This window comes from Mesorhizobium sp. P2_H9 (genome assembly GCF_056403215.1).
This window is the reverse complement of the sequence record NZ_JBFUFX010000006.1, coordinates 334,939-378,754: the sequence shown is the minus strand read 5'-3', so window position 1 is coordinate 378,754 and position 43,816 is coordinate 334,939. Positions and strand designations below refer to the sequence as shown.

Sequence of the window (43,816 nt, the reverse complement as noted above, 5' to 3'; positions counted from 1 at the left end):
GTGTTGCCGGCGCGGCGCCCGCGGCGGGCGGCGTCGCCGGGGCAGCCGCATCGGCGGGCGGCGGCGCAGTTGGCGCAGCCGTGGCTGCAGCATCGCCGGCAGGCGGAGCAGGCGTCGCTGGCGCAGGTGCGGGCGGAGGCGGTGTGGTCAGCGCGGCGACGGATTCGCCCTCGCCAATGCCGCTTTGTCCTGCCGCCGGACCCGGGTCGACCTCGCTACCTTCGGGCGTCAGGCGCTGGGTGAACTTCGTTCCCTCGGCATCTGCAGCAGCCGGTGCCGCGGCATCGGTGGTCGCCGGTTTGGCTGGGGCGGGTTTCGCCGGTTCGACCTTGGCGACAACGGCGCCATTGCCGCTGAACATCTTCCCGAACGCATCCTTGTTCAGCCAGATGCCATAGCCGCCGCCGGCAATCACCAGCAACGCGACGGCGGCGGCAATCAGCCCGCCATAGCTGCGCTTACGCTCGGCCGGACGCAGGCGCTGGAATGTATTCTCAACGGGCTCCTCGTCATTGGCAAAGACATCGCCCTTGTCGTTCGACGCCGCGTCGAAGTCCGGAAGACGGTTGTCGGCGGGGTCGAAAGGCGACGGGGCCGGAGGCGCTTTCTGCGACGGGACCGGAGTCGCTTTCTGCCAGCTCGGCTCCGGCTTGGCAGCTGGTGCCGCCGGCTGCCAGGCCGGCTCGGTTTTCACCGGCTGCCTGGTGTGGCTCGGCTGGTTCTTGTTGCGGTCGATGGAGGAAAAAATGTGTTCCAGTTCCGCCAGCGGATCGGACGCCGGCACGGTTCTGGCGTAGTCCCGCTCGACGCTCGATATCGCATCTTCCAGCGCGCGCTTCTGACGATCGGCGACCGACGACGGCGGCGGCGGCGTGATGGCCGCGAGCTTGGCCGCGATGGTCGAGCGGGCCTTGTCATAGACCCTGGCACGCACCTCCGGCGTCGTTTCGCCGAGATTGTCGAGCGTCTTTTTCAGAACAGCAACAAAATCTGCCATGCTTCAGTCGACCTGTATTTTGTTCCTGGGCCGGCCCCCGCAAATCGGCCGCGATGCCCGGAAAGGCTGAGAAACTAGTCTTGAAACGGGTCGGTCACAAGTATTGTGTCGTCCCGTTCCGGGCTGGTGGAAAGGAGTGCGACCGGCGCGCCGATCAGCTCCTCGATGTAGCGGACATATTTGACCGCCTGGGCCGGCAGATCGTTCCAGCTTCTGGCGCCGGCGGTAGTGCCTTTCCAGCCCTCCAGCGTCACGTAGACCGGTTCGACCCGCGCCTGCGCACCCTGGCTGGCCGGCAGGTAATCGATCATCTCGCCGTCGAGCCGGTAGCCGGTGCAGACCTTGATCTCGTCGAGGCCGTCGAGCACGTCGAGCTTGGTCAGCGCGATGCCCTTGATGCCGTTGACGGCGACGGCCTGGCGCACCAGCACCGCGTCGAACCAGCCGCAGCGGCGCTTGCGGCCGGTGACGACGCCGAACTCATGACCCCGCGTGCCGAGGAACTCGCCGATCTCGTTCTTTTGTTCGGTCGGGAACGGGCCTTCGCCGACACGCGTCGTATAGGCCTTGGTGATGCCGAGCACATAGCCGATGGCGCCCGGACCGACGCCGGAACCGGCGGAAGCCTGGCCGGCGACGGTGTTGGACGAGGTGACGAACGGATAGGTGCCATGGTCGATATCGAGCAGCGTGCCTTGCGCGCCCTCGAACAGGATGCGCTCGCCGGCGCGGCGCTTGTCGTCGAGGATTTTCCAGACACGGTCCATATAGGGCAGGATCTCATCCGCGACCGAGGTCAGCTCACGCAGGATGGCATCATGCGTGACTTCGGCATGGCCCAACCCGCGGCGCAGCGCATTGTGGTGCGTCAGCAGCCTGTCGACCTTCAGGGGCAGCGTTTCCAAATCCGCCAAATCCATTACCCGAACCGCGCGCCGGCCCACCTTGTCTTCATAGGCGGGGCCGATGCCGCGACGGGTCGTGCCAATCTTCGTCCCGGAATTGGAAGCGGCGTCCTCGCGGAATCCGTCCAGCTCTCGGTGCAGTGACAGGATAAGCGCGGTGTTTTCGGCTATTTTCAGGCGGTCCGGTGTCACCTCGACGCCTTGCGCCTTCAGTTTCGCCACCTCCGCGACGAAAGCGTGCGGATCGAAGACGACACCATTGCCGATGATCGACAGCTTGCCTGGTCGCACCACGCCGGACGGCAGCAGCGACAGTTTGTAGACCTTGCCGTCGACGACCAGCGTATGGCCGGCATTGTGGCCGCCCTGGAAGCGCACGACAACGTCGGCGCGTTCCGAAAGCCAGTCGACGATCTTGCCCTTGCCCTCGTCGCCCCACTGCGAGCCGACGACCACCACATTGGCCATGTTTCTTTTCCCTTGAGATGCCGCCATGGCGGCTTGAAGACGGTTCGAAACGACAGGCCTCTATAACGTCAAGACCCGGCGGGCGCGACCATTCTTTGCAGCCGAAAACGCCCTGAGGCACAACAATTTTCGCTATTCGCATCATTTACTTGGCTGAGCAGCCGCAATAGGTCGGCAGCGACCCTCGCCATGCCTTCCTCCGGCTGGATTTCGCCATGCATCGAAACGCCTATCTGTTCCTGCTGTTCACCACCTTGCTGTGGGGCGGCGCTGGCGCTGGTGTTGGGCGGCATCGGCCTTGCCGAAAATAGCGGCCGCAGGGCGGTGAAGCATCGGCAGCTCCAACGAGGGTCTAGAAAACGAAAAGGCGCGAAACGGGTTCGCGCCCTTCCATCCTTCATGGCAAATCCGGCCTATACGCCGCCGACATCGAATTGCAGCCGCTTGGCCGAGTCGATCGATTTGTGCGCCCGCACCTGTTCCAGCACATTCTCCGGGAATGGTGCATCAAGATAGAGCAGCGCGATGGCGTCGCCGCCGGGCCGGTTGCGGCCGAGCTGGAAGTTGGCGATGTTGACGCCGTTCTCACCACAGACCGTACCGAGCAAGCCGATGATGCCGGGTGCGTCGGCATTGGTGGTGTAGAGCATGTGCTGGCCGACCTCGGCGTCGAGATTGATGCCCTTGATCTGGATGAAGCGCGGCTTGCCGTCGGAGAAGCAGGTGCCGGCGATCGAACGCGTCTTGTGCTCGGTCTTGACCGTCAGCTTGATATAGCCGTCGAACACGCCCGACTTGTCGCGCTTGACCTCGGCAACGATGATGCCGCGTTCCTTCACCATGATCGGCGCCGACACCATGTTGACGTCGGAGACCTGCGGCCGGATCAGACCGGCAAGCGTGGCGCTGATCAGCGCGCGCGTGTTCATCGTCGCGGTCGAGCCGTCGAACAGAATCTCGACCTCCGTGATCGGGTCCTCGGTGACCTGGCCGACAAAGGCGCCGAGCACTTCGGCGAGCTTGACGAAGGGTTTTAGCCGCGGCGCTTCCTCGGCGGTGATCGACGGCATGTTGATGGCGTTGGAGACCGCGCCCTTGATCAGATAGTCGGCCATCTGCTCGGCGACCTGCAGCGCCACATTCTCCTGCGCCTCGGCGGTCGAAGCGCCGAGATGCGGTGTCGCCACGACGTTTTCCATGCCGAACAGTTCATTCTTGTCCGCCGGTTCTACCTCGAACACATCGATGCCGGCGCCGGCAACCTTGCCGCTCTTCAGCGCCGCGACCAGATCGGCCTCGACGACCAGCCCGCCRCGSGCGCAGTTGATGATGCGCACGCCTGTCTTCATCTTGGCGATTGCCGCGGCATCGATGATGTTGCGCGTCTTGTCGGTCAAAGGCGTGTGCAAGGTGATGAAGTCGGCGCGGGCAAACAGCTCGTCCAGTTCGACCTTGTCGACGCCAAGCTCCTCGGCGCGTTTGTCGGACAGGAATGGATCGAAGGCGACGACATGCATCTTTAAGCCGACGCCGCGCGTGGCGACGATCGAGCCGATATTGCCGCAGCCGATGACACCCAGCGTCTTGCCGGTGATCTCGACCCCCATGAAGCGGTTCTTTTCCCATCTGCCGGCATGGGTCGAAGCGTTGGCTTCCGGGATCTGGCGGGCCAGCGCGAAGATCATCGCCACCGCATGCTCGGCGGTGGTGATCGAATTGCCGAAGGGCGTGTTCATCACGATGATGCCCTTGCGGCTTGCCGCCGGGATGTCGACATTGTCGACACCGATGCCGGCGCGGCCGACGACCTTCAGCCTGGTGGCGGCGTTGATCAGCTTTTCAGTGACCTTGGTCGCCGAGCGGATAGCAAGACCGTCATACTGGTCGATGACTTCGAGCAGCTTTTCCTTGTCCTTGCCGAGATCGGGCAGATAGTCGACCTCGATGCCGCGGTCTTTGAATATCTGCACGGCGGTGGTGGAGAGTTTGTCTGAGACGAGAACGCGGGGCATTGGCGTGATCCTTTGCGATTGACGTCCCTCCCCCTTGAGGGGAAGGTCGGCGCGTAGCGCCGGGGTGGGGTCGGTACGGCCGGACTCGGCCAAATCTTCTTTCGGTGGGATGTGGAGCCAGGTGGAGACGACCCCACCCGGCCCTTCGGGCCACCCTCCCCTCAAGGGGGAGGGATTAGGCCGCCGCTTTCAGCGACGCCTTCTGCGCGGCAAAGGCCCAGTCGAGCCAAGGCAGCAGCGCTTCGAGGTCGGACGTCTCGGCCGTCGCGCCGCACCAGATGCGCAGGCCGGGCGGTGCGTCGCGATAGGCGCCGATGTCATAGGCAACGCCTTCCTTATCGAGCACCGAAACCAGCCCCTTGGCAAAAGCCGCCTGGCCGTCGGCATCGAGTGCCGCGATATCCGGGTCGGTGAAGGACAGGCATACCGAAGTGTTCGAGCGCGTGGCCGGCTCGACGGCAAGATGGCCGAGCCACGAAGACTTCTCGACGAAGCCGTCAAGCACGGCGGCATTGGCGTCGGCGCGAGCAATCAGGGCCTCGAGGCCGCCGATCGACTTTGCCCAGGCAAGCGCATCGAGATAATCCTCGACGCACAGCATCGAAGGCGTGTTGATGGTTTCGCCCTTGAAGATGCCTTCGATCAGCTTGCCACCCGATGTCAGGCGGAAGATTTTCGGCAGCGGCCATGCAGGCTTGTAGCTCTCCAGCCGCTCGACGGCGCGCGGCGACAGGATCAGCATGCCGTGCGCGCCCTCGCCGCCCAGCACCTTCTGCCAGGAGAAGGTGACGACATCCAGCTTCTGGAAATCGAGCCTTTGTGCGAACGCCGCCGAGGTGGCGTCGCATATGGTCAGGCCCTTGCGATCGGCCGGGATGAAATTGCCGTTCGGCACGCGCACGCCAGACGTGGTGCCGTTCCAGGTGAAGACGACATCGCGGTCGAAATCGATCTTTTTCAGGTCAGGCAGTTCGCCGTAGCCAGCCTCGATCTTGCGCACGTCGGCGAGCTTCAACTGCTTGACCACATCAGTGACCCAGCCGGAGCCAAAACTCTCCCAGGCGACCATGTCGACGCCGCGCTCGCCGAGCAGCGACCACAGTGCCATCTCGACGGCGCCGGTATCCGACGCCGGCACGATGCCGATGCGATAATCTGCCGGGACCTGGAGAATTTCGCGCGTCAGCTCGATCGCCTGTTCGAGCTTGGTCTTGCCGATCTTGGCGCGGTGGGAGCGGCCGAGCGCAGCATTTCTCAAGGCCTCGACCGACCAGCCGGGGCGTTTTGCGCAGGGACCTGAGGAAAAATTGGGGTTTGCCGGACGGAGTCCAGGCTTCGTATGCGTCGTCATCGTGGTCTATCCTTCCAGATAGTGGCCCCTCGTTGGGGAGGGGTGGCCCACGGACGGCGATATGCGTTCAGGCTTCAGGCGTCAAGAGGAAAGTTTCTGTCGCGGCCAGGATACCGGCCGCATGTGGCGCAAAAGCAAACGGCGGGCCGCAAGACCCGCCGCTCCAATCTGGCTCCCGCAAACCTACCAGAGGTCGTAGCGCAGGCCGAGCTTGACCGTCTGATAGCTGATGCCTTTGTGGATGTTGAAGGCGCCGCCGTCATAAGCGACATATTTGCCGCTCGGGATCGAAAAGTACTCGTAGCCAAGGTCGAGCGAGACATTCTTGGACACCTGATAGGACAGGCCGGCACCGATCGAGTAGGCGAGGTTGAATTTGGCCTGGGAGTCTTCCGACCCTTTGTATCCGGCCGGATCGTTACACGCGAAGCCGCCAGCGCCCGACGTCGCATCAGGGGCGATTTCAACGCAATCGCGCTCGCCCTGGGTCTTGAAATACCTGTTGTAGGCGATGCCGACGCCGCCACCGATGTACGGAGTGATACCAACATAGGTGCCGAGGTCCGCATAGCCATTGGCCATGACGCTGTAGCCTTTGTTGGTACCGTAGTTCGATGCCATACAGTCCTGGGTCGCAGCCACCGGAACGATGATGAACCCGCCACTCCCGTCAGGGAACAGACTGTTTGTCGTTCCGGCGCACCCGTTTGGCACCAATGCATGGTCGCCGAACTCGTTGCTCGGCAGGATTCCACCATTCAGCTCGAGCCGAAGATAGTCGTTGAGATGGTAGCCAATGCCGACACTGCCGGTGAAAAGGCTGCTGCTCTGGGAGAAGTTGGTGACGCCGAGCGCGTTGCTTTCGTCGGTGAACGGATGGCTGAAGGAATAGCCGAGATCGCCGCGCAGATACCATCCGGAGCCGACCTCGACCGGTTGATAGTCCGGTGCCTGATCGACATAGATCGGCGGGTCGTAGTCGGCGGCATGCACGGGCGCCAGCGGCATAAGGACGATTGCGGCAAGCATCAATGCGATACGCGATCTAAAGGTCATGGTCCTCGGCTCCCGAAGTTGGCGCATCGCAATCACGAGCGCCGTTTGAGAGCATTGTTAACCATAGTGGTTAAGTGCCGGTTAAGGATAACGGAGAGTTACCGAATTGATTTCGATGAGCTTTCGGCTCAAACGAAAACCGCCCGGCAAGGCCGGGCGGTTCGCAAGCTTGAGGATTTCGAAGCGACTACTTGGTGTAGATCGGCTGCGGCTCTGGGACGTAGGGCTCCGGCGCCGGGGCACAATCCGATCTGCCGAACTGGTAGCGCAGGCCGCCGCGCACTTCGTGGACGCTGATGCCGCGGTCGTAGCCCGGACCGACATTGCTGTCGGCGGCGTATTCGAACATCTTGCCGCCATTGATGTGGCTGTAGCGGTAGCCGACATCGAGCTTGACCCGGTCGGTCAGGCAGTAGGAAGCGCCGACCATGGCGGCATAGGCAAAGCGCCAGCCCTTTCCACCGCTATGGAAGAAATCGCCGTCGGCATCGCTGTTGTGCAGCGTGTCCCACTTGACCCAGGCGCCGCCGATGCCGGCGCCGACATAGGGCGTCACACCGTGCCATGTGCCGATATCGACATAGGCGTTGGCGAGAAGCAGCAGCGCCGAATAGGACGAGGTGTCGGTCGAAACGCAAGGCGTGCCGGGAGCGGGCGTATTACAGAAGCCGCTGGTCGAGCCGCGGAATTTCGAACTGGACATCCAGTCCGCGGTCAGGTCGGTGCGGAAATGCTGGTTGATCTGATAACCGACACCGGCGCCGGCCGAGAAAGCGCTCTTCAGCGAGCCGGTGGCAAAGCTGCCGGGAAGCTGGGGCGGTGCCGCATTGTAGGTGGTGTAGTCGCCGCCACCGAACTTCGACCAGTGATAGTCGATGTCACCGCGAATGTACCAGCCGCCAAGATCGGCGGGCTGCTCGTAGGCAACCGGCGGCGGGGCTTCTTCGACCTGCGGCTCCGCCAAATCGGCGGCGAATACTGGTCCGGCCATTCCCGCGAGCAGCGCGGCAAAGAGGGCCTTTCGTGCTGTATTGAACATGCTTGTCACCCCTGAGAACTCTCGGACCATCGAACCCCGCCCGAATGTGATTGACCTCAGTTGTGGATAATGAATTGCAAAGGTTAAAAGGCGTTTAACCGTGTCGATTAACCACGAATCTATACAATTTTAACGAGAAGACACTGCCTGCCCAAGGCGCGGTATTGCGTCGACTGGATAAAAAAGCCCGCCTGAAGGCGGGCTTTGTAACGTCTCGAACCGACAGCGCTGCGCGTCCCCTGGACACGCCGGGATCAGGCGGCGCTACGCGTTTCCGAAATGACCTCGACGATGTCGTTGACGACGGCCTCGACCAGTTGCGGGTCGTCGCCTTCGGCCATGACACGGATAAGCGGCTCTGTGCCGGAGGGCCGGATGACCAGTCGCCCGGCCTTGCCGAGGCGATTGCGGGCGTCTTCGATTGCCGCCTTGACCGGCGCCTCCTCAAGCGGCTTGCCACCGGAAATATGCACGTTCTTCAGCAGTTGCGGCACCGGCTCGAACTTCTTCGACAATTCGCTGACCGGCCGGTTCTGCCGCTTGATGCAGGCCAGCACCTGCAGCGCCGAGACCAGGCCATCGCCGGTGGTCGAGAAATCGGACAGCACGATGTGGCCCGACTGTTCGCCGCCGACATTCAGCCCGTGCGCGCGCATGTGCTCGACGACGTAGCGGTCGCCGACCTTGGTGCGGTGCAGTTGCAGGTTCATGCCGCCGAGGAAGCGTTCGAGGCCGAGATTGGACATCACCGTCGAGACGACGCCACCACCGGCCAGCCGGCCGCTCTGGTGCCAGGACTCTGCGATCAGCGCCATGATCTGGTCGCCATCGACGATGGCGCCGTTTTCGTCGACGATGACGACGCGGTCGGCATCGCCATCGAGCGCGATGCCGATATCGGCACGCACCTCATGCACCTTTTTCTGCAGCCCGGCCGGATGGGTCGAGCCGCATTCCTTGTTGATGTTGAAGCCGTTGGGCTCGACATTGATGGCGACGACTTCGGCGCCCAGCTCCCACAGTGCCTCGGGCGCCACCTTGTAGGCAGCGCCATTGGCGCAGTCGACGACGATCCTGAGGCCCGAAAGCGACATCGAGCGCGGCAGAGTGCGCTTGGCGAATTCGATATAGCGGTCATGCACGCCATCGACGCGCTTGGCGCGGCCAAGCCCGTCCGAATCGGCGAGCGCCAGTTCGATGTCCTTGTCGAGCATGCCCTCGATCCGCTCCTCGATCTCGTCGGAGAGCTTGTAGCCATCGGGACCGAACAGTTTGATGCCGTTGTCGTAGTAGGGATTGTGCGAGGCCGAGATCATCACGCCGATGTCGGCGCGCAGTGACCGCACCAGCATGGCGACTGCAGGCGTCGGAATGGGGCCGAGCAGGAACACATCCATGCCGGCGGCGCACAGGCCCGACACCATCGCGTTCTCGATCATATAACCGGAAAGTCTTGTATCCTTGCCGAGCACGACACGGTGGCGATGGCTGCCGCGCTGAAACGACAGGCCGGCGGCCATGCCGACCCGCATGGCGATCTCCGCCGTCATCGGAAACTTGTTGGCGCGCCCGCGAATGCCGTCCGTGCCGAAATAACGCCCTGCCATGCTAGCCAGATCCCCGTCGGTTTTTCAGCCGCCCGTAGTGCCACAATTGGGCCGCACCCGATCATCACATTGTATGATTATATATTACGATTCCTTAGAAAATCATTGTGGCGGCTGTTAAGATGATTCGACAGCTTACCATGGCGACACGGTGTTTCGGCAATACACCAGCCACGGCGCACTGGCCGGCCAAGATTCACCCCGGAATAGCTTGCCTCGGCGGCGCAGGACACAACAATTTCATCACCTTATCGGGAGGAATGCACTTTCTGGCTGCATCCGCACCAGTTGCATCTGGCGCAACCGATCGTTGAGAGCTAATGATCCGCAAGGGACATATATGGGCTGCAGCAACGGAGAAACGCTATGCTCATCCACCGACTAGCCACTTTGACGGGTCTCGCCGTCGTGACCTTGTTTCTGGCGGCGCCAGCCAATGCGCTGACCATGGCCGAGTGTAGTACCAAATACAACACCGCAAAGGATGCCGGTACGCTGAACGGGGCGACCTGGAACCAGTTCCGCAAAGCAGAATGCGGCACCGACGCCAGCGCCACCACCACCGACACCAAGCCAGCCAAGAAGACGGCAAAGGCCACCGACGCTGCAAAGGCCGACACCAAGGCTGCCGCCACTGACGCCGCACCTGGCCTGACGGCAAAGGAATGCAGCGCCAAGTATCAGGCGGCCAAAGCCGCCGGCACGCTGAATGGCGTGAAGTGGAACGACTTCCGCAAGACCGAATGCGCCGCCGGCGCGTCCGCCGCGGCTGAACCAGTCAAGGCGACGACCAAGGCGGCTGCCGCGCCTGCCGACGAGGCAAAGGGCCTGACGACGAAAGAGTGCAGCGCCAAGTATCAGGCGGCCAAGGCCGCCGGCACGCTGGGCGGCGTGAAGTGGAACGACTTCCGCAAGACCGAGTGCGCCGCGGGCGCGTCCGCTGCGGCTGAGCCTGTCAAGGCCACGACCAAGGCAGCCGACGCCGGCAAAGGCCTGACGATGGCCGAATGCAGCGCCAAGTACCAGGCAGCCAAGACCGCCAACACGCTGGGCGGCAAGAAGTGGAATGACTTCCGCAAGGCCGAATGCGGCGCCGGCGCAGATGACGACGACACCGTGCCGGCTCCGAGCGAGGCGACCTATACCAGCGAGCCCGAGAAGCCCTCGGTCACCGCTCCCAAAGGTGTGAAGTTCCCGACGGCGATCTCGAAGAAATACGCCAGCGAGACCCCGGCCAAGGGCCGCATGCACACCTGCCTCGAGCTCTACTATGCCAACAAGGATGCCAACACGCTGAATGGCCTGCGCTGGATCCAGAAGGGCGGCGGCTTCTACAGTCTCTGCAACGCCAAGCTGAAGAGCTGATCGCGTAGCCATATTCTCCAGACAAAGGCCCGCGCATCGCAACATGCGCGGGCCTTTTTGTTGCGCTCGAATACGCCCGGCTTTGCTCGCGTCTGCATATCGCGGAAGCTGTCGGCGTCATCTACTCGCCCACACTGCCCACTGCCAGACTTATCGGTGGTTTGCAAAAATTCCAATTGAACATATGCAGAACAAACAGTATACAAAAGGACATCGAACTTTTGTCAACCAGGAGGGTCTTATGTCCAGATTGAAATTGGCGGCATTGGCTGTGACGGCATGGGTTGCTTGGAGCGTCGCCCCTGCAAGCGCACTGACGATGAAGGAATGCGGCGAGGCCTATCGCACAGCCAAGGAAGGCGGCACTCTGAACGGCATGGATTGGACCGCTTTCCGCACGGAGAAGTGCGCTACGTCAGCTGCGGAGAGTGCCAGCGCGGATACGGTCAAAACCGAGCTGCAGCCGAAGAAGGAAACCAGCGCGGCGGTCGCCCCCGTTGTAGCGCCGGCGGGCGTGACATTCCCGACCACCCTCGCCGCCGAGTTCAAGACCGAAAAGCCCGCGAAGGCGCGGATGAAGACCTGCCTGCAGGGTTACCACGGCAACAAGGACGCAGGTACGTTGAACGGCCTTCGCTGGATCCAGAAGGGCGGCGGCTATTACAGCCTCTGCAACGCCAAGCTGAAGAGCTGATATAGGACCCCGCGGACCTGTCCAGGTTCGCGGGGTTTTTCTTTGTGCAAGATCAGTAGACGGTCGGTACCCAGTGCTGGCTGGTCTTGGGCGGACGGACATAGCCGTCGTCCTTCTGTCGCGGGCTCAGCTTTATCTTCGCCGGACGGATTTCCTTGTACGGAATCCGCGTCAGCAGATGGCTGATGCAATTGAGCCGCGCCTTCTTCTTGTTGTCGGCATCGACAATGTTCCACGGCGACTGATCGGTGTCGGTGAATTTCTGCATCATGTCCTTGGCCCGCGAATACTCGACCCAGTGTTCGCGCGACTTCAGGTCCATGGGCGACAGCTTCCAGCGCTTGATCGGATTGTCGATACGTTCCTTGAAGCGGCGCTCCTGTTCGTCATCGCCAACCGAGAACCAGTATTTGATCAGGATGATGCCGGACTTGATCAGCATCTCCTCGAACAGCGGGCATGAGCGCAGGAATTCGCTGTATTCGTCATCGGTGCAGAATCCCATGACGCGCTCAACACCGGCGCGGTTGTACCAGGAGCGGTCGAACAGCACGATCTCGCCCTTGCCAGGCAGATGCTGGACATAGCGCTGGAAGTACCATTGGCTGCGTTCGCGCTCGGTCGGCGTGCCCAGTGCGACGACCCGGCAGACGCGCGGATTGAGGCTTTCGGTGATGCGTTTGATGACACCGCCCTTGCCAGCAGCGTCGCGGCCTTCAAAGATCACGACGACCTTCAGCCCTTCCTTTTGCACCCAATCCTGCAGCTTGATCAGTTCGAACTGCAGCCGGACCAGCTCGTCGACATAGCGGTAGGGTTTTTTGGCCTTGGCCTGCTTGGCCTTCTTCTTCTTTTTCTTGCCCCCGCCGGCATCGCCGTTCGGCAATTGCCAGGCTGCTTCCTTTGCCTGGCCCTCGACCGCGTCGAGATGGATATCGCCTCCAACCGGAGCATTTCTGGCCTGCTTGTCCCTCTTGCCCATTTGATCACACCTCCCACGCAGCCGCGCCGGTTGATCTGGCGGCAGCCGACTAATCGATTCAATACCGACTGTGAGGGGAGTCAAGCCAATGGGGTGCAACGCCCGAATGGAAATGTCCTGCCCCAAAAGAAAACGCCGCGGTTTGAGCCGCAGCGTTTTGAAAAACCTGTCCTGGCCAGACCCTAGCTTGACGGCTGAGGCTCCATGCCGCCTTCGGGCTCCGGGCCCTTCTTGCGGCGGCCACCGGACTTCGGCACGGCCGAGCCACGGCTCGGCGGCGTGTCGTCGCCAAGGTCGCGGGCTGGCTTGTGGCCGGCGATCAACTGCTTGATCTCCTCGCCCGATAGCGTCTCGTATTCGAGCAAGCCTTGCGCCAGCGCGATCCATTCCTTCTTCTTTTTGGTCAGAATGGACTTGGCCGAGACATAGGCCTCGTCGATCAGCCGGCGCACTTCGGCGTCGATGATCTGCGCCGTCTCTTCCGAGACATTTTGCGTACGCGCCACCGAATGGCCGAGGAACACTTCTTCCTGGTTGTCTCCATAGGCGACATGGCCGAGCTTGTCGGAGAAGCCCCAGCGGGTGACCATGGCGCGCGCCAGCTTGGTTGCCTGCTCGATGTCGGAGGAGGCGCCCGAGGTGATGTTCTCCTTGCCGAACTTGAACTCCTCGGCAACGCGGCCACCCATCATGATGGCGAGGCGCGAGATCATGTATTTGTAGCTCATCGAGTAGCGGTCGCCTTCCGGCAACTGCATGACCATGCCAAGCGCCCGGCCGCGCGGGATGATCGTCGCCTTGTGCAACGGATCGGCCGACGGCACGTTGAGCGCCAGGATGGCGTGGCCGGCCTCGTGGTAGGCGGTCAGCTCCTTCTCGGCCTGCGTCATGGCCGACGAGCGGCGCTCGGCGCCCATCATGATCTTGTCCTTGGCGTCCTCGAATTCGGCCATGGTGACGAGACGCTTGTTGCGGCGCGCCGCCATCAGGGCGGATTCGTTGACGAGGTTCATCAGGTCGGCGCCGGAAAAGCCCGGCGTGCCGCGCGCGATGACCTTGAGATCGACATTGGGCGCCAGCGGCACGTTGCGCACATGCACCTTGAGGATCTTCTCACGGCCGACGATGTCGGGGTTCGGCACCACGACCTGGCGGTCGAAACGGCCTGGACGCAACAGCGCCGGGTCGAGCACGTCGGGCCGGTTGGTGGCGGCGATCAGGATGATGCTTTCGTTGGACTCGAAGCCGTCCATCTCGACCAGCAACTGGTTCAGCGTCTGCTCGCGCTCGTCATTGCCGCCGCCAAGACCGGCGCCGCGATGGCGACCGACCGCGTCGATTTCGTCGATGAAGATGATGCAGGGCGCATTTTTCTTCGCCTGGTCGAACATGTCGCGGACACGGGATGCGCCGACACCGACGAACATCTCGACGAAGTCCGAACCGGAAATGGTGAAGAACGGCACGTTGGCTTCACCGGCGACCGAGCGCGCAAGCAGCGTCTTGCCGGTTCCCGGAGGCCCGACCAGCAACACGCCGCGCGGAATCTTGCCGCCCAGCCGCTGGAACTTCTGCGGGTCGCGCAGGAACTCGACGATCTCTTCCAGATCTTCCTTGGCTTCGTCGACACCGGCGACGTCCTGGAAGGTGACGCGACCATGCGCCTCGGTCAGAAGCTTGGCCTTCGACTTGCCGAAGCCCATGGCGCGACCGGAGCCGGACTGCATCTGGCGCATGAAGAATATCCAGACGCCGAGGATGAGCAGCATCGGCAGCCAGCCGATCAGGGTGCCGAACAGCGTGTTCGAACCGTCGGATTCAGGACGGGCATTGATGGTGACATTCTTCTCCTGCAGCCTCGACACCAGTTGCGGATCGCCAGGCGAGTAGGTCTGGAAGCCGCTTGCGCTGTCCGTGTAGGTGCCGGAGATACGGGCGCCGGCGATCGTTACCGTCTTGACCCGGCCCGCCGAGACTTCCTGCAGGAACTGCGAATAGGGGACGTCGCTCGAGGCTCCACGCGTCTGCGGCGTCTGGAACAGATTGAAGAGTGCGATGAGCAGGACCGCTATGATCGCCCAGAGCGCGAGATTGCGATAATTCGGATTCATCAATTGTCCCGTTGGCGTCCGCTGGCGGACACAGTCATGAGAGGAAACTTAGGCCTAACATAGGGAGAGCGCTTCCCCTTGCCAAGCATAACAGCACGTCTGGGTTAAGCTTTCGCCCATGATCAACCGGCAGTGTGGCCGTGGAAAGGCGGGGCCGGAACGGGGGGCGCGCCGATCAGCTTGGCCACAGCGCTGGCCGGTGCCAGATCGAAGGACGGCAGGAAGCGGGCAAAAGGCGCAACGACCGGATGTGCCGCGATTGCCCGCAACACCGGGCTGTCCTGCGCCAGACCAAGCCATTCCCCGTCGCGCCAAAACGCTGGCTCAGCGGCGAGCGCGGCGCGGACAAGGCTCGGTGGCGTGCCGTCTTCGGCGAGAGTGCGCCTGGCCGCAGCAGCCGCTCCCAACGGCGCGATCAACAATCCATCCGAAATGTCACCCGATGTGATCCACCGGCGACCGTCCCAAAGGGCAGCGTTCGCCGCAGGTGCCGCGGGTGGCAGATCGCGGGTTTCACGGTGCAGGAAGATGCCGGCCCGCCGCGCGTCTACCACCGTCCGCGACAATGTGGCGCAAAGCGGCCCGGCCCTTAAGCTGTCGAACAGCGCTTCGCTGCGGGCCAGGTCCGGCAGAAAGGAAACGCCGCCACAAGCGGCCAGCAGGATGCGCAAGGCGTAGACTGCAGCCAGGCCATCGCTGGCGGTGGCAAAGCCGGGGTCGAGACGGATGAGACCAGGGGTCGGCTGGCTGGCGAAGGCACGGATCAGCCCGGCCGCGCGATGGCCAAGCTGTTCGCGTTCGGTGGCAGCCTGCCTGGCCAAGGCGATCGCCGCCGCAAACCGCTGCCCATCGTCACCGGCGAGCGCCGCGCGGATGCGCGGCCGTTCGAAATGCCTGTCAGTGTTGGTCGGGTCTTCGATCCAGCCGACATGTTCGCGCTGGAGGAACGCGCGCAATGCCGTCCGTCGCACGCCAAGCAGCGGCCGTAAGATCCAGATGCGCCAATCGTAGAGGGTTGCCGGCGCCATACCAGCGAGGCCGCGGCCTGCCGTTTCAGCAGGCCCTCGGCCCTCCTCCCGCGCGTGCCGCATCTGCACCGTCTCGGCCTGGTCGTCGGCGGTGTGGCCAGTCAGGATCAGGCCGATATCAGCGGCTTGCGCGGCCTGTGCCAGCAACCGGTAGCGCGCCTCGCGTGCGGCGGCGGGCAGCCCGGTCGATGGCTTTGGCCCGGACCAGAGCAGAGTGCGATGTGCAATGCCGCGCCCGGCACAGAGCCCAGCCACGGCTTGCGCCTCTGCTGCCGAACCCGGCCGCAAATCGTGGTCGATCGTCACCGCCAGCAGCTTGGTTGCCGGTGCGGTACGCTCGAGATGGTTCTTGAGGAGAAGGAGAAGGGCGGTCGAATCGCTGCCGCCGGACACGGCCGCAACAGCGCCGTTGGTAAAGTCGATCTGCGAAAAATCCGAAAGGTCACGCTCGGTATCGAGCATCATGCATGTCGCCCGAATGTGGTCCCCGTTTTGGGACAACGACATGCAAGGGAAAGACTAGCACGCCGCGAGCGCCTTCTCCTGCTTGACGCGTTCCTTGAGCGCGCCGGAAATGTCGGGATAGCGCTTGCCGATCTCGCCGAAGGTGGCGCAGGCAACATCCTTCTGCTTGAGGCCAACCAGCGACACGCCGAGCTTCAATAGCATGTCAGGCGCCTTCTTGGCTTTCGGGTAGTCCTTGCTGGCGGCAAGGAAAACCTCGGCCGCGTCGTGGTACTTCTGCTGGCCGAGCAGCGACTCGCCCAGCCAGTAATGCGCGTCCGCCGCCTTGGCGTCCTTGGGAAAGCGGGAAATATGGTCGCGAAACCCTTCCTCGGCGGTGCTGTAGTCACCCGACAGGATGAACTGGTAGGAATTGCGATAAAGCTCTTCCGGATCGTTGGTGGAGGGCAGCGCCGCGACCACCGTGCCATCGGCCTTGGCGGTTTTGCCGGCCTTGGCGCCTGCGGCCGGGGCTTCTGTCGGGGGAACGGCAGTCTCCGCTGGCGCAGTGGCCTGCGTGTTGCCGTTGGCGTCGACCACATTGCCGTTCTTGTCGACGGTGATGGTGCCGAAGGTCTTCGGCGGCGTGCCCTGCACCGTGGTGCCGGGATCGCCGGTCGGCGATTCGATGATGACATCCTGAACGCTCTGGCCGCCTGCGGATTGATCACTGGCGGGCGCCGTGCCGGCATCGGCCGGCGCCGGCGTCGCCGGCGCCTCGGCGACGCTGTCGTCGGTAGTGGTCGTGGCGTCCGACTTTTTCTGTGCCGGAGGCTGCTGTGCGCCTTGCGAACCGCCTTCCAACTGCTGGAAGCGGAACTCGTTGTCTTCCTGCTGCTTGCGGATCTGCTCCTGCATCTGCAGCACCTGGAAGTTGAGCTCCTCGATCTTGCCGTTCATCTGCCGCAGCTGCTCCTCGAGCGCCGTGGCGGTGGTGCCGTCCGACTGCTGGGCGACCTGCTGCTGATCCGGCTTCTTCTTTTCACCGAAAATGCCGAGGGTGGGCAGATGGAAGGAAAAACCACTTTCCGCTGGTTGCCCGGTGCCGCTTGCCGGAGCGGCGACGCTTGATACGAGCAGCAGCGCAAGGGTGCCGCTCAAGACCGTTCTGAAATGCATGTGCCTCTCGCCGTGAAAATCGTTGGTATGCGCCTTTCCGGTCGGGGTGGACCGGTCAGGCACCCTCGGCTCTTAGCAGGACGTGAGACTTCGGCCAAATTTTGTTTCGCTGGTCCAGATATGAAAAAGGCGGCCATTTGGCCGCCTTTCGCATGGATGTGTTGTATTTTTGCCGACTTCAGCGCCGCGCGTTCTTTCGAACGCGCAAAGGACGCTGAAGCACTTTGACCTGGCGCATGATCCCTTTCCGAAAATCGAAACCGATTTTCGGGGTCATGCGCTAGGAACCGGCGCCGCTGAGCGTGGTGACGGCGCGGCGGTTCTGCGACCAGCAGGAGATGTCGTCGCAAACCGCGACCGGACGTTCCTTGCCGTAGGAAATCGTCTTCAGGCGCTGGGCCGAAACACCCTTTGCCACCAGGAAGTCGCGGGTGGCGGCGGCACGACGGGCGCCGAGCGCCAGATTGTATTCACGCGTGCCGCGCTCGTCGGCATGGCCTTCGATGACGACGGCATATTGCTTGTACTGGTTCAGCCACTGCGCCTGGCGGGCAAGCGTCGTCTGCGCGTCGGCGCGGATCGCGGTGGAGTCGGTATCGAAGAAGATGCGGTCGCCAATGTTGACGGTGAAGTCCTGTGCCGAGCCGGGCGTTGCCGCGCCGGCGCCGTTGAGGCCGAGATCGGCGGCGCTGTTCGGCGTCTTCTTCGAGGCGCAACCGGTGATGGCGAGCATCGCGACGAGCGCGATCATGACCGGGTTTCTGGTAAGTGCTGCGATACGGCCCATGCCGCCTCTCCTTCGTATTTCGAGTGATTTCATTGATCACCCAGTAACCACGTTTGGGTTAACCGGCATTCAACAAACACGGTTAAGATTTGGTTTCGGCTGCCGTCCACAGCCGAAATGACCTGATGTCACATTGGTCGCGGACCGTAGGCGGAAATGCGGCCAAAACGCGACTTTGGCGTGAAAAAAGCCCCAAAATGGGGCTTTTGAGGTACTGTTGCCAAGTTGCAACGGAGCGAGCGGAGGCTCGCCCGAAAAACCCCAACATGGTTTATTCGAGCAGGGGCGACCAGGCCGGGTCCGAAGCGAAATTCGAGGTCGGGATCGACTGTTCGTTGCGGCCGGTGAGATCGACCGAAACCAGTTTCGGGCCTCCGGCAGAGTCGCGGAAGAACATCAGCACCCGGCCGTTGGGTGCCCAGGTCGGCCCTTCCTGCTGGAAACCGGAAGACAGGATGCGCTCGCCCGAGCCGTCGGTCTTCATGACGCCGATCTGGAATTCGCCGCCGGTCTGCTTGGTGAAGGCGATGAGGTCGCCGCGCGGCGACCATACCGGTGTCGAATAGACGCCATCGCCGAAGGAGATGCGGTTCTGGCCCGAACCGTCGGCACCCATCACATAGATCTGCGCACGGCCGCCACGGTCGGAGGTAAACACCACCTGGCTGCCGTCCGGCGAGTAGGACGGCGAAGTGTCGATGGCGGTCGAATTGGTCAGCCTGGTCGTCGAGCGGCTTCGCAGATCCATGGCGAAAATGTTGGAATTGCCGTCGTCGCGCAGCAGGCTCATGATCACCTTCTGGCCGTCGGGCGAGAAGCGCGGCGCAAAGGTCATGCCTGGAAAATTGCCGACCAGTTCGCGCTGCCCGGTCTCGATCTGCAAGAGATAGACCCGCGGCTGCCCGCTTTCATAGGACATATAGGTGATTTCCTGCCGGTTCGGCGAGAAACGCGGCGTCAGCACGATCGACTTGCCATCGGAGAGATAGCGGACATTGGCGCCATCTTGGTCCATGATGGCGAGGCGCTTCTTGCGGGCGTTCTTGGCGCCCGATTCGTCGATGAAGACGACCCGCGTGTCGAAGTAGCCCTTCTCGCCGGTCAGCCGCTCATAGATGGCGTCGGCGATGATATGGGCGACGCGACGCTGATTGGCGTCGTTGGCGAAGAACTGCTCGCCCGACATCTGCTGGCCGGCAAAAGTATCCCACAGCCGATATTGGGCGCGGATGCGGCCGTCTGCCTCCTTGTTGACACTGCCGGTGACCAGCGCCTGCGCATTGATGACCTTCCAGTCGTCGAAGCGAGGGGCGGCGTCCGGATTGGCGATTTTCTCGATGAAGGCGCTCTTGTCGATCGGGGCGAAGAGGCCGGAGCGTTTCAGATCGGCGCTGACAATATCGGAAATCTGAGCGCCAAGCGCATCACCGCCCTGAAAATCAGTAATAGCGATCGGCAGCGGCTCGACATTGCCCTTGTTGACGTTGATCTCGACCAGCGCCCACGCCGGCAATATGGCGCTCGCAGTCATGCCCAGCGCCATCGCTGTGATCATCAGGAGTGGCTTGAGGATGGATTTCATGTCTTCTCGCTTCTCTTAACTGATTCTGGGGACGCCAGGCCTAGAGGCCAAGCATCTCCCTCGGATCGAAAGTAACCCGGACCTGAGCCCAGATATCCTGTTTACCGGGAGGAACCTGCAGGCCGGCCATGTTGCATTTCTGAACGGCACGCACAGCGCTCTCATCGAACTGACGGTTTCCGCTCGATTTCTCGACGGTCGGCCTGCCATCGAGCTTGCCGGAGGCGTCCAGATTGAAGAGGACCACCGCGACGAAGTTCTCCGAACCCTCGAGCCCTACCGGCAGTGTCCAGCAACCGCCAAGCTGATCGGACAGTGCGCCCATTTCGCTTTGCGACAGCTTCTGGCCCTGGTCCTTGTCACCGCCGAGCGACGCCTGTTGGGTCGAGCGCTTGGCGCCACCGCCCGACGGCTTCTGCTTGTCGAGCATGGCCGAGATCTCGTCGGCATTGAATTGCTTTTCGTCCGACTTCGGTTTCGATGAAGCTTCCTTGACCGGCTTGTCGGCGTCCTTGCGCTCCGGCGCCTTGGCGCTTTCGGCCTGCGCCGGCTGCGGCTTCGGCCGCGCTTCCGGCGCAGGCGCGGAATCCGGAAGCTGTGTCGCCTCGGTGGGCGGATCTTGCGCTATGGCTTCAGCCACCGCATCCGGCTTCACCTCGGGCGTCGGCTCGATCGCGGCGGTCTTGTCCTCCGGCGGCGTCGGCGTAGGCTCTTTGGCCGGTGTCGGCTTGGGGTCCGTCTGCTTGACCGGCTCGGGCTTGACCTCTTCCTTCGGCTGCGGCGCCGGCGCCACTTCCGTCGCCGGAATAGGCTTTGGCTTTTCCTGCGGCTTCGGCACGTCCTCGGTCTTCGGTTTCTCGACCGGTGTCGGTGCGGGCGGCGGAGCCGACGTGGTGTCGACCGGCTTGGGCTTGGCTTCCGGCGTCACCGGCTTGTCGGTGTCGACACTGTTCTCGCCAACCTTCTGGGCGGCCGGCACGATATCGGGACGCTGGGTCGGCAACGGCGCCGGCTTTTCGTGCATCACGGCCTTCTTGTCGCCTTGCAGGACTTGCGCCATCGCTTCCATCGGCACGATGTCGACTGCGACCGACTCAGCGGCGGTCGGAAGTGCAGCCGGCGCTGACAGCGTGAACAGACCGAAGCCGAGCACGACAGCATGCAAGATCACCGATGTGGTGAGGCCGGTCTTCATCTTCTTGTCTATTGATCCTGTTCCTGGAGCGAGACGAGGCCGATATTCTTGTAACCGGCGGCCGAGATGCGGGCCATCACCTTCATCGCCGTGCCATAGTCGGTGGCCTTGTCGCCGCGGATGAAGATGCGCTCCTCATAGCCGGTTTTCGAGATTGCCTGCAGCTTGGCCACCAGCTCGTCGATCGGAATCTCGGTTTCCTGGAGGAAGATCTTGCCGGCCGCGTCAATCGAAACGGTGATCGGCTGGGTGTCGGCGTTCATCGCCTTGGCCTGCGTGTCCGGCAGGTCGATCGGCACGCCGACCGTCAGCAAGGGCGCCGCGACCATGAAGATGATCAGCAGCACCAGCATCACGTCGACCATCGGCGTGACGTTGATCTCGGACATCAGGCCATGATGACGGCCACGCCGCCTGTGCCCGCGTCCGCCGCGTCCACCACCCGCGCTTACAGACATTCCCATGATCGTTCCTCAGGCCTTCTGCGCGACTTTTTCATCGATTTGGCGCGAGAGTATGGCGGAGAACTCATCCGAGAACCCCTCCATGCGCACCGCGATCTTGCTCGCGTCCGACGACAGCTTGTTGTAGGCGATGACCGCCGGGATGGCGGCGAGCAGGCCGATGGCGGTCGCCAGCAGCGCTTCGGCAATGCCGGGCGCCACGACGGCAAGACTTGTGTTCTTCGATCCGGCGATCGCCTGGAACGACGTCATGATGCCGATGACGGTGCCGAACAGACCGATGAACGGCGCGGCCGCGCCGACCGTGGCGAGGAAGCCGAGACGCCCTTCCAGCTTCTCCATCTCGCGGGTCAGGGCCAGATCCATCGCCTTGTCGATGCGGGTCTGCAGGCCGAGCGGCGATTTGGCGCCCTTCTCGAAGCTCTTCTTCCATTCGCGCATCGCGGCGACGAAGATCGCGCCCATGCCGGCGGTCTTGCGGTCGGCGAGCGTGCGGTAAAGCTCTTCCAGCGACTGTCCCGACCAGAACACCTGCTCGAAACGGTTGAGCGCGAGCCGCATGCGGGCGTAGGCGACAAGCTTGTCGACGACAATCGCCCAGGTCCAGATCGAAGCGCCGAGCAGGCCGATCATCACCAGCTTGACCACCCAGCTGGCCTGCATGAACAGCGCCCAAATCGACAATTGCGCGCCCGGTTCGGCGAGTGCGATGTTTTCCATGATTACGTCCTTAAAGATTTTCCGGGCATGGCTGGCGGCTGGCCCCTGGGCATCCCTTGTGGTCCGTTCGCGCGAGGCTTGCGGAATAACCCCAAAATGCAGCGTTGGCGGCCTTTTCAGGGCAAATATTGGTGAAAGGAAGGCGCTTGGATTCTTCCAATCTTCACCAGTCTCTTCATGAACCGTTATGGTTAAGGATGGGTTAGGAAATGTGGCGCGGCGCATTGCCGCGCCCTCGCCGCCAGGCAAAGGTCTGTTTTCTCCGCGCGCGATTGCCGGAAATGACGACAGAAGCGACGTCTAGCTGCTCGCCTTGGGCATGAAGGCCACAACCCAGTCCTTCGGGAAGCGCCGCGGCCGACCGTTCTCGCCGATGATTGCCGCCTCGACCCGCGCCTCGACCAGCACCTCATCGCCCCGCTTCAGCTGCTGGGCCATGAAGATGCGGGCGCCGGAAATCTCCTCGGTGCGCGTATCGACGGTCAGGATGTCGTCGATGCGGGCAGGTCCACGGAAATCGATCTCCATGCGCCGCACCACCCAGACGATCTTCTCGCCATGCTTGCCATCGGCAAGCTCGGTGTGGTGGACGCCGGTAAGCCGGAGATAGTCGGAACGGCCGCGTTCGAAGAATTCGAGATAGCGTGCGTGGTAGACGACGCCGGAGAAGTCGGTGTCGGCATAGTAGACCCTTGCCATCAGCCGGTGACCGAACGCCGTCAGCGTGCCGGAAAGACCGGCCGAGAGCGCTGCCGATTCACCATGATCGTCCATTGCGCTTTCCTTTTTGGCCCTGACCGGGCACCTGCTTGTGGTGGCGCAGCTACCCGATGGCACTGTTGACGACGATGATCAAGACCTTGATGGCGGCACTGCTTGTACTGGCCGGCCTGGTCGTGCCAGGCCACGCCGCGAGCTTTTCAATGAAGCGCGGCCTCAACCTCGACCAGTGGACGACCTGGCCAAGCGAGGACAAATGGAGCGATCCAGGGGCCATCCTGCCCTATCCCGAATGGCGCAAGTTTGTCAGCGAGAACGACCTCAAGGCACTGAAAGACGCTGGCTTCGATTTCCTGCGCATGCCGGTCGATCCGTCGCCCTTCCTGTCCGACCAGACGCCGGCGCTGCGCGACGACCTCTATGCCAGCGTGCTGGACTCGGTACACATGATCAACCGTGCGGGGCTGAAGGTGATCGTCGACATGCACCTGATCCCGTCCGGCGCCAGCCGCAAGGTCGGTATGGGCGAGGTGATGGACGATCCGCAAACCTTCGACGCCTATGTCGAGATGATCCGCAAGATGGCCCACACGCTGGCCGCAGAGGATCCCACGAAAGTCGCCTTCGAACCGATGAACGAGCCGATCGTCGACTGCGACAGCGACGGCACCAACCTGTGGCCGGATCGGCAGAAAAAACTGTTCGCAGCGGCGCGTGCTTCGGCCACCCGGCTGACGCTGATCCTGACCGGCGCCTGCTATTCCAACGCGGCGTCGCTGACGAAGATCGATCCGAAAACGATCCCCGACGACAACGTCATCTGGACCTTCCACTCCTACGATCCGTTCCTGCTCACCCATCAAGGCGCGACCTGGGCCGGCGATTTCATTCCCTATGTGACCGGCCTGCCCTATCCGCTGACAGCGGTGCCGCGCGCCCAGCTCGACGTGACGCTCGACACCATCCGCGCCAGGATCAAGGCCGACGCGCCATGGGCGCGGCGGAGCGGGTTGCTTGCTTATCTCGACGAGCAGGTTGCCGCCCTGGATACGAAAGAAAAGCTGCTCGCGGCGATGGACGCGCCGTTCACCTTGGTTGAAGCCTGGGCAAAGGCCAACGGCATCAAGCCGGAAAACATCACGCTGGGCGAGTTCGGCATGATCCGCCAGGAATACGGCAATGCCTATGTGATGCCGGCCGAGTACCGGGCTGCCTATGTCAAGGATATGGTCGCCCGCGCCGAAGCGCATGGCTTCTCGTGGTCGGTATGGAGCTACGGCGGCGCCTTCGGCATCGTCGACGCTTTCAACGGCGACAAAGCCGAACCGAACGTGATGGACGCGATCAAGTCCCTTCACTAAGCGTTTAAGGCGGAACCGAGATCGATCTGCAGGATTTCCGGGCGCATTCCAAAGCGCACCGGCATGATGCTGAAGCCGAGCCCGCCGGAAACGATGAGATGGCGGTCGTGCTCGACGACATGGCCGTAGGCAAAGCGGTTGCCGAAGCGGGACGGCACCACCGGCGAATAGCCGAACAGCCGTACTTGGCCGCCATGGGTATGGCCGGAGAGCGTCAGCGAAACCCGCCATGGCACGTTCGGAAATATGTCCGGCTCATGCGCGAGCAGGATAATCGGCGCGTGGTCGCTCACCTTCGCCAGCGTACCGTCGAGGTCGTCCAGGCCCTCGAATGCGCTGCGCCCTTTGCCCGGTCGCAAGGCGAGTTGATCGGCAAGCCCGGCGATCCAGAAGTCTTGCCCGTCCTTCTCCAGCCGCACGGCGTCGTTTTCCAGCACGGGAATGCCAACGTTCTCCAGCGCCTTGCGCGCCACTGTCGGCCCGACTCCCGCTTGCTGGGCGGCAACATCCCACCACCAGTCGTGATTGCCGAGGATCGACAGCGCGCCGAGCGGAGCCTTGAGGCCGGACAGGGCGGAGGCCCATTGGGGCGCTTCCACCTGGTCCGTCACCAGCGGCATACCCGAAATGTAGTCACCGAGCAGAACGATCAGGTCTGGCTGCAGCGCATTGGCCCGCTCGACCAGCGAAGCGATCCGCTCGGGTGTCATCCAGGGCCGGCAGGCGTGGATGTCGGCCAGCGCGACAATGCGCAGCTTCAACCCGGCAGGCCAGTGCGGTGGCGTCAAGACATAGCGCTTCACATGCGTCAAAAGCATCGGCTCGATGCCGACCGCATAGGCGCCGAGCGAAGCGACCGACAGGAACGGACCCCCGACGATTTTCAGGAACCCGCGTCTGGTGATCATTGCTCAACTCCGGCACTTGATTGGCGCAATCCGCACCGACACCGCCAAGCTCGTTAAAACTAAGCAATGCGCCGGCAAGCCGGCGAAGGTTAGGAGATTTTGCGCAGGACCGAAGCCGGCGGCAGAAATATTGGTTACTCTTCCTGGAACAGGCTGATCTGCTGCTGCGCCAGATCCTTCGGCGCGTCGAGGCCGAGATGCCGCCAGGCATTGGCGGTCAGCACGCGGCCACGCGGCGTGCGCTGGATGAACCCCTGCTGGATCAGATAGGGCTCGATAATGTCCTCGATGGCGTCGCGCGGCTCGGACAGGCCGGCGGCGATGGTCTCGATGCCGACCGGTCCGCCGCCGAAATTCCGCGCGATCATTGAGAGATAGCGGCGGTCGAGCGCGTCGAGGCCGAGCGCATCCACCTCCAGCCGCGTCAGCGCCTCGTCGGCGATCTGGCGGTCGACATGGCCGTCACCGGCAACACTGGCGAAATCGCGCACCCGGCGCAGCAGCCGGCCGGCGATGCGCGGCGTACCGCGGGCGCGACGGGCGATCTCAAGCGCGCCATCGTCGCCGAGTGGCATTTGCAGGATGCGGGCGCCACGGCGCACGATCTGCTCCAATTCCTCGACCGAATAGAAATTGAGCCGCACCGGAATGCCGAAACGATCCCGCAGCGGATTGGTCAAAAGCCCGAGCCGCGTGGTCGCGGCAACCAGGGTAAAACGGGCGAGATCGATCTTGACCGAGCGCGCCGCCGGCCCCTCGCCGATGATCAGATCGAGCTGGAAATCCTCCATCGCGGGATAGAGGATTTCCTCTACAGCAGGATTGAGCCGGTGGATCTCGTCGATGAACAGCACGTCGCGGTCTTCGAGATTCGTCAGCAATGCCGCCAGATCGCCGGCCTTGGCGATGACCGGCCCGGAGGTCGAACGGAAATTGACGCCGAGTTCGCGCGCCATGATCTGCGCCAGCGTCGTCTTGCCGAGACCTGGCGGCCCGACGAACAGCACATGGTCGAGCGCCTCGCCGCGGCCCTTGGCGGCCTCGATGAAAACCTTGAGATTGGCCCGCACCGCCGCCTGGCCGACAAACTCGTCAAGCGTCTGCGGCCGCAGGGTCTGCTCGGCATCCTCGCCGCGTTTTTCCGGAGCAATGAGGCGTGGCGAAAGGCTCATGCGACCTTCCTCGCATAGCGCTGGGAACGGGACAAGCCACGCCTCACCGCGCCAGTTCCTTCAGCCCGAAGCGGATCAGCTTCGAGGCGTCGGCATCCTCGCCGGCGGTCTTCAGCGCTGCCGCCACCGCATTGGCTGCCGTGTCGCGCGAATAGCCGAGATTGACCAGCGCCGAGACGGCATCGGTGATCGGCGCCGGTGCGACGCCTTCGCCGAGTTCCTGCTTGAGGCCGATGGTGCCCGAGGCGGAACCGGCATAAGCCGGCGCCTTGTTCTTCAATTCGGTGACGATGCGCTCGGCCACCTTCTTGCCGACGCCGGGCGCCCGGCTGACCATGGCGATGTCGCGCAGCGCGATGGCATTGGCGAGATCGGCCGGCGCCAGCGTCGACAGGATGGCCAGCGCCACCTTGGCGCCGACGCCTTGCACATTGCTCATCAGCAACCGGAACCACTCGCGCTCCAGCACCGACTGGAAGCCATAGAGCCGCAGCATGTCCTCGCGCACATAGGTCTCGATGAACAGCACCACCGCCTCGCCGGGCGCCGGCAACGCCGCCAGCGTGCGCGCCGAGCAATAGGCGACATAGCCGACGCCATGCACGTCAACCAGGCAGAAATCCTCGTCGATCTCGTCCAGCGTGCCTTTGAGCTTGCCGATCATGGGCGATCCCTCATGCCAGCGCCGCCATCCTGTAGGCGACGCTCTGCCGGTGGTGCGCGTGGCAGATGGCGATGGCCAGCGCATCGGCGGCATGCTCGGTGTCGAAAATGGCTTTTGGCAGTAGCACCTTCACCATCATATGGATCTGCTTCTTGTCGCCATGGCCGACGCCGATCACCGCCTTCTTGACAGCGTTGGGCGCATACTCGGCAACCAGAAGTCCGGCCCGCGCCGGCACCAGCATGGCGATGCCGCGTGCCTGGCCGAGCTTCAGCGTCGCCACCGCGTCCTTGTTGACGAAGGTCTGTTCGACCGCCGCTTCGTGCGGCATGGCCTGCTGCAGGATGTCGGCGAGCCCGTCATGCAGTTGGCACAGCCGCGTCGCCAGCGCCGCCTTGTCGTCGGACCGCACGGTGCCGGAGGCGATGAAGCGCAAGGAGTTGCCGAGGCTCTCGACGATGCCCCAGCCGGTGCGCCTGAGCCCCGGATCGATGCCGATGATGCGAATCGCTTCCCCCATACGCCGACTTTACCTCCGGCGGACAGCGATGCCAGCGAAATGTGAACAAACCAGAAACAACGAACAGGCTGTTTGAGAGTTCGCTCTGAGGAGACAGATGGCGCGGTTTTCGAAAACCGAAGCGGAACGCACATAAGTACGCGAGCATCGGAAGCGCAGAAAACCGCGTCAGATGGCCGTCAGAGTAGAATTATCAAGCAGGCTGTCAGCCGCGGGCGAAAGCCGTGTTGAGCAGCGTGATCTGGTCGGAAACCGGATTGGCGCGGCGGCCCATTGGCGGCGTGTCGACCATCGTGCCGCCGTAGATTTCCTCGTCCATGCGGCGCACCAGCGCCTGCAGCCGCAACGAGCGGGTGACGAGGTCAAGGAAATCCTTGGGCAGTTCGCTCCAGCCGGCCGCTTCATCATGCGCGGAAGCGGTGTCGAGACGCACCTTGGATTTTTCGGAAGCAACCTGGTCGCGGGTCATCTCGCCGGAGTTCGCGGCCCGCTGCAAAAGCAGCCAGGAGGCGACTTGCATCAGCCGTGTGGTCAGCCGCATCGATTCGGCGGCATAGAGCGTTGCCGCTAGCCTGGAGAGCTTCTTCGCCTCGGCCCGGCCTTTGCCGTCGAGATATTCTGCCGCTTGCTCGACCAGGCCCATACCCTCCTGGTAGAGCGGCTTGAAGGATTGGGAGAAAACCCGACGTTCCGCCAGTTTAATGGTTTTCGCAACGCCCTTCGAAGGCTCGTTCATTGGAGACGCCCCTGCTACCCGCTGGCTGATTCGGCTTCATCGCCGTCCCGCCTGCACCCTAAATGACTGAAGCTTGAAAATGCGCTTCGTCACCGGTGAAGGCAAGCACATGTTTAACAAACGGTTAACGGCGCCGCCGGTGCCGGACGACCCCGGAAAAGCGGACAAAAAAAGAGCCGCGGATAAGGCGGCTCTCAGGAGTTTAACAGGGAGGCGTCAAACGAAGTGGCTCCAACCACTCGGTAAGAATCCAGATAACTGGATGAACGTAGTAAACGCCCGTAAAGCTTAATGAAGCCTTAACGGAGCGGATATTTTTCGATCGAGCGCCACCCTTCTGTGCCGGAACAGCACAGCCGAACTGGCGCTTCGTCAATGTTTCCGAATGATGCCGCATCGTGCACCGACCTCTCCCAGCGCGGGAGAGTGAGCGCCACGCGCTTGTGCAATCTTCGAGTGGCCTTCATCCAGCCATCCCGCCAGCACGTGGAAACAAACCGGCTTGGCGCGCGACATCGTTCCGAAACAGCCGCCGCGCTAAACGCCCGCTCCTCGAACCCAGGCAGCGCAACCCCAGCGTCGCCCGCAATCAAAAAATCAAAGGAGAGAACCATGGACTGGTACTCGATCGTCAAGTTTTTGCACATCGTTTCGGCGACCCTGTGGGTCGGTGGCGGTTTCGTCCTGTTCCTGCTCGGAGTGATGGCTGAGCGCGCCGGCAACATCGAGGACAAGTTGCAGGCGATGCGCGCCAGCGGACAGTTGGGCGGCCGTTTCTTTGCACCGATGTCGATGCTGACGCTGCTCTTCGGGCTCGTCATGTGCAGCTTCTGGGTTGGCTTCACCGACCTGTGGATCCTGATCGGTCTCGCCGGCTATGCCACGACCTTCTCGATCGGCATGTTCATCTTCAAACCGACCGGCGAGCGGATGGGCGCCATGATCGCCAAGGATGGCATAACGCCCGCCGTTCTCGCCATTGGTCAGCGCATGATGAGCGCCGCGCGCTTCGACTATGCGGTGATGCTGGTGATCGTCGCCGACATGGTGCTGAAGCCGACCGCGCATGACATCGGCGTTCTCGCCGGCATGGTGCTGGTCGTCGCGGCCGGCGCTACCTTGGCATTCGGCGGAACACGGCGGCTGGTACCGTCCGCCGCCTGAGGCTCGCCATGACGGCAGCCCGCAAGGCTGCCGTTCCCTCTAGAACAGCCCGGCGATGCCATCCCACAGCAGTTTGACCGCGACGACCGCAACCGTCGCATAGGTGAAGGGATAAAAGATTTCCGGCCGCATGCGCCGCACCAGCCAGGCGCCGGCGATGGTCGCCAGCGGCGCCAGCGGCATCAGCACCGCCGATGCCGTTAGATTGGCGGTGTCGAACTGGCCGAGCGCGAAATAGGGCACCAGCTTCAGCGCATTGGTGGCGGCAAAGAAGATCGCCGACGTCCCCGACAGCACCTTTGGATCGAGACGGATCGGCAGCGCATAGACCTGGAACGGCGGCCCGCCGACATGGGCGACGAAGCTGGTGAAGCCGGCGACGGTGCCCCAGAAGGCGGCAGCGATGCGGTTGGGGGCAGCCGCATGATCGGCACCGTGACGGAACTGCAGATAGAGCCAGCGCAGCACGAAAATCAGCGCCACCGCGCCGACAATCAGCCGCACCATCTCTTCGGTGACGAGGGCTGCCGTCAGCCAGCCGAGGCCGATTCCGATCACCGCGCCCGGCATCATGTCGACCAGCATCTTGCGGTCGTAGACGCCCCACCATGTCCACACCGAAACGATGTCCATCAGGCACAGGATCGGCAGCAGGATAGCGGCGGCCTGCACCGGCGGCATGGTCAGCGCCATCAACGGTACGCCGACAAAGCCGACGGCGCCACCAAAGCCGCCTTTCGACAGACCAACGAGAATGACCGCCGGAATGGCGGCGGCATAAAACCAGGGATCGGCGAGCAGACCTGACATGGGGAGGGAGGTTGGAGGGAAGACGTGAATTCTGGAATAGACCAGAAATGGTCGCGCCGCGACTGCAAATATCGCGCGGCGCGCCAGCGCCCGTCACATATTCGGCATAGGCGCCAGCGGCGGCGGGCGGCGGCGGATCGGCTGCCCCTTGATGATGGCGGTGCTGGTCTCGGCCTTGTCGGCGATGCGGTCGAGAATCTGGTCGAGATCGCCGATCGAGCGCACGAACAGCCGGGCGACAAAACAGTCATCGCCGGTGACCTTGTCGCACTCGCCAAATTCCGGAATCTCCTCGATCAGCTTCTGCACGATGTGCAGCTTGCCCGGCAAAGGCCGGATGCGAACGATCGCCTGCAGCGTAAAACCGAGCGCCTGCGGATCGATCTCGATGGTGAAGGCGCGGATGACGCCGCGTTCCTCGAGCCGCCGAAGCCGTTCCGAGACGCTCGGCGACGACAACCCGACCTGGGCAGCCAGCTCCTTCAACGAGGTTCGTGAATCCTTGACCAGGATCTCGAGAAGCTTCCTGTCCAGCTCGTCCAGCACTTCTGTTCCTTAGGAGAAAACGCCATTTCCCTTATATAATAAGGCGACCTTCCCTATACGCCCCTTCGTGAACCATAGAAGGGGTCGATTAGGCATGAGAATATGAAACCTCAAACTATTGAGGTTTCTGATGGACAACACGCTACGCGGCACGATCGAAATGTCCGCCGCAATGGCGATCCTGGGCACCATCGGCTGGTTCGTCGTGCTCTCCGGCCAGCCGATCATGGACGTGGTGTTCTGGCGCTGCGCTTTCGGTGCGGTAACGCTGCTGGTCATCTGTGCCGCCCTTGGATTGCTGCGCGGCAGGCTGTCGCTGCGCGTCATCGGCATCGCCGCTCTCGGCGGCGCGGCCATCGTCATCAACTGGCTGTTGCTGTTCAGCGCGTTTTCGCGTGCCTCGATCTCGATCGCCACGGCGGTCTACAACACTCAACCCTTCATGCTGGTCGGCTTCGGTGCGCTGTTCTTCTCCGAACGGCTGACCATCACAAAGCTGACCTGGCTTGGCATCGCCTTCGCCGGCATGCTGCTGATTGTGCAGGCCACGCCTGATGCAGGCGACGTCGGCACCAACTATTTCACCGGCATCGCCATGGCGCTGGGGGCGGCCTTCTTCTGGGCGGTCGCCGCCATTGTCACCAAGAAGCTCAAGGGCACGCCACCACACCTGATCGCACTCATCCAGGTTTGCGTCGGCGTCGTCATGCTCGCGCCCTTTGCCAATCTCACCCAGCTTCCCACCGATCCGTGGAGTTGGGCCATGCTGGTGACGCTTGGCGTCGTCCATACCGGCTTCATGTACATATTGATGTATGGCGCCATCCAGAAGCTGCCGACGCACCTGCAAGGCTCGCTGTCCTTCATCTACCCCGTGGTCGCGATCCTGGTCGACGTCGTTGCCTTCGGCCATCGGCTGCATCCCCTCCAGATCGTCGGCGCCACCGCCATCCTGATCGCCGCAGCCGGCATGAATCTCGGCTGGACGCTGTGGAAGTCGAAGTCGCCGACAGCGAATGCCCAGGCAAGCGGATAAATCACGACGCCGCCTCACAGCCGCGTGATCTTGCGGCAGACACGCTGCGGGATTTGCGCCGGACCCTGACTCATGCGATGAGCGTTTCAGGCGCATGCGACGGGTGGCGGCTTGGACAGCGTATCCTTTCAGAATCGGCTATTGCCTCGCGAGCGTATCTTGTGGACCGGATCTCCCGCGCAAGGTCTGCTGTTCGTACCTAGCGATGTATTTCTCATTCCGTTCAGCCTGCTTTGGTGCGGGTTTGCTATTTTCTGGACGGTCTCGGCGGCAAGGCAAGGTGCGCCATTCTTCTTCTATGCCTGGGGAGCGATGTTCGTTTGCATCGGGCTCTTCATGGTCTTTGGTAGATTTGCCTTCGATGCATGGTTGCGACGCAGGATCTCCTACGCTGTCACGGACAGACGCATTCTCATTATGCGGACCGCACCGTTTTCCAATTTCAGGTCGCTCGATTTGGAGCGCCTTCCCGATGTGCAACTGACCGGTGAGAAAGCGACACGAGGGAATTTGCGCTTCGGATCGGTGGCAACCCCCTTCGGATATCCAAGGATGGGCGGCTGGTTTCCGGCCCTTGACCCCGTCCCGCAATTTCTCGGGGTCGAAAGCCCGTCGAAGGTGTTCGATCTGATAATGAAAGCCAGCAGCGATATCCGCTCCGGTCATCGATCGCCCCCTGCTGGCTAGCAGCCTGTTCAATCCCTGTACTTTGCTCTATGCCGCAATCCAACCATCTTCGCCCGGCATAGGCGAAAACCGGGATCGAAGGCCTATGAACGAAGCAACACCTCCAAACCGCTGCCGCATCGTGCTGATCGCGCCGCCAGGCGTGTCGGCGCAAAGCATTGCGGCGGCATTCGAAGGCGGCGACGTCGCCTCGCTGATCCTGCCCGAAAACGGCATGGACGAAGCCTCCTTCCAGGCCTTGGCCGAAGAGATCGTGCCGGTTGCGCAAGCTGCTGGCGTCGCGGTCATCATTGCCGGCGACACCCGCATTGCCGGCCGCGTCCAGGCCGACGGCATCCATGTCGAGGTTGGAAAGGCCGAACTTGCCGAGACGATCGGACATTTCCAGGCAAAGATGATGGTCGGCACCGGCGGCGCCAAGACCCGCGACGACGCGCTGGAACTCGGCGAGTTGAGGCCCGACTACATGTTCTTTGGCCGCTTCGGCTATGACAACAAGCCGGAGCCGCACCCCCGCAACCTGTCGCTTGGCCAATTTTGGGCGGACGTGATTCAGATCCCGTGCATCGTCATGGCCGGGTCCGATCTCGCTTCGGTGACAGCGGTGGCCGCCACCGGCGCCGAATTCGTGGCGCTGTCCAGCGCCGTCTTTGCCGAGGGCGTCGACCCGAAGACAGCTGTCGCCGGTGCCAACGTGCTTCTCGATGAAACCGCGCCGCGTTTCGAGGACTGAAATGTCCTCGCCAATGCTTCCTCTCCAGGCCCTGATTGCGGTCTTGATGATGCAGGGCGCCGCCACCGCCGCGCAGACCATTCCGCTACCGCAGCCCAAGCCAGACATCGGCGTGCACGTCGACAAACCCATCGACAAGCCGCTGCCACAGCCCGCCACCACCGCCGAACCGGCGCCGCTGCCGTCAGCCGACGCCATCAATCCCGACCGTTTTGGCGCCAAGCCGTCGGACCCGGCCTACGGCGCCTTTCAGCGCGGGCTTTACAAGACGGCCTACAACCTCGCTTTGACCCGCGCGCAAAATGGCGATCCGGCGGCCGAGACGCTGTTGGCCGAGATCCTGTCGCGCGGGCTGGGCGTGCCGCTCAACGCGGCGGAGGCCGCCAAGTGGTATGCGCTTGCGGCGGAGCAGGGCGTGCCGGAATCGCAATTCCAGTATGCGCTGATGCTGCTCGACGGCCGCTACGTCAAGAAGGACGAGAAAGAAGCCTACGCGTTGATGCAGGCTGCCGCCGAGGCCGGCAATCGGCTGGCGCAGTTCAATTTCGCACAGTTGCTGGTCGAGCAGGACCCCGGTGATGCCGGCATCGCAAAGGCGGTCTCCTACTATGAGCGGGCCGCCGCCACTGGCCTTGCCGATGCGCAATATGCGATGGCGCAGATCTATGCCAATGGCGCCGGCGGCAGGCCGCGCGACGACGCCCAGGCCCGCCGCCTGCTGGCGCAGGCCGCACGGCAGAATTACGACACCGCGCAGATCGATCTTGCCGCCTGGATGATCGAGGGACGTGGCGGCGCGCGCGACCTGAAATCCGCCTTCGGCTGGATGAAACAGGCTGCCGAGGGCGGCAATGTCGCCGCCCAGAATCGCGTCGCAAAACTCTATATGCAAGGCATCGGCACCGATCCGGATCTCATCCTCGCCGGCGCCTGGTACATCGTTGCCCGCCGCGCCGGGCTTATCGATCCTGAGATGGACGATTTCCTGCAAGGGCTGACCGACGACCAGACCAAGCAGGCGTTGCAGAGGGCAAACCGCCTGCCCTGACGCCTACCCCCTGGGCTACCCCCGACCTACCCCCTCTAGGCGGCCTCCCTTGCCTCTTCAGGCGATTTGTGGTCTTGGAGGCCGAAATTCGCAGCGGCGAACATCTCATTCCGGATCAAAAATCATCATGGCCAAGATCAATGGCAACGAAATCCGTCCCGGCTACGTCATCGAGCACGATGGCGGCCTGTGGGTGGCGGTGAGGACCAACACCGTCAAGCCCGGCAAGGGCGGCGCCTACAACCAGGTCGAACTGAAGAACCTCATCAACGGCACCAAGCTCAACGAGCGCTTCCGCTCGGCCGAGACGGTCGAACAGATCCGGCTCGACCTGAAGGATTTTTCCTTCCTCTACGCGCAGGAAGACGCGCTGGTGTTCATGGACACCCAGAGCTACGAGCAGCTCGAATTGAACAAGGACTTCGTCGGCGATCGTGCTGCGTTCCTGCAGGACGGTATGATGGTCACGGTTCAGCTCTATGAAGACAGGCCGATCGGCATTTCGCTGCCCGACTATGTGACGCTGACCATCACCGAGGCCGACCCGGTGGTGAAGGGGCAGACGGCCGCATCCTCCTACAAGCCGGCGGTGCTGGAAAACGGCATCCGCGTGCTGGTGCCGCCCTTCATCGGTTCGGGCGAGCGCATCATCGTCGACACCAACGAAATCACCTACGTACGCCGCGCGGACTGATGCATGTCGCCCAAAAGTGGCCCCGGTTTTGGGTCACCGACATGCATCGAAACAAAGCTTAAAGCGCAGCAGCAGGAAGAACAACGATGGCACGCTCCGCACTTCTCAACGTCATGGTCCAGGCCGCCATGAAGGCCGGCCGCTCGCTGTCGCGCGACTTCGGCGAAGTGCAGAACCTGCAAGTGTCGATGAAGGGGCCGGGCGACTATGTCAGCCAGGCCGACCGCAAGGCCGAGGACATCCTGTTTGCCGAACTGTCGAAGGCGCGGCCGGGTTACGCCTTCCTGATGGAAGAACGTGGCGCCATCGAAGGCGACGACGGCCAGCACCGCTGGATCGTCGATCCGCTCGACGGCACCACCAATTTCCTGCACGGCATTCCGCAGTTTGCGATCTCGATCGCGCTGGAGCGCCAGGGCCAGATCGTCGCCGGCGTCATCTACAATCCGGCAATGGACGAGCTCTACACCGCCGAACGCGGCGGCGGCGCCTTCATGAACGATCGCCGGCTGCGCGTCGCCGGCCGCACCAAGCTGGTCGACACCGTCATCGGCTGCGGCGTGCCGCATCTCGGGCACGGCCAGCACGGCAATTTCCTCGTCGAGCTGCGCAATGTGATGGCCGAGGTTTCCGGCATCCGTCGCCTCGGCTCCGCCTCGCTCGATCTCGCCTATGTTGCCGCCGGCCGCATGGACGGGTTCTGGGAAGTTGGCCTGTCGGCCTGGGACATGGCCGCCGCCATTCTTTTGATCCGCGAGGCCGGCGGCTTTGTCTCCGACATGGATGGCGGCCAGGACATGCTGGACGCCGGCTCGGTCGTCGCCGGCAACGAGGTCATCCACCGCGCGCTGTTGAAGACGATCAAGAAGCCGGTCACGCCGCGCTGAGGACCTTGGCGCCCAAAGGATCCCGGCGCGCTGAAGCGCCGCGGTCGCAAAACCGCAACCAAAGCTTGAAATACTGTCCGGCAAGCGCCCAGATAAGGGGGATGCAGGATCATTCATGACGGACGCGCGGCCAGAATCCCAGATTGAAATCCCTTTCGTGGGTCGCTGGCACTATTCGCGCGCCGAAATGATCGCCGACGGCATCGTCCATGCAGTGGGCATCGTGCTGGCGATATCGGCCGGTTCGGCATTGCTGGCGCTGGCCGCCTTCCATGCCGGTCCCGGCGAATATGTCGCCGCCGCCTTCTACGTGATTTCGCTGCTGACCGTGCTGTCGGTGTCGCTGGCCTATAATCTGTGGCCGGTGTCGTCACCGGCAAAATGGATCCTGAGGCGCTTCGACCATGCCGCGATCTACCTGCTGATCGCCGCGACCTACACGCCTTTCCTCGCCCAGCTCGACACCTCGCCGCTGGCCGTTTCGATGATCGTCCTGGTGTGGACCGCGGCGGCCATCGGCATCGCCATAAAAGTGCTGCTTCCCGGCCGCTTCGACAGGCTGGCGATCGTCTTCTATCTCGCCATCGGCTGGAGCGGTATCGTCGTGGCCAAGCCACTCGTCGAGACACTGCCGACGACATCGATCGCGCTCATCGTTGCCGGCGGCGTCGTCTATTCCTGCGGCGTCATCTTCTTCGCCTGGAAAGGCCTGCGCTTCCACAATGCGCTGTGGCACGGCTTCGTCGTCACCGGCGCCGGCCTGCATCTGGCCGCCATGGTCGACTGCCTGGTCATCAACCGGTTCTAGGCTCTCCGGCAATATTGCCAGGCGCCATTCAATTTGGTCACAATTCCGTTTAAAGTCGCGAATTACGTGATCGGCGGCACTGGAGCAGTTCCAGGGAAAGTGTGAGCGGTTTCCCGTTCGGAATTGCGTCAAGGCAAATAAAGAGCATCGGAAACGGGGCACGGATGGCTTTTCTCAGATCCTTCGGCATGGGCAGGCGTTCTGATGTCCTGATTTACGATCCGCACAAACTGTCGAGCCCGCAGGTCTTCGTGCTGACCATGGTCATCTTCCTGGCCATCGTCGCCTTCATCGCCGCCATCCTGACCCGCCAGATCTCGACCGCCTTCGGCAGCAATCCCGGCCTGAACGGCCTGATCGTCGGCGTGCTGGCGGTCGGCATCCTGCTCGCCTTCGCCCAGGTCGGACGGCTGTTTCGCGAAGTGCGCTGGGTCAATTCCTTCCGTGCCGGCTCCGAAACCACCGAACCGGTGCTGCTGGCGCCGATGAAGGCGATGATCGGCCGCTCGTCGACCGTGGCCTTCTCGACCAGTTCGATGCGCACCATGCTTGATTCGATCGCCACCCGCCTCGACGAAACCCGCGACACCTCGCGCTACCTTGTCGGCCTGCTGGTGTTCCTCGGCCTGCTCGGCACCTTCTGGGGCCTGCTCAACACCATCGGCTCGATCCGCGAAACCATCGAGTCGCTCGATCCCGGCACAGGCGACGCCGCCGCCGTGCTCGATTCGCTGAAGCAGGGCCTGTCGGCGCCGCTGGCCGGCATGGGCACCGCCTTCTCGTCCTCGCTGTTCGGCCTCTCCGGCTCGCTGGTTCTCGGCTTCCTCGACCTGCAGGCCGGCCGCGCCCAGACCCGCTTCTACACCGAACTTGAGAACTGGTTGTCCTCGGTCACTGATCTCTCGTCCGACATCGTCGTCGCCGATCCGGCCAAGACCGAATCCTCCGACGAGATCCGCGTGCTGTCGGAAAGGCTGCGCAGCATGCAGGAGAACGGCGGCTCCAATCCGCGCGTCGCCACCGCCATGGCCAATCTCGCCGACGGCATTTCGGGTCTGGTCAAGAACATGCGCTCGGAACAGCAGATCATGCGCGACTGGGTCGAAGCCCAGTCGGACGAACAGAAGGCGATGCGCAACACGCTGGAAAAAATCGCCGACGCCCTGAAGAAGCCCGGGGTCCACTAACATGGCGCTTGCCAAGCGGCGCACCGATCGCCGCATCGACTATTGGCCGGGCTTTGTCGACGCGCTGTCGACGCTGCTTCTGGCGATCATGTTCCTGCTCACCGTTTTCGTGCTGGCGCAATTCCTGCTCGGCCGCGAGCTCTCCGGCAAGGATACGGCGCTCACCCGCCTCAACTCGCAGATCAACGAACTGACCCAGTTGCTGGCGCTGGAGCGCTCGACGACGCAGGACAAGGATGATTCGCTCGCCAATCTGCAGGCATCGCTGTCTGCGTCAGAGGCGGAAAAGAGCCGGCTCGAACAGCTGCTGGCACAAGGTGCGGGCGCCGGCGACGCCGCCAACCAGCGTGCCATACAGCTGGGCGGCGAACTCGACAGCCAGCGTCAGATCAGTCAACAGGCGCTGAGCCAGGTCGAGATCCTCAACCAGCAGATCGCAGCACTTCGCAAGCAGATTGGCGCGCTCGAAGACGCGCTCAACGTGTCGGAAACGCGCGACCGCGACTCCAACACCAAGATCGCCGATCTCGGCCGCCGCCTCAACGTCGCGTTGGCTCAGCGCGTGCAGGAGCTCAACCGCTACCGCTCCGACTTCTTCGGCCGCTTGCGCGAAATCCTCGCCGACCGCGAGAACATCCGCATCGTCGGCGACCGCTTCGTCTTCCAGTCGGAAGTGCTGTTTCCCACAGGCTCCGAAGAGATCAACGAGGCCGGCAAGGTCGAGATGAAGAAGCTTGCCGACGCCATCATCGAATTGCAAAAAGAGATCCCGCCGGAGATCAACTGGGTGCTGCGCGTCGACGGCCATACCGACAACAAGCCGCTGTCCGGCGCCGGCCGCTACCGCGACAATTGGGAATTGTCGACGGCGCGCTCGACCTCGGTGGTGAAATTCCTGATCGAGAACGGCGTGCCGGCCAACCGGCTGGTCGCCGCCGGCTTCGGCGAATTCCAGCCGCTCGATCCCGCCGACACCGAAGAGGCGCGCAACAAGAACCGCCGCATCGAATTGAAGCTCACCGAACGTTGATCCATCTTCACGCGATATCACGCGAATTTGTTTGCCGGCTCAACTCTAGGGCGCAGGCCTAGGCCGGCAAGGCCTGAAAAGATTATCTTTTTTTAATTACACTTTGCCGCAGAGCGCTCCTAGCGTTCGCCTTGGGCCGAGAACCGCCGGCGATGGCTCCCATCATCGCGACGCGACGGAACCGGACGGCCCGCGGCCGGAACGTGGGCGAGACAGTCGCCACCTTCCACAGTCAAAGGAGACGCCACGATGCGCTCTTTCACTCCCAGGACCTCGCTTAAAACCGCAACTCTGGCAGCACTTCTCATTGCTGTTCCGTTCGCCGGCGCCTACGCCGCCGGACACCACAAGGGCGCCCTTGACGAGGCCGCACCGACCGATTTCACCGGTCCGCGCGTCGCGGCGCTGATCGATCAGGTGCAAGGCGTCGACAAGGGCATCGCCGACGCAAGGCAGGCGAACACGATTACGCCGGCCGAGGCGCAAAAGCTGCACCAGCGGGCCGCCAATATCAGCCATGCCGCCGAAAAAACCGCTGCCGCCGACCATGGCAGGATACCGGCGGCGCAATACGCCCAGTTGCTGCACCGGCTCGACAATCTCGACCAGCGGCTGCTGAGCGACACCGGCAGTGGCTTCAACATGGGTGACGGTTCGGACGGCGGAAACTATCCGAACGGCTGACAGCGTCCGAGCAAGGACAAGGAAGGGACTGCCTGGCGCCTCGGGGCTGTTGCCCCGCTGGCGTCTTTTTTACCAGCCGAGCCACACCGCCAGCAGCGCCAGCGCTGCCGGCACCGTTTGGATGAACAGGATTTTCCTGCCGACAGTCGCCGCACCGTAGAGGCCGGCGATGGCGACACAGAGCAGGAAGAACACTTTGATCTGGAGCCCGGCGGCGCCGAGACAAAGCCCCCAGATCAGGCCGGCGGCGAGAAAGCCATTGTAGAGCCCCTGATTGGCGGCGAGCACTTTCGAGGCGCTGGCGAATTCCGGCGTCAGGCCGAAAGCCTTGTGGCCGCGCGGCGTGTCCCACAGCACCATCTCCAGATAGACGATGTAGACATGGATCAGGGCCACCAGCCCGACCAGAATGTTGCCGATCATCTTGTCTCCCCTCCATCGCGGTCTTTTGCCGTCCGCCAGCATTCCACGCGCGCCATCTCTTCCGCAAGGTGCATCGGCGAGAGCCGCCCTGGAGGGTTGCCAATAGCCGTGCGTTGGTATCTTTTCCCGCCGTCCAAACTCACCGGAAGCAGCCCATGTCCTTTCAGAAACTCGATGACCTCGGCCACAGGCTCGAAGCGCTGGAGCACGCGCTTGCCATCCTCGGCGCAGACGAGGCGACCCATATGGCCGTCGGCGGTGGCGAGAAGCGCGCCGAGGCGATGTCGGCCCTTGCCGGCATGCATCACCGACAGGCGACGGCGCCGGAGATCGCCGACTGGATTGCGGCGGCCGAGCAGGAAACGCTGAACGAGGAACAGCAGGCCGCGGTCAGGGAATTGCGCCGGCAATACACCAACCTGACCTGCCTGCCGGTGGAATTCGTCGAGCGGCAGACGGTCGCCCGGATGCGCTCGGAACAGCTCTGGCGCGACCTGCGCGGCAAGAACGACTGGGCCGGCTTCCTGCCGGCGCTCGAAGGCATCGTGGCGTTGGTGCGTGAGGAGGCGGCGCTGCGCGCCGACGTGCTCGGCCTCGATCCCTATGACGCGCTGATGGAGCAATATGATACCGRCAACCGCGCCGCCGACATCACGCCGGTGTTCGCCGAATTGAAGACCTTTCTGAAGGGTTTTGTCCCTGAAGCGCTGGCGGTGCAGGAAGAGCGACTGGCGAAACGCCCGCTAAAACCGCTTTCAGGCAGCTATGCCATCGACAGGCAGCGCGAACTCGGCCTCGCCATGATGGCGGCGGTCGGCTTCGACCTCACCCATGGCTCGCTGTCTGTGTCGCACCATCCGTTCTGCGGCGGCGTGCCCAGCGACGTGCGCATCACCACCCGCTACAAGACCTCCGATTTCCTGTCGGCGCTGATGGGCGTGCTGCACGAGACCGGCCATGCGCTCTACGAGCAGAACCTGCCGAAAGCATGGGCGCACTGGCCGCTCGGCAAGGCGCGCGGCATGGCGGTGCACGAAAGCCAGAGCCTGTTCGTCGAAAAGCAGCTCGGCCGCAACCCAGAATTCTGGCGCTGGGCGCTGCCGGTGATCGAACGACATCTTGGCGAGAGTTGGACGCTCGACGACATCCTGCCGCATGTGCACCGGGTCGAGCGCGGCCTGATCCGCGTCGATGCCGACGAGGTGACCTACCCGCTGCACGTCATCCTGCGCTTCGAGCTGGAACAGGAACTGGTCTCGGGACGGCTGCAGGCGGCCGACCTGCCCGAGGCCTGGGACGCCAAGATGCGCGACTATCTCGGCCTGTCGACCATCGACAATCCGGCCGACGGGCCGATGCAGGACGTGCACTGGCCTGGTGCTGCCTTCGGCTATTTCCCGTCCTACACGCTGGGCGCCATAATGGCGGCGCAGCAATGGGCGGCGCTGACGAAGGACCATCCCTCTGTCGACGACGACCTTGCCAGGGGCGATTTCGCCGCCATCAACGACTGGCGCCGCAAGAAAATCTGGTCGCAGGGCTCGCATTGGTCGACGCCGGAACTTCTCGAACGCGCCACGGGCGAAAAGCTCAATGCCGCGCATTTCACCGAGCATTTGCGCAAACGATATGGGGACGCCTAGGCAAATAGGCGAAATGCGCATGCCTACTCCGCCGCGCCCCTGAACGCGCTGGCCCCGGTTTCGAACTGCAGCTTGGCCAGCCGCGCATAGATGCCGCCCTTGGCGACGAGGCTCTGATGGGTGCCTTCCTCGACGATGCGGCCGCCATCCATGACCAGGATGCGGTCGGCCTTCAGCACTGTCGCCAGCCTGTGGGCGATGACGATGGTGGTGCGGCCCTGCATCAGCCGCTCCAGCGCCATCTGCACCAGCGTCTCGCTTTCGGCGTCGAGCGCCGAGGTCGCCTCGTCGAGCAAAAGGATCGGTGCGTCGCGCAGGATCGCGCGGGCGATCGCCACGCGCTGGCGCTGGCCGCCGGACAGCGTCACGCCGCGCTCGCCGACCTGGCTGTCATAGCCTTTCTCGAGCTTGAGGATGAATTCGTCGGCCAGCGCATCTTTCGCTGCCGCCTCGATTTCGGCCTCGCTGGCGCCCGGCCGGCCAAAGCCGATATTGTCGCGCGCGGTCGCCGCAAAGATGGTGACGTCCTGCGGCACGATGGCGATGCGCGCCCGCACCGCTGCGGGATCGGCTTCGCGCACGTCGACGCCGTCGATGACGATGCTGCCGGTTTCGGGGTCGTAGAAGCGCAGGATCAGCGAGAACACCGTGCTCTTGCCGGCCCCCGAGGGACCGACGATCGCCACCGTCTCGCCGGGCTTGACCTGGAAGCTGAGGCCATGGACGGCGGCGCGATCGGGCCGGGCCGGATAGGAGAAGGACACGTCATCGAAGCCGATCGCGCCTTTCGCCGTCGCCGGCAGCGGCTTCGGATCGGCCGGCGCCTGGATGGCCGGTTTTTCAGCGAGGATTTCGGTCAGCCGTTCGGCGGCACCGGCCGCCTGGGCAAGTTCGCCCCACACTTCCGACAGCGCGCCGAGCGCGCCGGCGGCGAACACCGAATAGAGCAGGAACTGGCCGAGCGTGCCCGGTGAGAGCGTACCGGCGAGCACATCACGCGAACCGAACCACAGCACCGCCACCACCGAGGAAAAGATCATGAAAATGGCAAAGAAGGTGAGGAAGGAGCGGGCAAAGACCGAGGCGCGCGCGGCGTCGAACGCGGCTTCCACGGCAGCCGAAAAGTGATTGGTGACCAGCTTCTCATTGGTGAAGGCCTGCAGCGTGCGCACCGCGCCGATCTGCTCGCTGGCATAGGCCGTGGCATTGGCCAGCGTGTCCTGCGCCAGCCGCGACTTGCGCCGCACCGAACGGCCGAAAGCGACCAGCGGCAGCACGATCAGCGGAATGGCGGCAATGACCAGCCCTGACAGTTTCGGGCTGGTGACGACCATCATCGCTACGGCGCCAAGGCCAAGGATGACGTTGCGCAGCGCCACCGAGGCAGTGGCACCGACAGCCGACTTTATCTGCGTTGTGTCGGCGGCGAGCCGCGACACGATCTCGCCCGACTGGGAGGTATCGAAAAAGGACGGCGACAGCGTCGTGACATGGCGGAACACATCGCTGCGGATATCGGCAACAACGCGCTCACCCAGCGTGATGACGAAATAGTAGCGGCTGGCCGACGCCGCCGCCAGCAAGGCAGCCATCACCACCAGCATGGCGAAGTACTCGGCGATGAAGTTGGAATCGGAAGCCGAAAAACCGTGATCGATCATGCGCCGCACGGCCAGCGGCAGCGCCAGTGTCGTTGCCGCCGCGACGACCAGCGAGATGACCGCGCCGATGACCATTTTCCGGTAGCGGGCGAGATAGGGAAACAGGCGCCGCAGCGGCCCGAGCGAGCGCCGACGCTCGTCTTCCCCGCCGCTGATATCCGCCATGACCGTTTCCTCTGGCCGCTTCCGGGTGGGCGATTCAATATGCGCCTGCCACGGCCTTGTGATTCAATTCCGGCTGATGTATAGGCTCGCCGACCGTTTTAGAAGCCGTGGCTCCTCAATAGCTGCGGCTTCGAGTTTTAAAAAGGGGCGCATCGACGCAGGCTTTGCGCCCGTCGGCCGCTCCGGCAAGCCACGAACAAAGCCCAGGATCAGAACAATGAAGACCGACATCCATCCCGATTACCACACCATCAAGGTCGTCATGACCGACGGCACCGAATACATGACCCGTTCGACCTGGGGCAAGGAAGGCGATACGATGAACCTCGATATCGACCCGACCACCCACCCGGCCTGGACCGGCGGCCAGCAGACCCTGCTCGACCGCGGCGGCCGCCTGTCCAAGTTCAAGAAGCGTTTCGAAGGTTTCGGCCTCTAAGCCTGCATCGGCCTTGTCGCAGATCAAAAACCCGCCCTCGAGGCGGGTTTTTTGTTACCGCGCCTAAGGTTCAGCTTTCGCTCCCTACTCAAGCAGAAGCTCCC

42 protein-coding genes and 1 pseudogene (1 of these 43 cut by a window edge) are annotated in these 43,816 nt (G+C 63.1%); 16 read left to right on the top strand and 27 right to left on the bottom strand.

Annotated elements, in window-relative coordinates; all coding sequences use genetic code 11:
• The 7 genes and pseudogenes from AC1DXN_RS14165 to glmM form a co-directional block, all read right to left on the bottom strand.
• A pseudogene (locus AC1DXN_RS14165) lies at nucleotides 1-997 on the bottom strand (hypothetical protein); the annotation flags it as partial.
• A 74-nt stretch (nucleotides 998-1,071) separates the two neighbouring features.
• Nucleotides 1,072-2,370 (bottom strand): adenylosuccinate synthase, encoded by a 1,299-nt coding sequence (locus AC1DXN_RS14160; RefSeq protein WP_477270673.1) that lies wholly within the window; start codon nucleotides 2,368-2,370, stop codon nucleotides 1,072-1,074.
• A gap of 413 nt (nucleotides 2,371-2,783) precedes the next feature.
• Nucleotides 2,784-4,382, bottom strand: a complete 1,599-nt coding sequence (gene serA, locus AC1DXN_RS14155; RefSeq protein WP_477246146.1) for a phosphoglycerate dehydrogenase — start codon at nucleotides 4,380-4,382, stop codon at nucleotides 2,784-2,786.
• A 175-nt stretch (nucleotides 4,383-4,557) separates the two neighbouring features.
• Nucleotides 4,558-5,733 (bottom strand): phosphoserine transaminase, encoded by a 1,176-nt coding sequence (locus AC1DXN_RS14150; protein WP_477270671.1) that lies wholly within the window; start codon nucleotides 5,731-5,733, stop codon nucleotides 4,558-4,560.
• A 183-nt stretch (nucleotides 5,734-5,916) separates the two neighbouring features.
• Nucleotides 5,917-6,789 (bottom strand): outer membrane protein, encoded by an 873-nt coding sequence (locus AC1DXN_RS14145; RefSeq protein WP_477246142.1) that lies wholly within the window; start codon nucleotides 6,787-6,789, stop codon nucleotides 5,917-5,919.
• Nucleotides 6,790-6,976: 187 nt separating this feature from the next.
• A complete protein-coding gene (locus tag AC1DXN_RS14140) occupies nucleotides 6,977-7,828 on the bottom strand; it encodes an outer membrane protein (RefSeq protein ID WP_477270669.1) in 852 nt (283 codons plus the stop codon).
• A 254-nt stretch (nucleotides 7,829-8,082) separates the two neighbouring features.
• Nucleotides 8,083-9,435, bottom strand: a complete 1,353-nt coding sequence (gene glmM, locus AC1DXN_RS14135) for a phosphoglucosamine mutase (protein ID WP_477270667.1) — start codon at nucleotides 9,433-9,435, stop codon at nucleotides 8,083-8,085.
• A 651-nt stretch (nucleotides 9,436-10,086) separates the two neighbouring features.
• Here glmM and AC1DXN_RS14130 point away from each other — a divergent pair.
• Both AC1DXN_RS14130 and AC1DXN_RS14125 read left to right on the top strand, forming a co-directional pair.
• A complete protein-coding gene (locus AC1DXN_RS14130; RefSeq protein WP_477271471.1) occupies nucleotides 10,087-10,800 on the top strand; it encodes a hypothetical protein in 714 nt (237 codons plus the stop codon).
• A gap of 241 nt (nucleotides 10,801-11,041) precedes the next feature.
• Nucleotides 11,042-11,494 carry a hypothetical protein gene (locus AC1DXN_RS14125; RefSeq protein WP_477270665.1) on the top strand — a complete coding sequence of 151 codons (453 nt, stop codon included), beginning with the start codon at nucleotides 11,042-11,044 and terminating at the stop codon, nucleotides 11,492-11,494.
• Nucleotides 11,495-11,546: 52 nt separating this feature from the next.
• Here the strand turns inward: AC1DXN_RS14125 and ppk2 are convergent, their stop codons facing one another.
• The 10 genes from ppk2 to ybgC form a co-directional block, all read right to left on the bottom strand.
• Nucleotides 11,547-12,476, bottom strand: a complete 930-nt coding sequence (gene ppk2 / locus AC1DXN_RS14120) for a polyphosphate kinase 2 (RefSeq protein WP_477270663.1) — start codon at nucleotides 12,474-12,476, stop codon at nucleotides 11,547-11,549.
• Nucleotides 12,477-12,658: 182 nt separating this feature from the next.
• Nucleotides 12,659-14,587 carry an ATP-dependent zinc metalloprotease FtsH gene (gene ftsH, locus AC1DXN_RS14115; protein ID WP_477246130.1) on the bottom strand — a complete coding sequence of 643 codons (1,929 nt, stop codon included), beginning with the start codon at nucleotides 14,585-14,587 and terminating at the stop codon, nucleotides 12,659-12,661.
• 122 nt (nucleotides 14,588-14,709) lie between these two features.
• The gene (tilS, locus tag AC1DXN_RS14110; protein ID WP_477271469.1) at nucleotides 14,710-16,077 is read right to left on the bottom strand and encodes a tRNA lysidine(34) synthetase TilS; all 1,368 of its coding nucleotides are present in this window, start codon (nucleotides 16,075-16,077) and stop codon (nucleotides 14,710-14,712) included.
• Between the two features lie 57 nt (nucleotides 16,078-16,134).
• Nucleotides 16,135-17,238 carry a tol-pal system protein YbgF gene (gene ybgF, locus AC1DXN_RS14105; protein ID WP_477270661.1) on the bottom strand — a complete coding sequence of 368 codons (1,104 nt, stop codon included), beginning with the start codon at nucleotides 17,236-17,238 and terminating at the stop codon, nucleotides 16,135-16,137.
• Between the two features lie 280 nt (nucleotides 17,239-17,518).
• Nucleotides 17,519-18,025: a peptidoglycan-associated lipoprotein Pal gene (gene pal / locus AC1DXN_RS14100; RefSeq protein ID WP_477270659.1), complete on the bottom strand. Its 507-nt coding sequence runs from the start codon at nucleotides 18,023-18,025 to the stop codon at nucleotides 17,519-17,521.
• 271 nt (nucleotides 18,026-18,296) lie between these two features.
• Nucleotides 18,297-19,607, bottom strand: a complete 1,311-nt coding sequence (tolB, locus tag AC1DXN_RS14095) for a Tol-Pal system beta propeller repeat protein TolB (RefSeq protein ID WP_477246124.1) — start codon at nucleotides 19,605-19,607, stop codon at nucleotides 18,297-18,299.
• A gap of 40 nt (nucleotides 19,608-19,647) precedes the next feature.
• Nucleotides 19,648-20,802: an energy transducer TonB family protein gene (locus tag AC1DXN_RS14090; protein ID WP_477270657.1), complete on the bottom strand. Its 1,155-nt coding sequence runs from the start codon at nucleotides 20,800-20,802 to the stop codon at nucleotides 19,648-19,650.
• Nucleotides 20,803-20,810: 8 nt separating this feature from the next.
• Nucleotides 20,811-21,266 carry a protein TolR gene (tolR, locus tag AC1DXN_RS14085; protein ID WP_477246120.1) on the bottom strand — a complete coding sequence of 152 codons (456 nt, stop codon included), beginning with the start codon at nucleotides 21,264-21,266 and terminating at the stop codon, nucleotides 20,811-20,813.
• A gap of 9 nt (nucleotides 21,267-21,275) precedes the next feature.
• Nucleotides 21,276-21,986: a protein TolQ gene (gene tolQ / locus AC1DXN_RS14080; RefSeq protein ID WP_477246118.1), complete on the bottom strand. Its 711-nt coding sequence runs from the start codon at nucleotides 21,984-21,986 to the stop codon at nucleotides 21,276-21,278.
• Nucleotides 21,987-22,286: 300 nt separating this feature from the next.
• Nucleotides 22,287-22,760 (bottom strand): tol-pal system-associated acyl-CoA thioesterase, encoded by a 474-nt coding sequence (gene ybgC / locus AC1DXN_RS14075; RefSeq protein WP_477270655.1) that lies wholly within the window; start codon nucleotides 22,758-22,760, stop codon nucleotides 22,287-22,289.
• A gap of 56 nt (nucleotides 22,761-22,816) precedes the next feature.
• Here ybgC and AC1DXN_RS14070 point away from each other — a divergent pair, with 56 nt between their 5' ends.
• The gene (locus AC1DXN_RS14070) at nucleotides 22,817-24,067 is read left to right on the top strand and encodes a glycoside hydrolase family 5 protein (RefSeq protein ID WP_477270653.1); all 1,251 of its coding nucleotides are present in this window, start codon (nucleotides 22,817-22,819) and stop codon (nucleotides 24,065-24,067) included.
• Here AC1DXN_RS14070 and AC1DXN_RS14065 read toward each other — a convergent pair.
• The 5 genes from AC1DXN_RS14065 to rcdA form a co-directional block, all read right to left on the bottom strand.
• The gene (locus tag AC1DXN_RS14065; RefSeq protein ID WP_477270651.1) at nucleotides 24,064-24,975 is read right to left on the bottom strand and encodes a metallophosphoesterase; all 912 of its coding nucleotides are present in this window, start codon (nucleotides 24,973-24,975) and stop codon (nucleotides 24,064-24,066) included. The two genes, AC1DXN_RS14070 and AC1DXN_RS14065, sit on opposite strands and share 4 nt — an antisense overlap.
• A 134-nt stretch (nucleotides 24,976-25,109) precedes the next feature.
• Nucleotides 25,110-26,147, bottom strand: a complete 1,038-nt coding sequence (gene ruvB, locus AC1DXN_RS14060; protein ID WP_477270649.1) for a Holliday junction branch migration DNA helicase RuvB — start codon at nucleotides 26,145-26,147, stop codon at nucleotides 25,110-25,112.
• A 43-nt stretch (nucleotides 26,148-26,190) separates the two neighbouring features.
• Nucleotides 26,191-26,811 carry a Holliday junction branch migration protein RuvA gene (gene ruvA / locus AC1DXN_RS14055; RefSeq protein ID WP_477270647.1) on the bottom strand — a complete coding sequence of 207 codons (621 nt, stop codon included), beginning with the start codon at nucleotides 26,809-26,811 and terminating at the stop codon, nucleotides 26,191-26,193.
• Between the two features lie 10 nt (nucleotides 26,812-26,821).
• Entirely contained in the window at nucleotides 26,822-27,331 is a 510-nt protein-coding gene (gene ruvC / locus AC1DXN_RS14050) for a crossover junction endodeoxyribonuclease RuvC (RefSeq protein ID WP_477246106.1), read from the bottom strand.
• 205 nt (nucleotides 27,332-27,536) lie between these two features.
• Nucleotides 27,537-28,067 carry a protease adaptor protein RcdA gene (gene rcdA / locus AC1DXN_RS14045; protein ID WP_477246104.1) on the bottom strand — a complete coding sequence of 177 codons (531 nt, stop codon included), beginning with the start codon at nucleotides 28,065-28,067 and terminating at the stop codon, nucleotides 27,537-27,539.
• A 612-nt stretch (nucleotides 28,068-28,679) separates the two neighbouring features.
• Between rcdA and AC1DXN_RS14040 the strand changes: the two genes are divergently transcribed.
• Nucleotides 28,680-29,231 carry a DUF2269 family protein gene (locus tag AC1DXN_RS14040; protein ID WP_477270645.1) on the top strand — a complete coding sequence of 184 codons (552 nt, stop codon included), beginning with the start codon at nucleotides 28,680-28,682 and terminating at the stop codon, nucleotides 29,229-29,231.
• A gap of 39 nt (nucleotides 29,232-29,270) precedes the next feature.
• On the opposite strand, the gene AC1DXN_RS14035 is transcribed toward AC1DXN_RS14040, so the two are convergent.
• Entirely contained in the window at nucleotides 29,271-30,041 is a 771-nt protein-coding gene (locus AC1DXN_RS14035) for a sulfite exporter TauE/SafE family protein (protein ID WP_477270644.1), read from the bottom strand.
• Between the two features lie 93 nt (nucleotides 30,042-30,134).
• A complete protein-coding gene (locus AC1DXN_RS14030; protein WP_477246098.1) occupies nucleotides 30,135-30,587 on the bottom strand; it encodes an Lrp/AsnC family transcriptional regulator in 453 nt (150 codons plus the stop codon).
• Nucleotides 30,588-30,717: 130 nt separating this feature from the next.
• Between AC1DXN_RS14030 and AC1DXN_RS14025 the strand changes: the two genes are divergently transcribed.
• The 10 genes from AC1DXN_RS14025 (at nucleotide 30,718) to AC1DXN_RS13980 (ending at nucleotide 39,381) form a co-directional block, all read left to right on the top strand.
• Entirely contained in the window at nucleotides 30,718-31,623 is a 906-nt protein-coding gene (locus AC1DXN_RS14025; protein ID WP_477246096.1) for a DMT family transporter, read from the top strand.
• A 111-nt stretch (nucleotides 31,624-31,734) separates the two neighbouring features.
• Nucleotides 31,735-32,310, top strand: coding sequence for a PH domain-containing protein (locus tag AC1DXN_RS14020; RefSeq protein ID WP_477246094.1), 576 nt, complete (start codon nucleotides 31,735-31,737; stop codon nucleotides 32,308-32,310).
• Between the two features lie 85 nt (nucleotides 32,311-32,395).
• Entirely contained in the window at nucleotides 32,396-33,043 is a 648-nt protein-coding gene (locus tag AC1DXN_RS14015; protein ID WP_477270640.1) for a thiamine phosphate synthase, read from the top strand.
• 1 nt (nucleotide 33,044) lies between these two features.
• Complete coding sequence (locus AC1DXN_RS14010) at nucleotides 33,045-34,091, top strand: tetratricopeptide repeat protein (RefSeq protein WP_477421577.1); 1,047 nt, start codon at nucleotides 33,045-33,047, stop codon at nucleotides 34,089-34,091.
• Between the two features lie 127 nt (nucleotides 34,092-34,218).
• Nucleotides 34,219-34,785, top strand: coding sequence for an elongation factor P (gene efp, locus AC1DXN_RS14005; RefSeq protein ID WP_477246089.1), 567 nt, complete (start codon nucleotides 34,219-34,221; stop codon nucleotides 34,783-34,785).
• 86 nt (nucleotides 34,786-34,871) lie between these two features.
• On the top strand, nucleotides 34,872-35,672 hold the full coding sequence (locus AC1DXN_RS14000; RefSeq protein WP_477246087.1) for an inositol monophosphatase family protein: 801 nt from the start codon (nucleotides 34,872-34,874) through the stop codon (nucleotides 35,670-35,672).
• Between the two features lie 115 nt (nucleotides 35,673-35,787).
• Nucleotides 35,788-36,480, top strand: coding sequence for a PAQR family membrane homeostasis protein TrhA (gene trhA, locus AC1DXN_RS13995; RefSeq protein WP_477246085.1), 693 nt, complete (start codon nucleotides 35,788-35,790; stop codon nucleotides 36,478-36,480).
• Between the two features lie 164 nt (nucleotides 36,481-36,644).
• On the top strand, nucleotides 36,645-37,667 hold the full coding sequence (locus AC1DXN_RS13990) for a MotA/TolQ/ExbB proton channel family protein (protein WP_477246083.1): 1,023 nt from the start codon (nucleotides 36,645-36,647) through the stop codon (nucleotides 37,665-37,667).
• 1 nt (nucleotide 37,668) lies between these two features.
• Nucleotides 37,669-38,697, top strand: coding sequence for a peptidoglycan -binding protein (locus tag AC1DXN_RS13985; RefSeq protein WP_477246081.1), 1,029 nt, complete (start codon nucleotides 37,669-37,671; stop codon nucleotides 38,695-38,697).
• A 249-nt stretch (nucleotides 38,698-38,946) separates the two neighbouring features.
• Entirely contained in the window at nucleotides 38,947-39,381 is a 435-nt protein-coding gene (locus AC1DXN_RS13980; protein ID WP_477270638.1) for a hypothetical protein, read from the top strand.
• 69 nt (nucleotides 39,382-39,450) lie between these two features.
• Here AC1DXN_RS13980 and AC1DXN_RS13975 read toward each other — a convergent pair whose 3' ends face one another.
• Nucleotides 39,451-39,804: a DUF1304 domain-containing protein gene (locus AC1DXN_RS13975; RefSeq protein WP_477270636.1), complete on the bottom strand. Its 354-nt coding sequence runs from the start codon at nucleotides 39,802-39,804 to the stop codon at nucleotides 39,451-39,453.
• Between the two features lie 155 nt (nucleotides 39,805-39,959).
• On the opposite strand from AC1DXN_RS13975, the gene AC1DXN_RS13970 reads away from it, so the two are divergent.
• Nucleotides 39,960-41,447, top strand: a complete 1,488-nt coding sequence (locus tag AC1DXN_RS13970) for a carboxypeptidase M32 (RefSeq protein ID WP_477421575.1) — start codon at nucleotides 39,960-39,962, stop codon at nucleotides 41,445-41,447.
• A gap of 23 nt (nucleotides 41,448-41,470) precedes the next feature.
• Here AC1DXN_RS13970 and AC1DXN_RS13965 read toward each other — a convergent pair whose 3' ends face one another.
• A complete protein-coding gene (locus AC1DXN_RS13965) occupies nucleotides 41,471-43,273 on the bottom strand; it encodes an ABC transporter transmembrane domain-containing protein (RefSeq protein WP_477246073.1) in 1,803 nt (600 codons plus the stop codon).
• A gap of 217 nt (nucleotides 43,274-43,490) precedes the next feature.
• Here AC1DXN_RS13965 and rpmE point away from each other — a divergent pair, with 217 nt between their 5' ends.
• A complete protein-coding gene (gene rpmE / locus AC1DXN_RS13960) occupies nucleotides 43,491-43,712 on the top strand; it encodes a 50S ribosomal protein L31 (protein ID WP_006327661.1) in 222 nt (73 codons plus the stop codon).
• A gap of 84 nt (nucleotides 43,713-43,796) precedes the next feature.
• On the opposite strand, the gene AC1DXN_RS13955 is transcribed toward rpmE, so the two are convergent.
• On the bottom strand, nucleotides 43,797-43,816 hold the end of the coding sequence (locus tag AC1DXN_RS13955) for a TetR/AcrR family transcriptional regulator (protein WP_477270632.1). It continues 616 nt past the right edge of the window; 20 of the gene's 636 nt are visible here — the last part of the coding sequence; its start codon lies beyond the right edge, outside the window; it ends in the stop codon at nucleotides 43,797-43,799.

What these genes read in the sequence shown, in the direction of transcription:
- ppk2 (WP_477270663.1), bottom strand. Translation starts at nt 12,476, where the DNA reads ATGGGCAAGAGGGACAAGCAGGCCAGAAATGCTCCGGTTGGAGGCGAT.
- AC1DXN_RS14160 (WP_477270673.1), bottom strand. Translation starts at nt 2,370, where the DNA reads ATGGCCAATGTGGTGGTCGTCGGCTCGCAGTGGGGCGACGAGGGCAAG.
- AC1DXN_RS13985 (WP_477246081.1), top strand. Translation starts at nt 37,669, where the DNA reads ATGGCGCTTGCCAAGCGGCGCACCGATCGCCGCATCGACTATTGGCCG.
- efp (WP_477246089.1), top strand. Translation starts at nt 34,219, where the DNA reads ATGGCCAAGATCAATGGCAACGAAATCCGTCCCGGCTACGTCATCGAG.
- ruvC (WP_477246106.1), bottom strand. Translation starts at nt 27,331, where the DNA reads ATGGGGGAAGCGATTCGCATCATCGGCATCGATCCGGGGCTCAGGCGC.
- AC1DXN_RS14140 (WP_477270669.1), bottom strand. Translation starts at nt 7,828, where the DNA reads ATGTTCAATACAGCACGAAAGGCCCTCTTTGCCGCGCTGCTCGCGGGA.
- AC1DXN_RS14090 (WP_477270657.1), bottom strand. Translation starts at nt 20,802, where the DNA reads ATGAAGACCGGCCTCACCACATCGGTGATCTTGCATGCTGTCGTGCTC.
- AC1DXN_RS13975 (WP_477270636.1), bottom strand. Translation starts at nt 39,804, where the DNA reads ATGATCGGCAACATTCTGGTCGGGCTGGTGGCCCTGATCCATGTCTAC.
- ruvB (WP_477270649.1), bottom strand. Translation starts at nt 26,147, where the DNA reads ATGAGCCTTTCGCCACGCCTCATTGCTCCGGAAAAACGCGGCGAGGAT.
- AC1DXN_RS14025 (WP_477246096.1), top strand. Translation starts at nt 30,718, where the DNA reads ATGGACAACACGCTACGCGGCACGATCGAAATGTCCGCCGCAATGGCG.
- AC1DXN_RS14145 (WP_477246142.1), bottom strand. Translation starts at nt 6,789, where the DNA reads ATGACCTTTAGATCGCGTATCGCATTGATGCTTGCCGCAATCGTCCTT.
- tolQ (WP_477246118.1), bottom strand. Translation starts at nt 21,986, where the DNA reads ATGGAAAACATCGCACTCGCCGAACCGGGCGCGCAATTGTCGATTTGG.
- AC1DXN_RS13965 (WP_477246073.1), bottom strand. Translation starts at nt 43,273, where the DNA reads ATGGCGGATATCAGCGGCGGGGAAGACGAGCGTCGGCGCTCGCTCGGG.
- ybgF (WP_477270661.1), bottom strand. Translation starts at nt 17,238, where the DNA reads ATGCATTTCAGAACGGTCTTGAGCGGCACCCTTGCGCTGCTGCTCGTA.
- AC1DXN_RS14150 (WP_477270671.1), bottom strand. Translation starts at nt 5,733, where the DNA reads ATGACGACGCATACGAAGCCTGGACTCCGTCCGGCAAACCCCAATTTT.
- AC1DXN_RS14010 (WP_477421577.1), top strand. Translation starts at nt 33,045, where the DNA reads ATGTCCTCGCCAATGCTTCCTCTCCAGGCCCTGATTGCGGTCTTGATG.
- tilS (WP_477271469.1), bottom strand. Translation starts at nt 16,077, where the DNA reads ATGCTCGATACCGAGCGTGACCTTTCGGATTTTTCGCAGATCGACTTT.
- ruvA (WP_477270647.1), bottom strand. Translation starts at nt 26,811, where the DNA reads ATGATCGGCAAGCTCAAAGGCACGCTGGACGAGATCGACGAGGATTTC.
- rcdA (WP_477246104.1), bottom strand. Translation starts at nt 28,067, where the DNA reads ATGAACGAGCCTTCGAAGGGCGTTGCGAAAACCATTAAACTGGCGGAA.
- AC1DXN_RS14035 (WP_477270644.1), bottom strand. Translation starts at nt 30,041, where the DNA reads ATGTCAGGTCTGCTCGCCGATCCCTGGTTTTATGCCGCCGCCATTCCG.
- ftsH (WP_477246130.1), bottom strand. Translation starts at nt 14,587, where the DNA reads ATGAATCCGAATTATCGCAATCTCGCGCTCTGGGCGATCATAGCGGTC.
- AC1DXN_RS14015 (WP_477270640.1), top strand. Translation starts at nt 32,396, where the DNA reads ATGAACGAAGCAACACCTCCAAACCGCTGCCGCATCGTGCTGATCGCG.
- tolB (WP_477246124.1), bottom strand. Translation starts at nt 19,607, where the DNA reads ATGAAATCCATCCTCAAGCCACTCCTGATGATCACAGCGATGGCGCTG.
- AC1DXN_RS14000 (WP_477246087.1), top strand. Translation starts at nt 34,872, where the DNA reads ATGGCACGCTCCGCACTTCTCAACGTCATGGTCCAGGCCGCCATGAAG.
- trhA (WP_477246085.1), top strand. Translation starts at nt 35,788, where the DNA reads ATGACGGACGCGCGGCCAGAATCCCAGATTGAAATCCCTTTCGTGGGT.
- AC1DXN_RS14125 (WP_477270665.1), top strand. Translation starts at nt 11,042, where the DNA reads ATGTCCAGATTGAAATTGGCGGCATTGGCTGTGACGGCATGGGTTGCT.
- ybgC (WP_477270655.1), bottom strand. Translation starts at nt 22,760, where the DNA reads ATGGACGATCATGGTGAATCGGCAGCGCTCTCGGCCGGTCTTTCCGGC.
- tolR (WP_477246120.1), bottom strand. Translation starts at nt 21,266, where the DNA reads ATGGGAATGTCTGTAAGCGCGGGTGGTGGACGCGGCGGACGCGGGCAC.
- AC1DXN_RS14040 (WP_477270645.1), top strand. Translation starts at nt 28,680, where the DNA reads ATGGACTGGTACTCGATCGTCAAGTTTTTGCACATCGTTTCGGCGACC.
- AC1DXN_RS13980 (WP_477270638.1), top strand. Translation starts at nt 38,947, where the DNA reads ATGCGCTCTTTCACTCCCAGGACCTCGCTTAAAACCGCAACTCTGGCA.
- glmM (WP_477270667.1), bottom strand. Translation starts at nt 9,435, where the DNA reads ATGGCAGGGCGTTATTTCGGCACGGACGGCATTCGCGGGCGCGCCAAC.
- rpmE (WP_006327661.1), top strand. Translation starts at nt 43,491, where the DNA reads ATGAAGACCGACATCCATCCCGATTACCACACCATCAAGGTCGTCATG.
- AC1DXN_RS14065 (WP_477270651.1), bottom strand. Translation starts at nt 24,975, where the DNA reads ATGATCACCAGACGCGGGTTCCTGAAAATCGTCGGGGGTCCGTTCCTG.
- AC1DXN_RS13990 (WP_477246083.1), top strand. Translation starts at nt 36,645, where the DNA reads ATGGCTTTTCTCAGATCCTTCGGCATGGGCAGGCGTTCTGATGTCCTG.
- AC1DXN_RS14070 (WP_477270653.1), top strand. Translation starts at nt 22,817, where the DNA reads ATGGCACTGTTGACGACGATGATCAAGACCTTGATGGCGGCACTGCTT.
- pal (WP_477270659.1), bottom strand. Translation starts at nt 18,025, where the DNA reads ATGGGCCGTATCGCAGCACTTACCAGAAACCCGGTCATGATCGCGCTC.